At 61.5% G+C, this 56678-nt stretch carries 53 protein-coding genes and 1 pseudogene (1 of these 54 running past the window's edge); 25 read left to right on the forward strand and 29 right to left on the reverse strand.

What is annotated here, in order from left to right; all coding sequences use genetic code 11:
- Nucleotides 1-327: 327 nt before the first annotated feature.
- A complete protein-coding gene (gene mltF / locus Q1V57_RS13965; RefSeq protein ID WP_300532090.1) occupies nt 328-1710 on the forward strand; it encodes a membrane-bound lytic murein transglycosylase MltF in 1383 nt (460 codons plus the stop codon).
- A gap of 12 nt (nt 1711-1722) precedes the next feature.
- Here mltF and Q1V57_RS13970 read toward each other — a convergent pair whose 3' ends face one another.
- Genes Q1V57_RS13970 through fliQ form a run of 4 tightly spaced genes read right to left on the reverse strand, consistent with a single transcriptional unit; the run spans nt 1723 to nt 6418 of the window.
- The gene (locus Q1V57_RS13970; protein ID WP_300532092.1) at nt 1723-4260 is read right to left on the reverse strand and encodes an ATP-binding protein; all 2538 of its coding nucleotides are present in this window, start codon (nt 4258-4260) and stop codon (nt 1723-1725) included.
- 40 nt (nt 4261-4300) lie between these two features.
- Complete coding sequence (gene flhB, locus Q1V57_RS13975; RefSeq protein ID WP_300532094.1) at nt 4301-5395, reverse strand: flagellar biosynthesis protein FlhB; 1095 nt, start codon at nt 5393-5395, stop codon at nt 4301-4303.
- Nucleotides 5396-5405: 10 nt separating this feature from the next.
- Entirely contained in the window at nt 5406-6158 is a 753-nt protein-coding gene (fliR, locus tag Q1V57_RS13980; protein WP_300532096.1) for a flagellar biosynthetic protein FliR, read from the reverse strand.
- Entirely contained in the window at nt 6155-6418 is a 264-nt protein-coding gene (gene fliQ / locus Q1V57_RS13985) for a flagellar biosynthesis protein FliQ (protein WP_300532098.1), read from the reverse strand. The genes fliR and fliQ overlap by 4 nt, the downstream gene beginning before the upstream one ends.
- A gap of 112 nt (nt 6419-6530) precedes the next feature.
- On the opposite strand from fliQ, the gene Q1V57_RS13990 reads away from it, so the two are divergent.
- Complete coding sequence (locus Q1V57_RS13990) at nt 6531-8423, forward strand: DUF885 family protein (RefSeq protein ID WP_300532100.1); 1893 nt, start codon at nt 6531-6533, stop codon at nt 8421-8423.
- Nucleotides 8424-8529: 106 nt separating this feature from the next.
- Entirely contained in the window at nt 8530-10413 is a 1884-nt protein-coding gene (locus tag Q1V57_RS13995) for a DUF885 family protein (RefSeq protein ID WP_300532101.1), read from the forward strand.
- Between the two features lie 65 nt (nt 10414-10478).
- Here the strand turns inward: Q1V57_RS13995 and Q1V57_RS14000 are convergent, their stop codons facing one another.
- From Q1V57_RS14000 to flgB, 4 genes are all read right to left on the reverse strand, one after another.
- Nucleotides 10479-12260, reverse strand: coding sequence for a cytochrome c peroxidase (locus Q1V57_RS14000; RefSeq protein ID WP_300532103.1), 1782 nt, complete (start codon nt 12258-12260; stop codon nt 10479-10481).
- A 202-nt stretch (nt 12261-12462) separates the two neighbouring features.
- Nucleotides 12463-12780 carry a flagellar hook-basal body complex protein FliE gene (locus Q1V57_RS14005; protein WP_300532105.1) on the reverse strand — a complete coding sequence of 106 codons (318 nt, stop codon included), beginning with the start codon at nt 12778-12780 and terminating at the stop codon, nt 12463-12465.
- A 28-nt stretch (nt 12781-12808) separates the two neighbouring features.
- Nucleotides 12809-13222, reverse strand: coding sequence for a flagellar basal body rod protein FlgC (gene flgC / locus Q1V57_RS14010; protein WP_300532107.1), 414 nt, complete (start codon nt 13220-13222; stop codon nt 12809-12811).
- A 16-nt stretch (nt 13223-13238) separates the two neighbouring features.
- Nucleotides 13239-13673, reverse strand: a complete 435-nt coding sequence (gene flgB, locus Q1V57_RS14015; protein ID WP_300532109.1) for a flagellar basal body rod protein FlgB — start codon at nt 13671-13673, stop codon at nt 13239-13241.
- Between the two features lie 108 nt (nt 13674-13781).
- On the opposite strand from flgB, the gene Q1V57_RS14020 reads away from it, so the two are divergent.
- A complete protein-coding gene (locus tag Q1V57_RS14020) occupies nt 13782-14105 on the forward strand; it encodes a flagellar biosynthetic protein FliO (protein ID WP_300532111.1) in 324 nt (107 codons plus the stop codon).
- A gap of 43 nt (nt 14106-14148) precedes the next feature.
- The gene (fliP, locus tag Q1V57_RS14025; protein ID WP_366145169.1) at nt 14149-14859 is read left to right on the forward strand and encodes a flagellar type III secretion system pore protein FliP; all 711 of its coding nucleotides are present in this window, start codon (nt 14149-14151) and stop codon (nt 14857-14859) included.
- 54 nt (nt 14860-14913) lie between these two features.
- Here the strand turns inward: fliP and Q1V57_RS14030 are convergent, their stop codons facing one another.
- The 5 genes from Q1V57_RS14030 to Q1V57_RS14050 are packed head-to-tail and all read right to left on the reverse strand — an operon-like array spanning nt 14914 to nt 21080.
- Nucleotides 14914-18276 (reverse strand): hypothetical protein, encoded by a 3363-nt coding sequence (locus tag Q1V57_RS14030; protein WP_300532114.1) that lies wholly within the window; start codon nt 18274-18276, stop codon nt 14914-14916.
- Nucleotides 18260-18979 carry a hypothetical protein gene (locus Q1V57_RS14035; protein WP_300532116.1) on the reverse strand — a complete coding sequence of 240 codons (720 nt, stop codon included), beginning with the start codon at nt 18977-18979 and terminating at the stop codon, nt 18260-18262. The genes Q1V57_RS14030 and Q1V57_RS14035 overlap by 17 nt, the downstream gene beginning before the upstream one ends.
- A gap of 6 nt (nt 18980-18985) precedes the next feature.
- Nucleotides 18986-19375 (reverse strand): DUF6468 domain-containing protein, encoded by a 390-nt coding sequence (locus Q1V57_RS14040; RefSeq protein ID WP_300532118.1) that lies wholly within the window; start codon nt 19373-19375, stop codon nt 18986-18988.
- Nucleotides 19372-20508, reverse strand: coding sequence for a flagellar motor switch protein FliM (gene fliM, locus Q1V57_RS14045; RefSeq protein WP_300532120.1), 1137 nt, complete (start codon nt 20506-20508; stop codon nt 19372-19374). The genes Q1V57_RS14040 and fliM overlap by 4 nt, the downstream gene beginning before the upstream one ends.
- An 11-nt stretch (nt 20509-20519) precedes the next feature.
- Nucleotides 20520-21080: a flagellar basal body-associated FliL family protein gene (locus tag Q1V57_RS14050; RefSeq protein ID WP_300532122.1), complete on the reverse strand. Its 561-nt coding sequence runs from the start codon at nt 21078-21080 to the stop codon at nt 20520-20522.
- Between the two features lie 256 nt (nt 21081-21336).
- Here Q1V57_RS14050 and Q1V57_RS14055 point away from each other — a divergent pair, with 256 nt between their 5' ends.
- The 5 genes from Q1V57_RS14055 (at nt 21337) to Q1V57_RS14075 (ending at nt 26777) form a co-directional block, all read left to right on the forward strand.
- A complete protein-coding gene (locus Q1V57_RS14055; RefSeq protein ID WP_300532124.1) occupies nt 21337-22083 on the forward strand; it encodes a flagellar hook-basal body complex protein in 747 nt (248 codons plus the stop codon).
- Nucleotides 22084-22098: 15 nt separating this feature from the next.
- Nucleotides 22099-22884: a flagellar basal-body rod protein FlgG gene (gene flgG / locus Q1V57_RS14060; protein WP_300532126.1), complete on the forward strand. Its 786-nt coding sequence runs from the start codon at nt 22099-22101 to the stop codon at nt 22882-22884.
- 11 nt (nt 22885-22895) lie between these two features.
- The gene (gene flgA / locus Q1V57_RS14065; RefSeq protein ID WP_300532128.1) at nt 22896-23822 is read left to right on the forward strand and encodes a flagellar basal body P-ring formation chaperone FlgA; all 927 of its coding nucleotides are present in this window, start codon (nt 22896-22898) and stop codon (nt 23820-23822) included.
- Between the two features lie 19 nt (nt 23823-23841).
- Nucleotides 23842-24591 (forward strand): flagellar basal body L-ring protein FlgH, encoded by a 750-nt coding sequence (gene flgH / locus Q1V57_RS14070; protein WP_300532129.1) that lies wholly within the window; start codon nt 23842-23844, stop codon nt 24589-24591.
- A 140-nt stretch (nt 24592-24731) separates the two neighbouring features.
- Nucleotides 24732-26777: a hypothetical protein gene (locus Q1V57_RS14075; RefSeq protein ID WP_300532130.1), complete on the forward strand. Its 2046-nt coding sequence runs from the start codon at nt 24732-24734 to the stop codon at nt 26775-26777.
- Here the strand turns inward: Q1V57_RS14075 and dksA are convergent.
- Together dksA and Q1V57_RS14085 are read right to left on the reverse strand one after the other, a co-directional pair.
- On the reverse strand, nt 26774-27202 hold the full coding sequence (gene dksA, locus Q1V57_RS14080) for an RNA polymerase-binding protein DksA (protein WP_300532131.1): 429 nt from the start codon (nt 27200-27202) through the stop codon (nt 26774-26776). The genes Q1V57_RS14075 and dksA overlap by 4 nt on opposite strands.
- Before the next feature lie 173 nt (nt 27203-27375).
- Nucleotides 27376-27786 (reverse strand): flagellar assembly protein FliX, encoded by a 411-nt coding sequence (locus tag Q1V57_RS14085; RefSeq protein WP_300532133.1) that lies wholly within the window; start codon nt 27784-27786, stop codon nt 27376-27378.
- 245 nt (nt 27787-28031) lie between these two features.
- On the opposite strand from Q1V57_RS14085, the gene Q1V57_RS14090 reads away from it, so the two are divergent.
- Genes Q1V57_RS14090 through Q1V57_RS14100 form a run of 3 tightly spaced genes read left to right on the forward strand, consistent with a single transcriptional unit; the run spans nt 28032 to nt 29931 of the window.
- On the forward strand, nt 28032-29147 hold the full coding sequence (locus tag Q1V57_RS14090; protein ID WP_300532135.1) for a flagellar basal body P-ring protein FlgI: 1116 nt from the start codon (nt 28032-28034) through the stop codon (nt 29145-29147).
- The gene (locus tag Q1V57_RS14095; RefSeq protein ID WP_300532137.1) at nt 29147-29479 is read left to right on the forward strand and encodes a rod-binding protein; all 333 of its coding nucleotides are present in this window, start codon (nt 29147-29149) and stop codon (nt 29477-29479) included. The genes Q1V57_RS14090 and Q1V57_RS14095 overlap by 1 nt, the downstream gene beginning before the upstream one ends.
- 2 nt (nt 29480-29481) lie before the next feature.
- Complete coding sequence (locus Q1V57_RS14100; protein WP_300532139.1) at nt 29482-29931, forward strand: flagellar basal-body protein FlbY; 450 nt, start codon at nt 29482-29484, stop codon at nt 29929-29931.
- A gap of 79 nt (nt 29932-30010) precedes the next feature.
- On the opposite strand, the gene Q1V57_RS14105 is transcribed toward Q1V57_RS14100, so the two are convergent.
- The 3 genes from Q1V57_RS14105 to Q1V57_RS14115 all read right to left on the reverse strand — a co-directional run bounded on the left by Q1V57_RS14105 (nt 30011) and on the right by Q1V57_RS14115 (nt 35573).
- Nucleotides 30011-31822: an SGNH/GDSL hydrolase family protein gene (locus Q1V57_RS14105; protein ID WP_300532140.1), complete on the reverse strand. Its 1812-nt coding sequence runs from the start codon at nt 31820-31822 to the stop codon at nt 30011-30013.
- Between the two features lie 126 nt (nt 31823-31948).
- Nucleotides 31949-34705, reverse strand: a complete 2757-nt coding sequence (locus Q1V57_RS14110; RefSeq protein WP_300532142.1) for a hypothetical protein — start codon at nt 34703-34705, stop codon at nt 31949-31951.
- 82 nt (nt 34706-34787) lie between these two features.
- Entirely contained in the window at nt 34788-35573 is a 786-nt protein-coding gene (locus Q1V57_RS14115; RefSeq protein ID WP_300532144.1) for an NTP transferase domain-containing protein, read from the reverse strand.
- Nucleotides 35574-35693: 120 nt separating this feature from the next.
- On the opposite strand from Q1V57_RS14115, the gene pseB reads away from it, so the two are divergent.
- Nucleotides 35694-36746: a UDP-N-acetylglucosamine 4,6-dehydratase (inverting) gene (gene pseB, locus Q1V57_RS14120; RefSeq protein ID WP_300532146.1), complete on the forward strand. Its 1053-nt coding sequence runs from the start codon at nt 35694-35696 to the stop codon at nt 36744-36746.
- Nucleotides 36743-37771 carry a UDP-2,4-diacetamido-2,4,6-trideoxy-beta-L-altropyranose hydrolase gene (gene pseG, locus Q1V57_RS14125; protein WP_300532148.1) on the forward strand — a complete coding sequence of 343 codons (1029 nt, stop codon included), beginning with the start codon at nt 36743-36745 and terminating at the stop codon, nt 37769-37771. The genes pseB and pseG overlap by 4 nt, the downstream gene beginning before the upstream one ends.
- Here the strand turns inward: pseG and pseC are convergent.
- From pseC to flbT, 7 genes and pseudogenes are all read right to left on the reverse strand, one after another.
- Complete coding sequence (gene pseC / locus Q1V57_RS14130) at nt 37768-38934, reverse strand: UDP-4-amino-4,6-dideoxy-N-acetyl-beta-L-altrosamine transaminase (RefSeq protein ID WP_300532150.1); 1167 nt, start codon at nt 38932-38934, stop codon at nt 37768-37770. The two genes, pseG and pseC, sit on opposite strands and share 4 nt — an antisense overlap.
- A gap of 111 nt (nt 38935-39045) precedes the next feature.
- On the reverse strand, nt 39046-39879 hold the full coding sequence (locus Q1V57_RS14135) for a flagellin (RefSeq protein ID WP_300532152.1): 834 nt from the start codon (nt 39877-39879) through the stop codon (nt 39046-39048).
- 201 nt (nt 39880-40080) lie between these two features.
- A complete protein-coding gene (locus tag Q1V57_RS14140) occupies nt 40081-40446 on the reverse strand; it encodes a flagellar protein FlaG (protein ID WP_300532154.1) in 366 nt (121 codons plus the stop codon).
- Between the two features lie 103 nt (nt 40447-40549).
- Complete coding sequence (locus tag Q1V57_RS14145; protein ID WP_300532155.1) at nt 40550-41374, reverse strand: flagellin; 825 nt, start codon at nt 41372-41374, stop codon at nt 40550-40552.
- Between the two features lie 354 nt (nt 41375-41728).
- Complete coding sequence (locus Q1V57_RS14150; protein WP_300532156.1) at nt 41729-42553, reverse strand: flagellin; 825 nt, start codon at nt 42551-42553, stop codon at nt 41729-41731.
- A gap of 198 nt (nt 42554-42751) precedes the next feature.
- Entirely contained in the window at nt 42752-43123 is a 372-nt protein-coding gene (gene flaF, locus Q1V57_RS14155; RefSeq protein WP_300532158.1) for a flagellar biosynthesis regulator FlaF, read from the reverse strand.
- Nucleotides 43065-43509, reverse strand: a pseudogene (gene flbT / locus Q1V57_RS14160) (flagellar biosynthesis repressor FlbT). Before flbT ends, flaF begins: the two are co-directional and overlap by 59 nt.
- A gap of 176 nt (nt 43510-43685) precedes the next feature.
- On the opposite strand from flbT, the gene Q1V57_RS14165 reads away from it, so the two are divergent.
- Nucleotides 43686-45476 (forward strand): tetratricopeptide repeat protein, encoded by a 1791-nt coding sequence (locus Q1V57_RS14165; protein WP_300532162.1) that lies wholly within the window; start codon nt 43686-43688, stop codon nt 45474-45476.
- Here the strand turns inward: Q1V57_RS14165 and Q1V57_RS14170 are convergent, their stop codons facing one another.
- Nucleotides 45477-46250: a glycosyltransferase family protein gene (locus tag Q1V57_RS14170; protein WP_300532164.1), complete on the reverse strand. Its 774-nt coding sequence runs from the start codon at nt 46248-46250 to the stop codon at nt 45477-45479. It lies immediately after the preceding gene.
- Nucleotides 46251-46388: 138 nt separating this feature from the next.
- Here Q1V57_RS14170 and pseH point away from each other — a divergent pair, with 138 nt between their 5' ends.
- The 6 genes from pseH (at nt 46389) to Q1V57_RS14200 (ending at nt 51174) form a co-directional block, all read left to right on the forward strand.
- Nucleotides 46389-46922, forward strand: a complete 534-nt coding sequence (pseH, locus tag Q1V57_RS14175; protein ID WP_300532165.1) for a UDP-4-amino-4,6-dideoxy-N-acetyl-beta-L-altrosamine N-acetyltransferase — start codon at nt 46389-46391, stop codon at nt 46920-46922.
- Nucleotide 46923: 1 nt separating this feature from the next.
- Nucleotides 46924-47994, forward strand: coding sequence for a pseudaminic acid synthase (gene pseI, locus Q1V57_RS14180; protein ID WP_300532166.1), 1071 nt, complete (start codon nt 46924-46926; stop codon nt 47992-47994).
- A gap of 56 nt (nt 47995-48050) precedes the next feature.
- The gene (locus Q1V57_RS14185; RefSeq protein ID WP_300532168.1) at nt 48051-48929 is read left to right on the forward strand and encodes a MoxR family ATPase; all 879 of its coding nucleotides are present in this window, start codon (nt 48051-48053) and stop codon (nt 48927-48929) included.
- A gap of 161 nt (nt 48930-49090) precedes the next feature.
- Nucleotides 49091-49948 carry a hypothetical protein gene (locus Q1V57_RS14190; RefSeq protein ID WP_300532170.1) on the forward strand — a complete coding sequence of 286 codons (858 nt, stop codon included), beginning with the start codon at nt 49091-49093 and terminating at the stop codon, nt 49946-49948.
- Between the two features lie 35 nt (nt 49949-49983).
- Entirely contained in the window at nt 49984-50613 is a 630-nt protein-coding gene (locus Q1V57_RS14195; RefSeq protein ID WP_300532172.1) for a CatB-related O-acetyltransferase, read from the forward strand.
- A 30-nt stretch (nt 50614-50643) separates the two neighbouring features.
- On the forward strand, nt 50644-51174 hold the full coding sequence (locus tag Q1V57_RS14200) for a hypothetical protein (RefSeq protein WP_300532174.1): 531 nt from the start codon (nt 50644-50646) through the stop codon (nt 51172-51174).
- A gap of 22 nt (nt 51175-51196) precedes the next feature.
- Here the strand turns inward: Q1V57_RS14200 and Q1V57_RS14205 are convergent, their stop codons facing one another.
- A complete protein-coding gene (locus Q1V57_RS14205; RefSeq protein ID WP_300532176.1) occupies nt 51197-53374 on the reverse strand; it encodes a hypothetical protein in 2178 nt (725 codons plus the stop codon).
- Nucleotides 53375-53498: 124 nt separating this feature from the next.
- Between Q1V57_RS14205 and Q1V57_RS14210 the strand changes: the two genes are divergently transcribed.
- Nucleotides 53499-54674: a VWA domain-containing protein gene (locus Q1V57_RS14210; protein ID WP_366145171.1), complete on the forward strand. Its 1176-nt coding sequence runs from the start codon at nt 53499-53501 to the stop codon at nt 54672-54674.
- On the opposite strand, the gene Q1V57_RS14215 is transcribed toward Q1V57_RS14210, so the two are convergent.
- Nucleotides 54671-55294 carry a glutathione S-transferase family protein gene (locus Q1V57_RS14215; RefSeq protein ID WP_300532180.1) on the reverse strand — a complete coding sequence of 208 codons (624 nt, stop codon included), beginning with the start codon at nt 55292-55294 and terminating at the stop codon, nt 54671-54673. The genes Q1V57_RS14210 and Q1V57_RS14215 overlap by 4 nt on opposite strands.
- 163 nt (nt 55295-55457) lie before the next feature.
- On the opposite strand from Q1V57_RS14215, the gene Q1V57_RS14220 reads away from it, so the two are divergent.
- Nucleotides 55458-55781, forward strand: coding sequence for a chorismate mutase (locus Q1V57_RS14220; protein ID WP_300532182.1), 324 nt, complete (start codon nt 55458-55460; stop codon nt 55779-55781).
- Here the strand turns inward: Q1V57_RS14220 and Q1V57_RS14225 are convergent.
- The gene (locus Q1V57_RS14225) at nt 55778-56119 is read right to left on the reverse strand and encodes an Hpt domain-containing protein (protein WP_300532184.1); all 342 of its coding nucleotides are present in this window, start codon (nt 56117-56119) and stop codon (nt 55778-55780) included. The genes Q1V57_RS14220 and Q1V57_RS14225 overlap by 4 nt on opposite strands.
- A gap of 147 nt (nt 56120-56266) precedes the next feature.
- On the opposite strand from Q1V57_RS14225, the gene Q1V57_RS14230 reads away from it, so the two are divergent.
- Nucleotides 56267-56678 carry the 5' portion of a hypothetical protein gene (locus Q1V57_RS14230; RefSeq protein ID WP_300532185.1) on the forward strand. Its footprint extends 86 nt past the window's final position, so only the first 412 of its 498 coding nucleotides appear in the window; its start codon is at nt 56267-56269; the stop codon falls past the right edge of the window.

Raw genomic sequence — 56678 nt, forward strand, 5'->3', positions numbered from 1 at the left:
TTATCCATCTCTTCGTCTTTCACGAGTCGAATCGCGCCCCTGCTCATAACCGTATTCCCTTATTTCACGCCGCCATCGGGCGGGCAACTGACCAAAAACGTACCAGCTTTGTTCCGGGAACACAAGGAGAACATATTCCTAGTTCATCGACCAGGATGGATGGGGTCTCCCCGGCTCCGCGAGCGCCGGATGAGACCAAGCTACCCACCGCAGACGACAAAAACGGTCACCCTTAATGCGAGAGCATTGAAGAGCTCAGCCGGACGGGTCATTGCCGCGCCGCGCCCGGGCGGCTAGTTTTTATCCATGGCTTTAAAACTTCGCCGTTTGAGCAAAGCATTAGCACTCGCCGGGCTGAGCCTCGCCCTGGTCCAATGTGGCCCGCAGCCCAGCCAGGCGCCGATTGAGCAGACCCAGGCCCAGACGCGTATCAGCTCGCTTGAAGAGTTGCTGATCGGCGGCCGGCTGGTGGTTCTGACCCTGGACGGTCCGACCATTCACGCCACCGACGCTGATACCAGTGCGCCCACAGGATACGAGGTCGATCTCGTCCGGGCTTTCGCCATCGATCTCGGCGTTTCGGTGCAATACGAGGTCATGCCGGACATCGATTCGCTGCTGGCGGCGCTTGATGCCGGTGACGGACACGTCGCCGCGGCCAATCTTACCGTCACCGATGAGCGCGCCCGAAAATATGATTTCGGTCCCGCCTACCGCACCGTGCGGGAACAGCTGGTCTGTAATGATAGCGGCCCGGTGCCCACGCGGCTCGACCGGCTGGCCGAAGCGCGCATCGTTGTGCTGGAGGGGTCAAGCTATCGCGGCACGCTGGAAGACCATGCTCGCCGGCTCGGTGGTCTGGAATGGACCGAAGCCAATGGCGGATCGGCCATGCCGCTGCTCGAACAGGTCCAAGCCGATGCCTTCGACTGCACGATTGCCGACAGCCATCTCGCCGACTTTGCCCGCCGTCGCCTGCCCGACATCGTCGTCGGACTGGATCTCAGTGAAGAACAATCCCTGGCCTGGGCCTATGACAGCAGCATTGACGGCCTGGGTGATGCGCTCGACACCTGGTTCGCCGGCGCCCACGCCACAGGCTTCCTGGAAGAGCTCGATGAACGCTGGTTCGGCCGGTTTGGCGATTTTGACTATGTCGATGTCGCGGAGTTCATTAACCGGGTCGAAACCCGCCTGCCCGAATACGAGGCCCTGTTCCGGCTCGCGGCTGATGACTCACCGTTTGAGTGGGAGTTGATCGCAGCCCAAGCCTACCAGGAAAGCCATTGGGACCCCGATGCCATCAGTGCCACCGGAGTTGAAGGGCTGATGATGCTGACCCTGTCGACCGCCGAACGCGTCGGTATTGCCGACCGGACCGACCCGCGCCAGAGCATTGAAGGCGGCGTCACCTATCTCACCGATCTGTACGGGCGGGTACCGGACAGCGTCACCGGCCAGGACCGGCTCTGGTTCGCCCTGGCGGCTTACAATGTCGGCATGGGCCATATGTATGATACGCGGGCGCTGGCTGAACGGCTCGGACGGGACAAGAATAGCTGGGCCGATCTGGAAGCGACCCTGCCCTTGCTGTCCGACCCGGATTATTATCCCAGCCTGCGCTATGGCTATGCACGGGGATATGAGCCGGTCGCCTATGTCCAGAAAGTGCGCGAATACCGCGCCCTGCTGGAGGCCCAGCGGCTCTAGCCCGGACCGGCCCTAATTCTTGTCCGCCGCCGCTGCGGTCAGCTCTTCTTTCACCTTCTCGGCCAGCTGGGTCAGGGTGAAGGGTTTGGGCAGGAAGGAAATATCCTGCTCCTCCGACAGCGTCTTGGAGAATTGCTCGGCGGCATAACCGGAGATGAAGACAATCCGGGTGTCGGTGAGCATGTCGCGGGCTTTTTCCAGCAGTCCAGGCCCGTCCAGGTCCGGCATGACGACGTCGGAGATCAACAGGTCGAAGCCTTCCGGCGTGTCCTCGAGTATTTCGAACGCCTCCTCGCCATCACAGGCCTCGACGACGTCATAACCACGCTTGGCCAGTGTCTTGGCGGCGATATTGCGCACCGCATCCTCGTCTTCGACCAGGAGGATACGCCCATGGCCGGACAGGTCGGCCGGCGCCGGCTCGGCGGTCTTGGCGACCTCGGCCTCGGCCAGTTCGACCGTTTCTTCCTCGGTCGGCTGATAGCCGGGCAGGTAGATGGTGAAGGTTGTGCCTCTGCCCACCTCGGAGTCGGCGAACAGGAAGCCGCCAGACTGTTTGACGATGCCGTAAACCGTGGCCAGGCCCAGCCCGGTGCCCTTGCCGGCTTCCTTCGTGGTGAAGAAAGGCTCGAAGATTTTCGACAGGGTTTCGGCGTCCATGCCATGCCCCTGGTCTGCCACCTCGATCGCCACCCAGGCCCCCTCGCGCACATTTGGCGCACCGGCGCGGGTCACTTCCTCGTCCGATACCGACTTGGTGCGAATGATGAGCTCGCCGCCGCCCTGGTCGCGCATGGCATCGCGCGCATTGGCGGCAAGATTGATGATGGCAGTTTCCAGCTGCCCCTTATCCGCCTTGATCAGCGGCACCTCGCGGCCATGGACAATGTCGAGCTTGACGGTTTCCTCGACAATCTGGCGCAGCAGGACGGAGACTTCCGAGAGCATGTCGCCGACATCGAGGGTTTCGGTCCGGAAGGTCTGCTTGCGCGAGAAGGCGAGCAGTTTCTTTACCAGGCCCGCCGCACGGGCGACCGTCTGGTTGATCGACTGCAGCTCGCCATAATCGGGATCGCCGACCGGGTGGCGATTGAGCAGCTCATCGGTATTGAGACGGACGGCAGTCAGCAGATTGTTAAAGTCGTGGGCAACACCACCGGCGAGCTGCCCCACGGCCTGCATCTTGTTGGCCTGGGAGAATTGCCGTTCAAGATCCTTCCAGCTGGTCACGTCGATGATGTAGGCGACCCGCTTGCCACCACGCGACGGGGCGAAGGCGAGATGGACATAAACCGGCTTCTCCGCTGCCAGACAGGCCTCGGCGGGTTCGCTCGAGCCGGCCATGGCAAAGGCGAAGGTGTCCTGCGGGGTGCGGCCGTCTTCCCAGTGGAAGATGTCGCAGAATTTAACCCCGGGCACGGCCTTACCCTCGGTCAGCTGGACCAGGGCCGGATTGACGTCCTCGATAATCGCCGCCTCGGGATCGGCGCCGTCGAGACGCACGACGCCGAACGGAGCGCTGGCAAACATCTCGTCCAGCGTGCGCCCGGCATTGCTGGCCGGCGCCATGGACTGGGCCACGCCTGGAGGTGCTCCGGTGGCAGAGAGGCCATAAATCACACCGCGGCCCACCGGCTTCTCGCCAGCAGTCCATTCGATGACAATGGTGATCGGGCTTTCAATACCGTCACGGGCGCGCAAGCGGGTATCGATCCGCGCCAGCCCTTCACCGCCGCGCGAGCGCAGAACCGTGCGCGCAGCATCGCCAGCGAGGATTTTGTCGAGCGAGGGGAAGGCTTCGCCCTCGGCCAGACCAAGCCAGGCGCGCAGGGTGGAGTTCCCCATCGCGATCTCGCCATTGCCGCGCAGGGAGAACAGGCCAACCGGCGCATGTTGTGACCAGTCCGCCAGCGAGACCGAAGCCGAGCTGTCTTCGCCCGATACCGGCGCCAGACGCCACAGGATCAAATCCTCGCCCTGGCGCTTCGCTTCGAGCCGGAATTGCGCGGTTTCGCCTTCATTGAGCGGCAGGGGCGGCAGGAGTTCACAGGCCTCCTCACCCTTCGCAGCCGCGCGCGCCAGGCGGTAGACCGCCCCATCGCCGCCACCGGCACCGGCCCAGAGCCGGTCGATCGTCGGCAGACCGAAGCTCTGCCCGAAACTGCCCGCCGCCTTGGCCAGGGACCGATAAGCTTCATTACCCCAGCGCACGGCGCCGCGGCGGTCGGTGATGACCACCGGGTCGGTGAAGACCTCCATGGCGGCGTAACCGAGCTCGGTCGCACTCGGCATGGCATTGCGGGCCACCGTATTGCGCAGGGTACGCCCGGCCGTTTCGCCGGCTGCGATGGCGTAAAGCACCACGAGCCCCGCCAGGGCCAGTCCGGCCAGGAAGATGAAGCCTTCCCAGCCCTCCTCGCCATTGCCGAACAATGCCGCACCGGCCGCCGCGATCACGATGAAGCCGAGAATATACAGCGCCATACGTCCGAACGGTTTATCCCAGAAGGACTTTCGGTTCTGGCTGTTGGCGGTCGGGGTATCGGCCATGACGGAACTCCGGCACGAATCAGAAAGAAGGGGTTACAGACTACTCGCTCGGGCGGTATTGCGCGCGCGAATTCCCACCGGACAGTGACAGAACGTATCCGATCACGCGAGCCACGGCCTTGAAGTGATCAACAGGAATTTCCTCGTCGAGTTCAGCGGTTGCATGCAGCGCGCGGGCCAGCGGCGGGTCCTCGACGATGGGCACATCGTTTTCCTTGCCGAGTTCACGGATACGCAACGCCACCGCATCAACACCCTTGGCGACACAGATGGGCGCCGGCGTCTCACCCTGCTCGTAGAACAAAGCGACCGCATAGTGGGTCGGGTTGGTCACGATGACGGTTGCGTCGGGAACCTTGGTCATCATGCGCTTCTGGGCCCGTTCCTGGCGGATCTGGCGCAGCTTGGCGCGCACCATCGGATCGCCCTCGGACTGTTTCAGCTCGTCCTTCACCTCACGCCGCGACATACGATTGCGTTTGATGAAGGTCTGGCGCTGATACATGTAATCGAGCGCCGCAATGACCGCGTAAACCGCGAGACAGGCGATCAGCAGCTCAATCGCCGCCTGCTGAACGATCGGCAGGATCGCCGTGACGTCGAGGAAGGGCATGCCCGACAGCACGTCCTTCTTGGGAAAGATGACGATGAAGGCGGCCAGCGCCACCAGGGCCATCTTGCCCACGCCCTTGAGGAAGTTGGCGATCGCTTCCATGCCGAAGACGCGTTTGAAGCCGTCAATCGGATTGATCTTGGACAGTTTGGGCTGGATTTTCTCGGTCGTGAACAACATGCCCTGTTGCACGTAATGTCCGGCAAAACCGGCGACGACGAGCACCAGGACCGGGAAACCGACCAGGGCCGCGATCATCCAGATGGTTTCCTGCATCGTGCCCATCATTGCCTGCGGCTCGACCGCCAGCATGTGGGCTTCGCCGAAGAATATCTGCATCGAGCCGGCCATGCGGCGCGCCACGGCGGGGAAGATGAAGGCCAGCAATAAAAGCGCCGACATCAGGATGAACCAGCCCGGGATTTCCTGCGACTTGGCGACATCACCTTTCTTGCGGGCGTCTTCGAGCCGTTTCTGGGTCGGTTCTTCGGTTTTTTGACTTTCGTCTTCGCCTTCAGCCATCTCCCAGCCCCTAGCTCAGCTCGACGGCGAAACGCTGCATGCGTTCAAGCCAGACGGCTGCCATCGCGCCCAGCGCGATGATAATGATGATCAGCCCGAACATGATGTTGGCGGGCATAGCGACGAAGAAAATTTGTAATTGCGGCATCAGGCGCGAGAGAATGCCGAGGGCAAAATAGAAGAGCAGACCGAAGACGATCATCGGCGCCGCGATCTGTATGGCGATGCGGAAAGTGTCGATGAAGGCGTTGAGGGCCCAGTTGGCGGCATCGGCCATTGAGGGGAAGTCCCCGGCCGGGAACATGGCGTAGGAATTCACCCCGGCCTGCAAGAGCAGGTGATGGGTATTGGTCGTGAACAGCAAGGTGATGAAAACCAGGTTCAAGAAAGTGCTGAGCAAGGCGCCTTGCGTCCCCTGCGACGGGTCAAAGCTCTGCGCCATGGCGAGGCCGCTTTGCATGGAGATCACCTGACCTGCAATCGCCGCCGTGGACATCAGCAAGCGCGCGATACCACCGATCATCAGCCCGATCAGCACCTCGCCGACAATCAGCCCGGCCAGCATCAGCGGCGCGGTCGGCATGGGCGGCATGGAGGGGGCCAAGATCGGCCCCAGCGTCAAGCAAACCAGCAGGGCGAAGGACAGGCGGATCCGCACCGGAATGCTCGGCTCGCCGAAACCCGGCATCAGCATCAAGATCGCCCCGAGACGGGCGAAGACCAGACCGGCCGCAAAGATTATCGCCGGAAGGTCGAAACTCATGGCATCGCGATCCGGTCGGTAATGGCGATCATGAAGCCGCCGAGAAGCGCGCCCATCAGCGGCAGGAAGATCAGCAAGGCAATAAAGATGGCGATGATCTTCGGCACGAAGACCAGGGTCATTTCCTGGATCTGGGTGAGCGCCTGGAACAAGGCCACAATGACCCCGACCGCCAGACCGATGATCATCACCGGCGCAGCCATGGCCAGCATCAGCCAGATCGCCTCTCGGGCATAGTCGAGAACTTCGGAACCGGTCACGTCCGCGGTCGCCTTCCAGGATCGGGAATCAATTACTGTTAATTATCTTTACCATTCCCGGATCGCCGTTAAGAAAGAGTCAATTCTAGTAAACGAGGGGGTCCGGCAAGCCATGTCCATTCGCGAAATTCTGGCCGGTGCGAGCGCACTGGCACTTCTCACCGCATGTTCTCCGGCGACGGACGAAACCGGCACGCCGCCAACCGCGCAGCAATCCAGCGCCAGCAGCACCGAAACAGCACCGGAAGCCGCCCGCGAGCAAACCGAAACCGAACGGCTTTTCGCCTGGTTCCAGTCCGAATTCGAACAGGAAATCGCCCGTTCGCCGCTGGGTCAGACCTATCTCGGCATGGTTACCGACATGGAGGCCTACGGCCAGTGGGACGACGCCTCGGAGGCCGAAGTCCGCGCCAACCTGCAACGCGAAGCGGACCGCATCCGCTACATGAACGAGAATTTCGACTTCGACGCACTGACCCAGGAAGCCCAGGTCTCCTGGCGGTTCGCGGAGTTCATCGCCGCCAATAACCGGCAGCAGGCGGAATTCTGGGACCACGGGCTCATCTTCACCCAGTTCTTTGGCCCGCACTCGCAAATGCCGACCATTCTGATCGGCTATCACCGCGTCGATTCGGTCGAGCACGCAGAGGCTTACATCTCCCGCCTCAACGGCCTCGGCCCGCTGATGCGCACCTATACAGCGCAGGCTGATGAGCGGGCCCAGAACGGCGTTGTGCCGCCGGCCTTCGCCTTTCCGGTCATCATCGCCACCGCACAGGGCATGATCACCGGCGCGCCGTTTGACGACAGCGGCGAAGACAGCCCGCTGATGGCGGACTTCCGCAACAAGGTCGAGGCGCTGGAGATTTCCGACGAGGAAAAACAAGACCTTCTGACCCGAGGCGCGGCAGCTCTGACCGACAGTGTCGGCCCGGCCTATACCGATCTCATCGCCACCATGCAGCGCCATGAAGAACTCGCCGGCGGTGCCAATAACGGTGCCTGGGCCCTGCCGGAAGGTGCGGCCTATTATGAAAGCCAGCTGCGCAATTACACCACGCGTACCGACATGACCGCCGAGCAGATCCACGAGATCGGTCTGGCCGAGGTCGAGCGCATCCATGGTGAGATGCGCGATATCATGACCCAGGTCGGCTTCGAGGGTTCGCTTCAGGACTTCTTCGAATTCGTCCGCACTGATGACCAGTTCTACTATCCCGACACCGATGAAGGGCGTCAGCGCTATCTCGACGAATCGGCACAGATGATCGATGAGCTGATGGTCGTCGCACCGCAGTATTTCGGCCAGCTGCCGCGTGGTCAGATGGATGTCCGCGCCGTAGAGCCCTATCGCATCGAGACCGCCACCGGCGCCTTCTACGAGCAGGGTTCGCTCGATGGTACGCGCCCCGGCGCCTATTACGTCAACCTCGCCAATATGCGGGATAATCCGACCTATCTGATGCAGTCTCTCGCCTTCCATGAAGGCGCGCCGGGTCACCACTTCCAGGTCGCCCTGTCACAGGAACTGGAAAACACCCCGATGTTCCAGCGTCTCGCCTGGTATTCCGCCTATGGCGAAGGCTGGGCGCTGTATGCCGAAAACCTTGGCAAGGAAATGGGCTTCTTTACCGACCCGTACCAGGACTTCGGACGCCTCTCCTATGAGGTCTTCCGCGCGGCACGCCTCGTAGTCGACACCGGTATCCACCACTATCAATGGTCGGAAGAGCAGGCCAATGAGTACATGCTCGAAGCGACGCCGATGCCGGCAGGCGATATCGCCAATGAGGTCCGCCGCTATATCGTCTGGCCGGGCCAGGCCGTGTCCTACAAGGTCGGCATGCTGACCATTCTGGAACTGCGCGGCCGCGCCCAGGAAGCCCTCGGCGATGATTTCGACTGGGGCGAATTCCATGATGTTGTTCTGACCAATGGTTCGGTGCCCCTGAGCCTGCTCGAAGAGCTGGTCGAGACCTACATCGCCGAAAAACAGGCCGGCTAGTCTGGTCCCAACTGAGATGCGGTCAGGCCAGCCTTGAGGAGAGGCTGGCCTTGTCCGTTTAAAGACTTAACTTCTGGCCCAGCCAGTTCACTCGAGGGGAGTACCCATGTCTTTGATCAAACGCCTCGCGCTCGGCGCCTCGATCGCCGTCCTCGTCACAGCCTGCTCACAGCCGGCCGATGACGACGCGAACACCGCAGCCGCTCCGGCCGCTGAAACCGCCAGCCCGGCCCCTGAGGCCGCCAGCGAGGCCGCGGAAACAGAAACCGCACGCCTCAATGCCTGGTTCGAACAGGTCTTCCAGGACGGCATCGCGCGCAGCCCGATGTACCAGACCTTCCTCGGCATGAAGACGAATTACGACCAGTGGGGCGATGCCTCGCCGGAATTCCAGCAGGAAGGGTATGAGATCGGCCAGCAGAACTACCAGTACATGCTGGAAAATTTCGACTTCGATCAACTTGATGCGAGCGCCCAGATCTCCTGGCGCCTGTTCGAGCGCAATGCCCTGCGCTCGCAGGAAGGTCAGCGCTGGCTCGATCACGGTTACACGTTCACGCCGCGCTCCGGCCCGCACATGAACACGCCGACCTTCCTGATCAACAACCACCGCGTTGATACGCTGGAAGACGCCGAAGCCTATATCGGCCGCCTCAACGGCATGGGCGACTATCTCGACCAGAACATTGCCAATGCCCGCCGCTCGGCCGAGATCGGCGTCTACACGCCGCGCTGGACCTATCAGCCGATGATCGAGACCTCGCGCAATGTCATCAGCGGCGCACCGTTTGACGACAGCGCCGAAGACAGCCCGCTGATGGGTGATTTCCGCCGCAAGGTGACCGCACTGGAGCTGTCGGAAGAGGAAACCGCTCGCCTCATCGGCGAAGCCGAAGCCGCCCTCACCGGTGTGGTTCAGCCGGCCTATGAACGTATCATCGCCCTGTTTGAAGAACAGGAAGCCGTTGCCAGCGAAGACGACGGCGTGTGGAAACACCCGGACGGTGCCGAATTCTACAACTACCTGCTCAACGGCTATACGACGATGGATATCTCCGCCGAGGAGATCCACCAGATCGGCCTGAGCGAGGTTGCCCGCATCCATGGCGAGATGCAGGCCATCATGGACCAGGTCGGCTTTGAAGGCTCGCTGCAGGACTTCTTCGAATTCATGCGGACCGACGAGCAGTTCTACTATCCGAACACGGATGAGGGCCGCCAGCGCTATCTCGATGAAGCCACTGCGTTGATCAACACCATGACCGAGACGCTGCCGCAAATGTTCAACACCTTCCCGCAAGCCGAGCTGGAAGTGCGCCGCGTCGAGCCCTTCCGTGAAGCTTCTGCCGGCAAGGCCTTCTATCAGCGCCCGGCCCCGAACGGCTCACGCCCGGGCGTCTACTACGCCAATCTGCGCGACATGGCGCAAATGCCGATCTACCAGATGGAAGCCCTCGCCTACCATGAAGGCGCACCGGGTCACCACATGCAGCTGGCGATTATGCAGGAATTGCAAGGCATCCCGTCCTTCCGCCGCTTTGGCGGCTATACCGCCTATACCGAAGGCTGGGGTCTTTACACCGAATACTTCCCGCTCGAATTCGGCTTCTATTCCGACCCCTATTCCAACTTCGGCCGCCTTGCCATGGAGCTGTGGCGGGCCTGCCGCCTCGTGGTCGATACTGGCCTGCATTATCACCAGTGGTCGCGTCAGGAGGCGGTCGATTATCTGATCGAGAACACGCCGAACCCGGAAGGTGACTCAATCAACGCCATTGATCGCTATATCGTCTTTGCCGGCCAGGCCACGGCCTACCAGATCGGCAAGAACGAGATCCTGCGCATGCGTGCCAATGCGGAAGAACGCCTCGGCGATGCCTATGACATCCGCGAGTTCCACGATGTCATCCTGCGCGAGGGCGCCCTGCCGCTGGCCGTTCTGGAAGAACAGATCGACGCCTATATCGAACGCACGATCGCAGCGCAGTAAACGCTCCAATACAACGCAAAAGGCCGCCCGACCGGGCGGCCTTTTTTGTGGGCTGAACGCGAGGCTCACTCGTCAAAGGGATCGGAAAACGCATCCTCCGTGACGAAACTCTCATCGGTCAGTGTGTGTAGGAAAGCGACCAGAGCAGCGATCTCGTCATCGTCAAGATTGAAGCGCTGGATCGGAGCACCGGCATTATTGCCCTGACGCAATAGATTGCTGGTCTCGCCATTGTCATTGACCCCGGTGGCGTAAAACTCAACCACCTCCTCCAATGTTTCGAACCGCCCATCATGCATGAAGGGCGCGGTCAGGGCGATATTGCGCAGGCTGGGGACTTTGAAATCATCATCGCCGGTTGCGCCACCACCGCTCACTGTCGGATCCAGGCCGATATTCTGCGGCGGACGATTGAGGACGTGGGCGTCGGTCTGATGACACTGGTTACAGCCCATGGATTGCACCGGCCCCAGCCCGGCCTGGGCCAGCAGCGCGTCATCGATCGGCATGAACAGCGCCATGCCGTGCAGCTCCTGCTGGGTGAAACGGCCGGCAAAATCCGGCGTATCGGCATTGGGGTCGTCACCTATGCGGGCCGTATCGAAGCTCGACCCAGCGCTAACCATTGCCCGCTGGAACTGAGCCAGCGCCCTGGCGATACGGTCCGAGGTCACGGTGTCATCGCCGAAGGCTGCCGTGAACAGCGGCGGATAAAAGCTCTGCGCTTCCACCGCGGCGACCACATTCTCAAGCGTATTGCCCATTTCCACTGGCGAGACGATGGGACCAAGAGCTTGCTCTTCGAGCGAAGCGGCGCGTTCATCCCAGAACATATTGCCCCGGTCATAGAACCGCACATTGGCCAGATGCGGGGCGTTCACCGGCGTCAGCTGACCATCGAAACCGCGGCTGAACCGGCTCGGTTCGCCAAAGGAGAAAGCCTGGACATGGCAGCTGGCGCAGGAGACGGTGTTATTGACCGACAGGCGGGTGTCGTAAAACAAGACGCGCCCCAGCGTCGCTCCGGCATTGGTCAGCGGGTTATTGTTGGGCGTATTGTCTCGCGCGGCGATGGAATTTCCGCCATTGACCGGCTGCAGGAAGTGTAGCGGCAAATCCTCTTCCGCCAGGGCGACATAATCGACCGGCGTTGCAGGCAGGACAGGCGCTCCGATGGTCGTACCGCGGATAATAACGATCCGGATGGGCAATACGGCATCGCTACCGGCCCCGTTCGAAGCGGTAATCACACCGGAGAAGACGCCGGCCGAGCTGGCAATCCCCTCAAGCCGGTCATTGACCACAGCGAGGCCAGGAATGGTGGTATCCAGCGTGATCTCGAACTCCAGCCTATTGCCGGACGGGTCTTCGAAATAGTCCGACCAGCTCGCTGGATCAAAGGTGATTGACTGACCGGTGACGAAGCGCAATCCGACCTGGCCGGAGAGCGCTTTCACATCCTGGTTTGCCTGGATGAAGATGGAAAAACTGTCCGAGGCGGTCGCGCCCATCGGATCACGGGCTGTGATGGTTACGATGGCCTCCACAACCGTATCGGGCGTCCCGCTGATGGTTCCGCCATTGGCGTCCAGTCCTATATTCGCCGGCGTGATGGCGATTGAATAGGTCAGCGCATCGCCATCCGGATCGCTGAAGGTCTGGCCGCTTTGGGTCGCGTCATAGGTGAACGCCTCGCCCACCCGCGCGGACTGATCCAGATTGGCCACCGATACGATCGGTGCCGCATTGGCCACCTGGCTTCCGCCTCCGGTCGTGCCGGACGAACTATCACCGCCACCGCCGCCGCAGGCGGCGAGCAATAAACACATGGCAGATGAAACGAACAAAACCCCGGCCTGATTTCGAGCCCTGTGAGGGAATAACCCGTACATATACTCACTCCTGTCCCGCCCCGCTAAAGGCATCCCCTCAGCCCTTCAACGCGGCGCAAAGGAAATCCCGTCGGGAAAGTGTGAGATTTATTCCGGCACGAAAAACGGCCGCCCCAGACAGGGCGGCCGCTCGAAATACCAGTGATAGTGCCGGTGCTTAGATCGGCATCCGCAGGATTTCCTGATACGCCTTCACGACTTCATCCCGGACCGCCACAACGGTTTCCAGCGTGATCTCGGCCGCTGAGACGGCGGTGGCGACATCAATCAGGTCAGCCTGACCGGTCAGGCTCGCCTGGGTCATCGCTTCGGCACCCGCAAGGGTGTCCTGGGTGTTGGCGACAGCTTCGGTCACAAGCCCGCCAAAATCGACATTGGCAGAGCCCGCGGCGGCGGTATCGCCACCGGGCGTGACCTGCTGTGCGGCGCGGGCAGCGGCTTGATAGGCCTGAAGGGCGGAAAGATCGGCAGCCATGGTTTTCTACTCCAGCTGAGCGTCGCGTTTAGCGGCGCAGTAGATCGAGCGTTCGGTCCATCATTCGGCGATGGTTCTCGATCATGTTCAGATTGGCCTCGTATGTGCGCATCGCCTCCCGCATATCCATCATCTCGACCAGAGACTGGACATTGGTGGTGCGGACATAGCCCTGTTCATCCGCAGCCGGATGGCCGGGATTATATTCCATCTTGAAGGCCGACATATCGTCGACCGCGTCCGTCATGCGAACAGTGTTGGCGCCGGTGACGCGATCCAGCTCCGCCTCAAACACCGGGATCTGGCGTCGATAGGGGTCACCGCCCGGCGTGCGTGCCGTGGAATCGGCATTAGCGATATTCTCGGAGATGATGCGCATACGCGCGGCCTGAGCGCGAAGGCCCGCCGCGGAAATCTGCATCGTGTCGTTAGGACCAGCCATGGGTCATGCTCCTCATCTAGCCGCCCGGTCGCCGGATGGCGACGCGCAGGAGACCGATACTCTTCTGGTAGAGGCTCAACGCGCTTTCATAGCGCATGCGTGTTTCCTGAGCCCGGACCATCTGTTCTTCCACCACGACAGAATTGCCATTGACCGTGGTTTCACTATCGGGACTGTTCGACGTTGCATACGTGCGCGTCCCACCACCGCCGGAATTGCCCGGGATGTGGTTCGCCTGGGTCGTGCGCAGCTCAAGATTACGGCCGCCGGCTTGGGCCTGGCCGATCTCACGCGACAGCGCGCTCATAAATGCATTCTCGTCGAGATCCTGCGGCGTAAATCCGGGCGTGTTCGCGTTTGCGACATTGTCCGCGATGACACGCTGCCGCTCGGCGTTGAAGCCCATATTTTCGCGCAGGAGCGCCAGAATCGGCACATTGTCGAGCCGCATCAGCGAATCCCTTTCGTAACCAGTGTTAAGGCTGCGCCCGCACGGTTAACGCCGGTTTAACCGCATCACCTCAGAAGGCGAATATCCCATGTATCAGGCGGCTTCTCGATGACCGACGCGGTGGATTTGACGCAATACTTTCTGGCCATGCTGGTCCTGGCCGGACTGCTGGGTGTTCTGGGCCTGTTTGCCATGGCGGTCCAGCGTGGCTGGATATTGCAGAGCGTGACCGGCCTGGCCGGTTTCAAGGCGGACGAGCGGCGCATGAAAATCCGCGAAACCCTGGTCCTCGATCCGCGCCGGCGCATGGTGATCGTTGAGGTCGATGAGGAGGAACACCTCATCCTGCTCGGCGCGACAACAGAAACGCTCGTGAAGACCCAGCCGGCGCCTGAGCGACCGGACGCCAATGAGGAGACGCCCCATGCGTAAGGGCTTCTGGTTTTATCTTCTGCTCTTTGCGGCAGGCATCGCCATGCTGGTTGGCGCCGCCGGTAGTGCGGAAGCTCAGAGCGTGACCATCGATACCGGTTCAGACGGCGAGCTGACCGAGCGCGTGATCCAGCTGATTGCGCTTTTGACGATCCTGTCGCTCGCCCCCTCCATCGTCATCATGACGACGAGTTTCGTCCGCATTATTGTCGTGCTTTCGCTCCTGCGCACTGGGCTTGGCTTGCAGCAGAGCCCGCCTAACGCGGTCCTGATCTCGCTGGCCCTGTTCCTGACCGCCTTCATCATGGCGCCGGTCTTCAGCCAGTCCTACAATGACGGTATCGAGCCCCTGCTCAATGGCGAGATCGAAATGATGGAGGCGTTTGATCGCTCCTCCGGCCCGGTCAAAGACTTCATGTTGATGCATACGCGCGAGGCCGATCTCGAGCTTTTCATCAACATGTCCCAGGAGCCGATCCCGGAGACACCGCAGGAAACCTCCTTCTGGATCGTCGCCCCGGCCTTCATGATTTCCGAGCTACGCCGCGCCTTCGAGATCGGCTTCCTGCTCTTCATCCCCTTCCTGATCATCGACCTCGTTGTCGCTTCGATCCTGATGTCGATGGGTATGATGATGCTGCCACCGATCATTATCTCCCTGCCCTTCAAGCTGATCTTCTTTGTGCTTGTGGATGGCTGGCGACTGGTGACGGGCTCGCTGGTGCAAAGTTTCGGAACATTGCCTGGAGGCTGACCGCCCCGGAGCAACTCCGGGGACGCGTTCAAAAGCCAAAAAGCGTTGGGGACTTTAAGCGCCTTCGCCGTTAAAGCGTGCGCGGAAGGGCTGGATGAAGGCTTCCAGCGTATCAATGCCGGCAATGCGGCCAGCCAGGTCATTGAACCGGACATTGCCAGGCGTGGCATTGTCATTGGTCAGAAGGGCAAAGGCTGCAGCTTGGTCCGTGGCATCCATCATCTCGCCGAAGCGCTGCCCCAGACGGCGCGCACCGGCGCGGTCGCCGGCCAGCGAATAGGCAATGGCGGCGCGCATGACATCGTTTTGTTCCGGCGGTGTGAGCGGTGCCGGATTCTGGTAGCGATTGCCCAAGAGACGCTCGATACGCGGACCGGTTTCCTCCCAGTCGCGATTATCCCAGGCGATATCGGCGCGCAGACGCCCGGCCGCATCGCTGCGATCGTCGGCAATCAGATCCAGAGCCGCATCAACCCGGCCAAGCTCTGACAGGGCACGAGCTTCCAGCAGATAGCGCTCATCAACCAGTTCGGACGGCAAGCCGGCCACGCGCGAACGGCGGATGGTGTTGAGCGCATCCTCATAGCGATGGTCCATCAGATAAACCACGGCCAGGTCTGTCGCGACCCGGGCGCGGGCAATCGGTTCACGCAGGCGATTATCGACCTGGTGCTGCAGCAATTCCGAAGCCGGATCGAGCAAGTCGAACGCAATCAGGCGGTCGGCCAGGCGGCGGATCATGCGGTCGCCATCGGCTCCGATCGGTGCGAGGTGCTGGTATTGATAGAACACCGCCACCGCTTCGATCGGGTCCATCCGGTCCGCCTCGCCCTCCAGGAAGAGGCGGCGGAAGATGGAGTTCATGTCCTCGAAGATACGGCGCTCGCTTTCATTGCCGGCGAAGCGCGACTGGGCCATGGCCATGGTTTCGAGCCCGCGGCCATACTGTCCGCTCTCGACATAAAGCTGGCCCAGCGTGCGGATGGTTTCACTCTCGATACTGTCACCACGCCAGCGGAAGCGGAGGTTTTCCAGCTCTTCAATCGCAGCATCGCGCTCAATCCGGCCATCGGCCAGTTTGAGACGCGTCATCTCGTAAATCGCGCGCGCTTCCATCGGTGGATTACCGGAAACCGCCAGCTCTTCCAGGCGCGTGATCGCAGTGTCGAGATCGCCATTGGCCTCGGCCAGGCGAGCCGAAACATATTGCCCGTCGAGCCGGGTCTGCTCGTCAGGCTCACCGTTTTCAATGGCATAGAGATGCTGTTCAGCGGAGGCGAAATCGCCGAGCTCCAACGTGGCGCGGGCGAGCGCTGCCTGATAACGCGCTTGCCAGACCGGCGGATAGAAGAAGGCCGCATCTTCACCGCGGCCGAGGCGGCGGCGAGCATCCTCCCAACGCTCCTGCTCAACCGCGATCATGCCGCGCCACATATCAGCGGCGGGGTCCATCGCCAGTGACGGAGTCGATAGATAGGTCTGCGCATCATCAAGACGATGCATCATGTAGCTGGCCACGCCGCGAAGCGCCTGGACATGGCTGTCGGTAGCAAGTTCGGGTTCGTCCCGGGTTGCCAGGTTCAGCATCCCGATCGCTTCGGGGGCGAGGTCGTGGGCGAGCAGGAAGCGCGCCATGGAGACCCGGCTGCCCGGACTGTTCTCAACCGCGGCCCGGCGGGTCCGCGAGCGCCATTCATCGGCGAAATAGCCATTGCCGCGCCAGTTATCGAAATCCATCAGGGCCGGTGAAGAAATATTCGCCAGCACAGAGGCATCGCCCTGGCTGCGTGCACCGTCTGATGAGGGCGTGAGATTGAGCCCTTCCGGCCGCCCGATCACCGCACCGCCGCCAATGATCGAAACGGCGACATCCTCAGCCACCGCCTGAACAGCAACACCCTGGGCCGAAGGCAGTAGTGCGCCTCCAACAAAAGTCCGGCGGGTCGCAAGCCCTTCCACGGGACCGCCCGCAGTGACTACGGCGACACGATCACCGACCATCGGGTCATCAATCCAGCGCACTTCGCGCGGGCTCGACATATCAACCAGTATCCGGCCCAGACGGCCGCGGCGCGCATCGCGCCGCACATTGATCGGGCGCGGCGGGCTGTCGATGCGTTCAGAGAAGACCACCGTCCACTCATCGCCTTCCTGGCGCACTTCGGCCTGGGTCGTTGACGGCACCACCATGCGGACGGCGACATAGTCTTCACCGCTGTGCACGGTGTGCGCACTGGAATGCCGGCTCTGGCGGAATGCCAGCTCACGCATATCCAGCTCAGCCGGCGTGTCGAAGACAACCCAGATCGCCTCGCCTCGGCGGAAGACGGCGGCGCCGACAGGTCCGGTCCAGCCGAATTCGGTGCGCAAGTCGCCATTGAACTCGGATACGGCAACCGGAACGATGCCGCTTTCGGGCACCGGATTGCGCACCTCCGGCTCGGTCTCCTCAGCCAGAGCTTCCTCGACGGGCTCGGTTACCGTCGGGGTCAGGACGGCGGGGCCGACCGGGTCCGGCTCACTCTCGGCAATCGCCTCGGCTGCCTGCACCAGGGGCTCGGCGCTTTGCTCGGGCAAAAGCTCGGCGATTTGTTCCAACAGGCTTTGCGCGCTGGCCGCGTCGGGGCTGACCAGATCGATCGCGACCCGCTCGTCCTCGCCCCAGGCACGCGCGCGTACGCCCTCTTCCAGCTCCAGCTGCAGCACCCATTCATCGCCCTCGCGACGCCCTTGGGCATTGCGCAAAAGTGCCGGAGGAGAGCCCGCGAGGCGCGCCAGCGAAACCTCGGCAGGGCGAGCAAATCGCAACTCGGCGATATTTCCGTTCTGGCGCAGCGCATAATCGACGGTTTCCGGCCAGATCAGCTCGAGCCGGGTATATTCGGAGTTCTGCCCAATCCGCAATTCGACCGGCATGGCGGGAACAGGCGGCGGACCTTCCGGCTCACGCTCAGCCTCCTCCGCAGCAAGAGCGGCGGCTTCGCGCTCGGCCAGCTCACGCGGCGACACCACCGGCGCCGGCGCCGGCGCACCAACCGGAACCAGATCGATCGCCAGCCAGTCATAGCTGGAGGAGACGTAGGCGTCGGCTTCCTGGTTCAAGGCAACGCGTAATGTGCGCCCGTCATCGTCAAGCCGCGCCCGCGCAGCCAGGCTTCCCAGCTGGGAGGCGAGATCACGGATGTCCGCATCAACCGGTTCGCTGAAGGTCGCGATCAGGACGGTGTGCTGGATATCAACCTCGGCATCGGGCCGTCGATCGCCAACACTGTCCGCATAATCCAGCAGAATCCGCGCACGCGTGCCGTCGCGATCGACCGACACGGTTGCGGGCTGCTGGGTCAGCGCTGTTGAACTTAATAGCAGGGACAGCGCAAACCCGGTCGCCAGACCTGTATGTCTAGGTCTCGTCGGCAAGCCGCGCCTCCAGCTCGTCCAGCGTTTCCGGCAGATCGCCGCGGCTTGCCATGAGCTGGGTCAGGGCGGCGGCGGAAGCCGGTTCCATCGCGCCGAGAATTTCGCCGAATTTCCGTGCTGTCATGCGCGATGCAATCTGGACCTGGACCGTCGGGTCCAGCGCCGGGATCAGTGTCGCCGCATTACGCGCGTCCATGGCGTTATACCAGGCCACGATCACCGACATGTCTTCTTCTTCGCGCTCGGACAGCTGGCCAACCAAGGTCTCGATCTGGTCGCGCAGTCCGTTGAGATCGGCAATCTTGCCGTCGACGCGTTGCTCCATCGCCAGCATCAGTGCTTCGCGGGTATCCAGCTCGGCCTCGCGAGAATCGAGTTCGGCGCGACGCTGACCGAGGGCGCGAATGACGCTTTCCTCTTCCTGGGTGCGAATACCGCTGGCGATACGGCGTTCGAAGGCTGCCGTTGCATCTGCGGACGGTTCCGGCGCCGGTTCGGGCTCTTCCACCGGCTCCTCGGCAACCGGCTCATCCTGGGCTGGTGCCTCTTCTGCCGCGTCTTCCGGCGCGACCGTCATCGTTGCCGCTTCAGCCCGGGCACTGAGCAGGTCGACCGCGCCATTGGTCACGGAGATGGCTTTGAGGCCAAACATGCCACCGAGCAGAATGGCGATGATCGAAAAGAGGCGGATGGACGGCGCCATGAGAACTTACCTGACGTCTTTGAGATCGTTGAGAACGGACGAGCCGGCACCGCCCGGGAAAATATCGGCGGCGCGGCGACGCGGCGCGCGCTTGGCCATCGTGTCGACCGTGCGATCGGCACGGTTGGCAACCAGGCTGAGCTCGTCCGAGAGCTTGCGGGCTTCACGCACACGCTGTTCGAGCACGTCAGCCGATTCCGTCGTTGCGCGCTCCAGAGCCACCAGACTCGCCCGCGCACGATCCGTGGCGTCATTGAGCTGGATCACGCTTTCGCGCACCCCGTCCTGGCCGGACTTGAGCGCGTTCAGGCGACGGTCGACCCGCCAGCACATGATGATGGCAACCAGCAGCAGAGCTGCCACGGCACCTTCAAAAATCAGACCGGCATAGCTCATGCGAACCTCATCATCGCTTTTTTCGCGCCCGGGGTCAGCGGCCCGTTCAGCCGCAGGGCAACATTGTGTCCGATACGGCCCATACGGCCGCGTGTCAGGGTCACTGCGCCGCAGCGCAGCTCCACGTCACTCATGGGCGTGGCATCCAGGAAGAAGGTGTCGCCCACCTTCAGATTGGACACATCGCCAAGGGAAATTTTCTGTTCGTCCAGCACCGCGTGGACTTCCATCTTGGTCGACCACAGCTCGGTCGCCAGGTGGCCTTCCCAGATATTGTCGCGACCGAACTTCTCACCCATGAATTGCTGCAGCAGCATTTTACGGATCGGTTCCAGCGTCGCGTAGGGCAGCATCAGCTCAATGCGGCCGCCTCGATCTTCCATATCGATCCGCAGCTTGACGAGAATGGCTGCATTGGCCGGGCGGGCAATGGCCGCAAAGCGCGGGTTGGTCTCGACGCGCTCGAGATCGAAGTCGACTTCGGTCAGCGGCGCGAAAGCCTGCTTTGCGTCGTCCAGAACCACTTCAATCATGCGCTGAACCAGCATGCGCTCAATCGTGGTGTAGGGCCGCCCCTCGATCCGCATGGCCGAGGTACCGCGGCGACCGCCAAGCAGCACGTCCACGATCGAATAGATCAGGTTGGAATCAACGGTCAGAAGGCCGTAATTGTCGAGTTGCTGCGCGCGGAAGACTGCGAGAATGGCCGGCAGCGGGATCGAGTTGAGGTAATCACCGAAGCGGATCGAGGAAATATTGTCGAGCGACACCTCGACATTGTCCGAGGTGAAATTCCGCAGGCTGGTCGTCATCAGGCGAACGAGCCTGTCGAAGACGATCTCCAGCATCGGCAGACGTTCATAAGAGACGAGTGCCGAATTGATGATGGCGCGGATACCCGACTTGTCGCCCGAATCATCATCGGACAGCGAGAAGCCGAGCAGACTGTCGATTTCATCCTGGTTGAGGATACGCTCCGGGCCGCCGCCAACGGTCGGGAGCTCCTGCTCCTCGTCCTCGGCACCGACCATGGCTTCCCATTCAGAGGCAAGATCAAGGTCATCGCCGTCTTCGGCCATGGCCTCCCACTCTGCCGCCAGGGCATCCTGATCCATTGGTTCGTCGTCAGACATCCGCTCTCGCCTTAGTCAACAATCATAAATTCTTGAATCCACACCGCGTCGACCTGTGCAGGTTCGATGGCGAGATTCACCCGGCGCAGCAACTCCAGACGCACACGGTGCATGCCGGCCGAGCCGTAGAGATCGTCCTCACGCAGCTCGCGCAGAAAGACGATGAACTGATCCATGATCGGGTCGAGATGCTCTTCAAGCACCGGACCGAGCTCGGCGTCCGAGCTTTCGAAGGTCAGTTTGAGCTGCACGATTACCGGCCGCCCGTCGCTTGAGCGGATATTGGTGGTGATGGTCTCTTCAGTCCCGTCACCCTCACGCAAGTCGTAATAATAGACCTCGGTGGAATGATACTCTTCCGCCGCCTGCTCGCCGTATTCGCCGGCATGCTCGCCCTCAGCGACGACTTCCTCGTCATCACCACCGGAAAGCAGCAGGAAAGCCGCCACGGCACCGAGCACCAGAATGACGGCACCCAGGCCGCCAAAGATCACCAGCTTGGGAAGGCCTTTCTTCTTGCCTTCCTCTTCTGCACCGTCTTCGTCTTCGAAGTCTTCGTTTTCGTCCGCCATCCGGGAACTCCCACGGGAATCACATCGATACGATTAACGGACAGGCCGGTTAACGTTCCGTAGCTTTGGGGGGGTCAAGAGGTAAATTTTGCCCAGTTTGCGCGCCTTTGTGCCGGGCAAATCTGTCGCCCACACGGGGCACTACATGCTTAACCGTTGATTCTTATAGCCGTTAACCATGGCACGCCTTGTGCACCATGTCGGGCAACCGCCGCAGCATGACGGTGGATGTGTCATCCAGAATGGAGACCACCCGATGGACAACGCAATGATGATCGGCCTGTCGCGCCAGATGACCCTTCGCCGGGCTATGGAGGTCGTGGCCAATAATATCGCCAACGCCAATACGGCCGGCTTCAAGGTGGAGCATTTGCTGCACGAAGCGCAGCCCGCCGAGACAGCGGAGCACACCGATGGTCCCAGCGACATTCAGTTCGCGACGACCTGGGGTATGGGCCGCGACTTCTCCCAAGGCGATATCGAACTCACCGGCCGCCCCTATGACGTCGCCATCGAGGGCGATGGCTTTTTCGGCATCGAAACCGCTGGCGGCATTCAATATACCCGCGATGGCCGCTTCCGCCTTGATGATCTCGGCCAGCTGGTGGCCGCCGACGGTTCACCAGTCCTCGACGCCGACACGCGCGGTCCGATCCTGCTCGACCCTGCGGCACAAGACCTGCGCATCGTCGATGGCGGTCAGATCCTGGAAAACGGCAATCCGGTCGGCCGTATCGGCGTGTTCGAGATTGAAGACCGGGCGCGCCTGACCAAAGCCGGCACCGGGCGGTTCGAATACCCGCTGCAGCCCGGCGAGGCCGAGCCGCTGCCGCTGTTCGATCCGGTGGTTCGCCAGGGCTATGTCGAAGCCTCCAATGTCAGCTCCATAACCGAGCTGACCGACATGATGGCCGTCATGCGTAGCTATCAGTCCGTCTCGAAATTCCTCAAAGAAGCTGAAGACCTGCAGAAACGCTCCATCGAGCGTCTCGGCAAGGCATAAGGAAGGAGCCCGATCATGCGTGCTCTCACGACCGCCGCCACGGGCATGGAAGCCCAGCAACTCAATGTCGAGGTGATCTCCAACAACCTCGCCAACATGAACACCACTGGCTTCAAACGCCAGCGCGCCGAATTCCAGGACTTGCTGTATCAGAATGTCGCCAGCGTTGGCGCCGACAGCTCCGATGCCGGCACCATCGTGCCCACCGGCGTCCAGGTTGGCCTCGGCGTCGAGACCGCCTCGATTTACCGCATCACCGAACAGGGCTCCATGACCCAGACCGGTAATGATCTGGATCTGGCAATTTCCGGTCGCGGCTATTTCCGCGTCCAGTTGCCATCCGGCGCCGACGCCTATACCCGGGCCGGCAATTTCGCCCTCAGCCCGGATGGCCAGATTGTCACCGCCGACGGTTACACCGTGGCTCCGGGCATCGCCGTGCCGCAGGGCACACGCTCCGTCTCGATCAACCAGCAAGGCCAGGTTCAGGCCATGATCGACGGCCAGACCGCGCCGCAGACAGTGGGCCAGCTCGAACTGGTTACCTTCTTCAATGAAGGCGGCCTCGATGCCATGGGCGACAATCTTTACCTGGAAAGCGCCGCTTCCGGTGCAGCCAGCGCCGGTACGCCGGGCTCGCCGGGCTACGGCACGATCCGCCAGGGCTTCGTCGAAGGCTCCAACGTCAATGCCGTCTCCGAGATCACCTCACTGATCCAGGCACAGCGGGCCTACGAGATGAATGCCCGCGTCATCACGGCTGCGGACGAGATGCTCTCGACCAGTGCCAACTTGCGCTAGGGGGACACTAGATGATCCGCTCTACTCTCTTGTCCCTCGCGGTTCTGGCCAGTGCTCCGGCGCTGGCCGGGGAGCCGGTGGTGCTGCGCGAAAGGCTCAGCGTCGACGGCGCCCAGATCACGCTCGGGGATCTGTTCGAAAATGCCGGCGCGGCCGCCACCACGCCGATTGCCCGTGCGCCGGCACCGGGTGCGCGCGCCTCGCTCGATGTCTCCTATGTCCAGCGCATGGCCGCGCAGCATGATCTCGACTGGGCCAATGCCGGCTATCTCCGCCGGGTAACGGTCAGCCGTACCAGCCGCGTGATCACGGGTGAAACCCTGACCGACATCCTTGAAGGCGAGCTGATGATGACGGAAGGCCGTCGCCATGAGGTCCGCCTGGCCAATTCCGCTCTCATGCTGCACGCCCCGGTCGACAGCATTGGCGGTCTGGAAGTGTTGTCGCTCAACTTTGACCCCCGCTCCGGCCTGATTGCCGTTGAAGTGCGCCCCTATGCCGACGCGGACATCGTCCGCGTTACCGGCCGGGCTTATGCGACCATGGATATTCCGGTGCTCGCCCGTCCGGTCTCGGCCGGCGAAGTCATCAACGCCGACGATATCGACTGGATCGCCGTACGCGCCGACCGGGTACGCCCGGACGCGATCACCGATCCGGAGAGCATTATCGGGTCAGAGACGCGCCGCGCCCTGCGGGCCAATGAACCGCTGCGCGGTTATGACCTGCAGGAGCCGGTCGTTATCAGCCGCGGCGAGATCATCGCCCTGACCTTCCAGGCCCCCGGCATTCAACTCTCTGTGCGCGCCCGCGCCCTTGAAGATGCGGCCGAAGGCGAGCTCGCCCGGTTCGTCAATCTGCAGTCAAACCGCACCGTGGAAGCCCTCGTAGAAGGCCCCGGACGCGCCAATGTCGGCTTCAGCGCCGCCAGCTTTTAAGACCTGAAGGACCCATCCCATGTTCAAGAAACTCGCTATTCTGATCGCTCTGGGTGCCGGCCTGCAGGCCTGCGCCACCACGGACCGCCTGTCCTATGTCGGTCAGACCCCGCCCATGTCGCCGATCGAGAATCCGGCGCACATGGTTGGCACCGGTGCCTCGCAAATCCCGATGCCGGTCAACACCATGCCGGCACAAGCTATGGTCCAGCGCAGCAATAACTCGCTATGGAATGCCAACTCGCCGACCTTCTTCGGTGATCCGCGGGCTGCTCGTGTCGGTGACATCCTGACGGTCAATATCGACATTTCCGATCGCGCTCAGCTTTCCAATTCGACCAATCGGTCGCGCACCTCCGCCGAGGACAGCGATCTGACCCAGTTGTTCGGTATCGATCTGACCGGCTTCTTCAATGACAATATCGACCAGACCAGCCTGGGCAGCTTCGGCTCGACCTCCTCGCTGGAAGGCGATGGCTCGGTCAACCGCACCGAAACCATCTCTCTTACCGTGGCCGCTCTGGTGACGCAGGTCCTGCCGAACGGCAATCTGGTTATTGCCGGGCGCCAGGAAGTCCGGGTCAATAACGAGGTTCGTGAGTTGCTGATCTCCGGCATCGCGCGTCCGGAAGATGTCGGCTCGGACAATACGATCAGCCACACCCAGATTGCGGAAGCCCGCATTTCCTACGGCGGCCGCGGCCATCTTTCCGATGTCCAGCGCCCCTCCTATGGCCAGGAACTCTACAACATCCTGATGCCGTTCTAGGACCACAAGATCCCGCCACCATCGGGTATCCACTGGCCGTCATGGTTCGCCATGACGGCCTCTTTTTTTGCCCGGACGGCCATGAAGTTGCAGACCTGAACCGGCGGCTCGTCTAGTCTTCCTGCGATGGGGGAAGATAGATGCGCGCCTTGATATCCATACTCTTGCTGCTTTTGCCGGCCGGGGCACTCGCCCAGTCCGATGCATCCGATGTTTTCGAACGCCAGCTTGAAGAGCATCGTGACACGTTCCGATGGATTGATATCGGCGATATGCGCGGCGTGCGAACCAGTGTGCGCACCGCCCTTGCTCGCACCGCTCAGTGCCAGAGTGATGGTGATTGCCCCGATTTCGATTGCGCAGCCGCCAACCGGGCCCGTGCCCAGGCCGGTGAGTTGGCTTTGAGGCTTGATGCCCTGACCAGTGCCTTCCGGCATATGCATACCCTGGAACTGGCACACCTTGAGAGCCTGCACCGCGAGGCCAATATCGCCGAGTCCCTAGCCGAGTACCAGAATGAGGTCCTGTTCTGGCAGTCCGCGGTCATCAGTGTTTCGGCTGCAACAATCCAGGTGGCGCTGATCGCCGCTGATATGGAGGCTATCGCGGACATCAGCGGTGCGATCACCGCGGTCAGCGCACTCGATGAGAACATCCGGGACAGGATCGCTTTCATTGAGGACATCCGCGCGATCCGCGAGCGGGCGACACCCCGTTTCCGGCAACAAACCGATCCGCTCGACGCCCATATGAGTACCCTGCTGGATCTCAAATCCAATACCGAAAACCTGCTCAATGGCCTCAGTGATCTCGGTAGCGGAGAGCTGACGAGTGCGCGCCAGAATGCGATCGTTATTCTTGGTCGCACGGCGCGATCAATGGCGCTGGAGGAACTCGCCCGCCGGCAGGACGAGGTTGCCCGGTTGAATGCCGACGCTTTTCGTGAACGTGAGGAAGCCAACGAGTTCGCACGACGCCTGCACGGCTTGGCCCTGCAGCGTGAACTGTCCGGCATAATCGCCGATATGGCGTTCGACCTTCATCTGTCGATCGGTGTATGCACCCAGACCCAGTGCGAAATCACAGCTGCGGGCTCCGGCGATGTGCCTCGCATTCTGCTGCCGGCCGCCGCTGACGACCCGATCCAGCGCCCGCGCCTGGACAATGTGGCACTGGAGCGAAATGTCGGGGCCATCATCCGCATCGCGGATAATCTTTATCTCGACTGGACCCAACCGCGCTGCGGACTGCCGGACGAGGAAGCCGGCCAGATCGAGCCGGGCGACGTCATTGCCCCGGCGAATTTAGCCCCGATGCAATCACGCCAGTCCTGCGAGACTATCCGCAATGTCGGAATTTGCGGCTTGTTGACCGATGACCGCCGGGCAGAATGTGAAGCGGAGGCGGCGCTGCCTATCGAAGCCTGTGGATCTTTCCCGGACATTTCCGCGCGCTTCCAGTCGGCGGCTCCAGCCAGCGCGGCGTTTCAACAAGCGATTGGTGATTTGTGCCGCGCCAGCTGCGACATGCTCTACGGGATGGACGCCTATCTCGACCACCAGCGCGAGCTGGCGATCGAGCAGGTGGCTGAGCTCGAGCAAGGCTGGCTCGCCCGCGGCGGCGAACCTCTGTTCGGCGATAGCCAGACTGGTAACCGCCTTGAGCAGCGCGCCGCACTCCGCAACCGCATCCGCTCCATCCGGGCGGCCGCAAACAACCGTGGCGCGCCGGTATTCTACGATCCGGCCAGCAATAGCTATGGAAATGCGCGCGGTCCGGAACACATCTATGTGGCCTCACCGCCAGGCGATTTTAGCCCGGCAGACCGGCAGCAGATCGCGTCATTGCGGGCAGAGATCGAAGCGCTCACCAACGCACTCGAGCAAAGCGGCTACACATCACGGACAGTATGGGGAGACCAGGCGACGCGGTACTGGACGGTGTTCGGACCGCACCAGTTCCTGAGCTGCGGCGGACAAGCTGAACTGGCGAGCCGTCGAGCGCGCTGCGAGGCGTCATGTGCCAGCGGCGGCGCCGCAAGCTACCAGTCCTGCGCGTCTGACGGGCTAGAGCTCGATATCGATGCCGGCCCGAACCTGTATCCGCCCGACGACCCGCGCAGCGCATCCGTGCCGGGCTTCAATACCCGGGAGGCGATTGAAAACATGCGGACTGACGAAAATTAATCGTCGCGGTGGACGCGTTCCTTGCGCTCGTGGCGCTCCTGCGCCTCGAGGCTGAGCGTGGCGACCGGGCGTGCATCGAGACGGGCCAGAGCGATCGGCTCTCCGGTCTCTTCGCAATAGCCGTAATCATCTTCCTCGATCCGGCGCAGCGCGCTCTCGATCTTGGAGATCAGCTTGCGCTGGCGATCACGGGCCCGGAGCTCGAGGGACCGGTCGGTCTCGGTCGAGGCACGATCGGCAAGATCGGGCAAAGCACCCATATCTTCCTGCAAATTGGAAATCGTGGATTTGCTTTCGCGGAGGATCTCTTCCTTCCAAGCGGTAAGCTTGCGCCGGAAGTACTCCTTATGGCGATCATTCATGAAAGGCTCGTCGTCAGACGGCATGTAGCCTTTCGGCAATTCGATACGATTTTCGTCGCTCATCGCTTTCTTCTCAATCACCCGCGGACAGCCGCACTCCCCCGAAAGCGGAGCGGAGCATATTCACCCGCAGGCCGCTGTCAACGCGCAGGCGCCGTTAGGGTTGCCAGAACCCAGCATCATCTCGGATTTATTCACAGAATTAGCGGTTGCCGTAAGCAACTCGCACTCGCCTGCTAGCCGAATTTGGCCAGTTCTACCGCCGCGCGAGTCTCAACTTCGTCGAGCGCGGCCTCCAGGCGGGCGTCATTGGTGGCATCGCGGCGTGATTGCAGCAATTGCATCAGGGCTTCCAGCTTGGCCTTGGGCAGACCGCCTTCAAGCAGCGCGACCTTGAGCTCATCAAGAACGTCGAGCATGTCGAAAGCCCGGTCCGTGGCCTGTTTGCGGGCCTCGGTGAAATCACCGACCGATTGCAGCGCCAGGATTGCGTCAACGCCCTGGATCGAAGACGCGGCGCTGGCGCCCATAGCCGATCCGGTCGTTGCCATTTGCTCCGGAGTAAAGGTTTCGCCAGCCGAGCGTGTTGCGCCCTTACGCTTGGCGGAAGAGACGGAGCTGGTAGCGTTGGGACCGGTAATTTTCATCGCAGAATCACATCCTGACTTGAATGGTTAAGGCATGCGCCCTCGCCATTAACAGAGGCTTAACTCTACCCTTTTGCTGGGAAATTTCTACCGGGCAGCCCTGCCGCAGGGGAGATTCTGCCGCTGGGAAGCCACTGAATTGACCTCCTAACTTACTGTTTTCATGCAGATTTAATTATGAACACCGGCGCGCATTCTGGCACGCTTCTGGCAACGGGTCTGGCGAAGTTTCGGAGACCCGCAAAATGCGCCATATCCTCATCGCCATCGCCGCCCTCGTTTTCGCTGCCCCTGCTTTCGCCAATTCGCGGATCAAGGACATGGTCGATGTCGAGGATGTCCGCGACAACCACCTGGTGGGTTACGGCCTCGTGGTCGGCCTCGACGGCACCGGCGATAGTCTCCGCAATGCGAGCTTCACCAATCAGTCGCTCAACGCGATGCTGGAGCAGTTCAACGTCAATACCCGAGATGCCAATCTCAATACCCGGAACGTCGCTGCGGTCATGGTGACAGCCTCCCTGCCCGCCTTCTCCTCCCAGGGCAGCCGGATCGATGTCACGGTCTCTGCCATCGGCGACGCGTCTTCGCTGCAGGGCGGTACGCTGGTCGCCACACCGCTGTTTGACAGCCTCGGCCGCGCTTGGGCGGTATCCCAGGGTACGTTGACGGTTGGCGGCTTCCAGGCCCAGGGCGATGGCGCCTCTATCACCCGCGGCGTGCCGACCTCAGGCCGGATCGCCAATGGCGCACTGGTTGAAAACCCGTTCGCCGGCTCCGGCATTGATCCGTGGGCCGAGATCGCCAACCGCACCGCCCTGCGCCTGTCTCTGCGCAACCCCGACTTCACCACCGCTCGCCGCATGGCTGATGCGATCAATGCCTATATCGGCGGCAATACGGCCCGCGCCATCGACCCGGGTACGGTCGAACTGCGCCGCCCGACGAGCTTTGGCGGTGACATGATCGACCTGTTGGCCGAGGTCGAGCAGCTGCGCGTTGAAGCCGATCTGCCGGCCCGCGTCATCATCGACGAAAACACCGGCACCATCGTCATGGGCCAGAATGTCCGCGTATCCACGGTCGCGATCGCCCAGGGCAATCTGACCATCACCATTACCGAGACGCCGATCGCCAGCCAACCCAACCCGTTCGGCAATGGTGAGACAGAAGTGCTCGAGCGCACGGATATTCAGGTCACCGAAGACAATATGCAGCTGGGCATCCTGGAAGGCTCTGTTTCCCTGGCCGAACTGGTCGACGGGCTCAATGCGCTCGGCGTCACGCCGCGCGACCTGATCACCATCCTGCAGGCCATCAAGGCCGCCGGCGCGCTGCAAGCCGATATCGAGGTGCTGTAATGGACAACCTCCTTAGCATGCAGATGAACCAGGCTCTGGTCGCGGCCCAGGGCCGTGGTCAGGACGGTCCCGATGTCTCCGGGGTACGCACCGAAGAACAGGCGCGCGCAGTCGCTGAGGAGTTTGAAGGCTTCTTCATCGGGCAAATGCTCGAAGCCATGTTCAAGGGTGTCGGAGAAGAAAATCCGTTTGGCGGCGGCTCGGGCGAGAAAGCCTTTCGCGGCCTGCTGCACGAGGAATACGCAAAAGTCATGGCCGAGTCCGGAGGGATTGGACTGAGCGACAAGCTGACGGCCGAGATCCTGCGCCTGCAGGAAGCTGGAGGGATTTAAGCATGACTGAACTTGCCGCCCGCAATGGTGCGGAACGCGCCCAAGCCCTGTTGAAACTGACCCAGCGGCTGACCGACCTCATCCGCCAGGAAACCTCACTCTTCAAGGACCGGCGCCCGCACGACGCCCTGCCACTGCAGGACGAGAAGTCGAAACTGGCAAATATTTATCGCACGGAAGTCTCTCGCGCGCGTCAGGAACCCTCGCGTTTTGCCGGGGCTCCGACGACGATCAAGTCCTCCCTGCGCCAGGCTACCGAGCTGTTTCACAAAGCCCTGGCCGAGAACGGACATACCGTTGCCGCGATGAAGGAGATCACCGAAGGCGTGGTCAAGGCCATCGCCGACGAAGCCTCCCGCCAGAAAACCGCCGGCGGTGCCTATGGCCCCGGTGCGACGCAACAGGCGAACGCGCCAAGCGGTATGAACCTGGCGATCAATCAGACAATCTGATCCCGGCGGCATGACCAGTAAGAAAAAAGGGGCGCCAATCTGGCGCCCCTTTTCTCTTTCAGTCATGGCTTTGTGCCGGTCAGAAGCTCTTGACCCAGCCGAGTTGCGCGATGAAGCCATCGCTGGCATCGGCGAACCGGCCACGCAGCGAGAAGGACAGCTCCGACCCGCCCTGCATCTCGCGCGTAAAGTCGCCACCCAGCTCGACAAAATTGTCGTCCGCGACCCCGAAGGCAGCCGAAGAGACGTCGACACCGTTGAGGAGGACCTCCAGCTCACGATCGCCGTCCAGCTCGTGGACATAACGGCCGTTGAGCTCCAGAGCAGCAGAATCACCCAGCTCGAGACGGGTCCGCGCACCGGCACCAATCTCGGTCGAGTCGAACTCGAACTCACCGCCCTCAACCGTCAGCAAGGGGCCGTTCTCGGTAAAGTCCTTGAAGGTGTAGGTTGTCGTCCGGGCATTCAGGAAAAGTTCCAGATCGGTACCGGCCGCATCGACCCCGGTGCCGAACTCGGCAGCAAAGCTCTTGAAGTCGACCGTCGCATCAGACGTCACAGAGGCGCGCGGCGCAAAGCCGGTTGCGCGATCACCGTCGAAATCAAAACTCCCCAGCGTCGCGCCGATCATGGCGTAATAGCCATCACCATTGAGACCGGCATAGCCGGCCACGGAATTCTGATCGAACTCCGTGCTGCCCGAGAGCGCACCGTCAATACCGGCGGTTCCGTTCATACCGCCGAACTGCAGTCCGAAGAAGGCGTTATCATTGACCGTACCGGCAAAGCCCAGGGTCAGGCCGGAGCCATCCCAATTGGTGCCGGGACGCCCCATCGCGGCGTCGGAACCACCATCGACATAGGCGCCGCCGAGATAGAAACCGGACGCATCACGCCGGACACGCGCCGCATCGAAATCAGCCGCCAAGGACTGGCTGGCAACCTCATGGGCCACCTGCGTCACGCCCCCGACAGCGGTCGCGGCGTAATCGGCACTCATACCCGTGGCGACCACATAATTGGCAAGCAACTGGTGCACGCCAGCGGTCGGGTGGATGCCGTCATAGTCCGCCCAGTCAGCGGGGCAGGCATTGAGGAGGAGGCCCTGGCTCAAACAATCCGTCACGACTTCGGAAAAGCCGTAATCTCCCGGATTGGCGCGGACGTCGCTGAAGACCGCCGCGATATCGATATAAAGAATATCAACACCGGCAGCGGCCGAGACCGAGCGATCAACCTCGCGCAATCCGTCATTGAATGCGCGGGAGGCATTGTTGATGGCGACCGCCAGACCACCGGTCTGGTCGGTGGCTTCGCCAAGAAGCGGAAGATTGAACAGCAAGAAGCGCTGCGCACCGGCACCCGCCAGCGTTTGCAACGTCGTGGAGACATCAGCGACGCCGGCCGCGATGTCCGGCAAGCCGCCAGTGCCCAATGCTGACAGGAAATTGTTCCCGCCGATCCAGACGGCAAACACATCGTCTGCTGTGGGTGCGCTGACGGAACCAGCACCGACATAGCTGGCAAAGGCGCCCGCCTGCTCGACCGAGCCAGGCAGGAACACGCCCGGCGCGGTTTCAAACGCCGTGGTGCGGGCCCCGCCATGGGCAAAGTTGATGCCCGACGATGTATCGCCGAGCGGTCCGGCGAGGAACGGGCTGAGCGCCAGATCCGTCCGGAAGTATTCATGCCAGACCGGGCCGTTTGAGAAACGCCCGTTGAAATAGACCGGCGCGCCGCCGGTTCCCGTCGCGGTGAAAATATTCGCCGTATCCGACAAGCTGTCGCCAAAAACGAAGAAACGACCTGTGTCCAGATCCCAGGTTTGCGCCTGCGCAGGCGCGGCGCTCAGCGCACATAGACCAACCGTGGCCAATAGCAGTTTTTTCATGATCTCCCCTCACTCACGCTATTGTTGTGAGGGAGACGCTAGGGTGTGCCCCCTAACTGTCAAGCCGGCTTAATATGTTCAGACAATTGTTGCCTGCAAAAACCACCGACATCGAGCACGGCACAACTAGAAGAATGCCGTCGCATTACTCGCCGGACCGGCATTCAATCGCGCCAGGCCCGCTTGGTAATTAGCAAGCTGCGCATTGTAATAGGCTGGCACGGATCCGCCGCCGCGGCCGGCCCGCGGCCCTTGGAGCAATTCTTTCAGGGCCGGGTCCATGGTAATGTCGCGATAAGCCCGCTGGATGATCGACATCGCCTGTTGCAGACTCTCCTGCGCAGCGGCGGCGAGGTCCTTGTCGGCAATGGAAATCTCGTTGGGCAGATCCATCGCAAACAGCGGCGGACCGTCCACGCTCTTATCATCCTTGTCCAGCAGCGACCCTGTATTGACGATCGCGCCGGGCTTCATGCCCAAGGATTTGAGCAGGTCCCGGCCATCAGCCCCGGCGAAGACCTCAATCGTCTTGTCCTCGGCCGCCTTGATACGCAGGCGGTCGCCCTCGCTCGAACGACGCACATCTGCCGTTCCATCGAGCACTAGAGCCGCGTTGATCTTGAAGGTCACCGACCGGATTGTGTCATTGCTATCGAGCGTGATCTTCTTGCGCCGGCCGCCATCGACGGACAGGTAGAAATGATCACCCTCGCGCGCCGAGCTGCGGTCTGTCACAACCCGGCTATCGGTATAGGTCAGTGAGCCCGATGGCAGGCCCAGCGCATCCAGCACGCTGTCATCCTGCGAGCTGACGACAACGCCCTTGGCCTCAGCCAGCCCACCTCGGCCTGAAATCTGCGTCGACCAATCGACGGCGCCAGTGCCCGCATCCAGCTGGGCCACAAAGGCATCGCGCTCTCCGACCTGGGTATTGCCCCCGATTGCACCGGACGTCTTGCCGGCGAGGAAAACCTTGCCACTGTCGATCGCGATGGCATTGCCGGTATCGTCATCATCGGATCCGACAAAGGTGGTGTAGTCGACCGTCGCGCTCGCACCATCCGTCAGCTTGACGAGGAAGGCATCGCGAACACCGCCATTATGAGCGGCCAAAGGTGCCGTCGGCGCAAATCCGCTTCCCGCAGCGCCGGTCAGATAAATATCGGTTCCGTCGACAGCGACCTGGCCGACCTTGCCATCCTCAAGCGCACCAAGCGTCTGTTCCCAGACCGCAGCGCTGGTCCCGTCCGCTGCCGCGAACTTGCGCACGACAGCATTGCCATCTTCCGATCCGGCAACGATCAGGTCGCCATCACTGGCGATGCTCAGCGTATCAATCGTTTCATCGCCGGCAGCGCCGACGCGGCGGGTGTATAAGGTGTCACCGTTCTGATCGAGCGCCCGGACAAACCCGTCTGACAGGCCACCGGCGTGTACTTCATTGCCAAAGGCGGAATTGGACTTGCCAGCCACATAGACGGTGCCATCTGCAGCGACGGCGACTGACCTGGCGCTGTCATCACCGGTTCCACCGAAGCGCTTCACCCACTGCTCGACCCCGTCAGCATTGAATTTCGCGACCAGCGCATCTGTACCGCCAACATCCAGAGTATCGCCCAGATCGCCCTTGACCTCACCGGCGACGACCACATCGCCACTGGCATTGACCGCGATCGAAACGCCCTTGGCTTCCTCAGCCGCGCCGAGCACCCGGCTCCAGACGCGGTTACCAAGACTGTCATACTTGGCCAGGACCAGATCTTCGCTGCCCTTCAGGAGCTGCCCGTCGACACTGCTTGTGGTTTGACCCACGACATAGATACCGCCATCAGCCGCATTGGCGCTGGCCTGAATTTCCAGCGGGTTATCTTCAGCCTTCTGGCGCGTTTTGCCGTCTTCCGAGCCCACCACCTCAACCTCGGTAATGGTGGGGTCTGCGCTGAACCGCGTCGACACCTCGGCTGTCGGAGACCCCGATGCGATATCGGTCAGCTTGACGATCTGCCCGCCGGCGGTCTGGTTGATGCCGGACACACCCGCGAAATAGACAGCCGGCTGTGCGGCCGCCGCACTAAAGGCGATCCGTTCGGTGGAGGCACCTTTGACCAGGAAGCCGAAATTATCCCCCTGGACAACACCGTTCTCATCTTCCTCGCCAATCTTGGTGCGCTCGAAGCGGGTAATCATACCGGCCGCTTCAAGCTGGGTGTTGATGTGATCGGCGATGTTATCGAGATTTCGCGTCGTCGCGCCCATATCGGCGAGGTCGATGTTCACATCGGTGGTGATGCCGCTCTTGGTGACCGAGACAGTGAAGCGGACATCCCCGGTCAGGCTTGCGACCTCGGCGTCGAACGCGCCGCTGTGGATGGTGGCGGTGGTGAATTGGGACAGTCCGCGCGACACCGCGACATCGCTCTCCATCTTGGACAGCTCCTCCCCTTTGAGGAGGTTCACCTCGGTCAGGTTCATCCCATCGAAATAGCTATCGAGATCGGCAAGGCCGCTGACAAAGCGCTTCTCGAGGAAATCCCGGCGCGTACTGTTGGTGGTCTTGTCGGCTGCCTCTTCCGCCAAGGCGGTCAGGCGCTTCAATCCCTGATGCAGTGAGAACAAGGCCTTGTGGTCCTTGGGCGCATCGAGATCAGAGAATTCACGCTCCGGATCGCGGAAAAAAACGCCGTCCGCGAGCACCTTCCGGCGCAGCTCCTCCAGACTGGTTACGTCGCCGCGGATATCCCAGGGCGGGGTAATCTCAGCGGCGCTGTTCCGGCTGGCGGAGGACGGCAAATTGGACAGAGCGGAGTTAGAGGCCACAGACGCGCTGATGCGCGAGTTGAACCAACTCGTCAGTACGCCAGCATTGAGCCCGATAACGGTCACGGCACACCTGTCTTTCCTACCGACTCACAAGTGTGACGCCGGAACGCAAAGAAAGGGTTTCCAAACGGGGTTAACAGCCAGCTCAGGCGGCGATCTTCAAAGACGCCACAGCGCTTTCGATATCGGCGCGCAGATGCTCGACCGGATTGGCCTCACCGACCACGTCGGACCGCTCGCCGACCAGGTCCGGCCGGCGCAGGCACAAGGCGGCGATTTCAGCGGCCGACGCCTCGCCGGCGCCTTCACCGAGCTCATTGAACAGCATGCGGGCGAATTGCAGTTCATCGGTATTGGTCACTGACCAGTTGAGGCTTTCCAGCCCACCGCCGGGGCCGCGCAGATTAGCCTTTTGCAGATAGACATGCTCGCGCATCCACAAGGTCGCGTCCTCGCGGGCATAGTCTTCACGGGCAATGCGATCCGCTTCGGCCGCAAGAACCGCCGGGAAGACCTCGCACTCCAGGCCCTGGGGGAAAAGCGCTGGCATATTGTTGCAGGCATAATCCGCCCGTGCCGTCTTGTAGAGTTCAAGAACCTTGGCGCAGATCGCGGGATCGACAAAGGGCGATGCGGCACTGACCAGGACGACCGTCTCGACGCCATAGTCCTGGACCGCATGGGTCAGGTCTGCGAGCGGGTCGCTGTCCGGCCCCACAGAAAGCAGATGTCCGTTGCGCAGGATTTCCAACGCCAGCTGGGTCTCGACCTCGCTCTCTGGGATGGTGCAGATGACCTGGTCAACACCGGCGATCCGGGCACATCGGTCAAGCACGCGGATAAGCGCCGATTTCGACCCAAGCGGCTGCAAGATCAGATCTTTATCCTGGAACTGGGCGGAACGCGCTTGGACGATTGCGGCGGTAGTCATGACCGGGCCTCGGGTTGGGGAGTTAATTGTTATAGATTGACGATGCGCCCCGGTTCCTAACGCGCCGTTAACCCAACCGGCACAGCGTCGGCGCATCGTTTCGAATCGAGAAAAACCGCCATGGCCACCTCTTCGACGCCTGCTGCACACCGCGACTTTTCCCAGCCGCGTATCGACCTCAACGGCAAGACCATATTGGTCACCGGGGGCACCGGTTCTTTCGGCCGGCAATTGACCCAAACCATCTGCCGAGAATTCACGCCGAAAAAGCTGATCATCTTCTCCCGCGACGAGCTCAAACAGTACGAGATGGCGCAGGATTTCTCTCCGACAGACTGGCCGTTTTTGCGTTATTTTATTGGCGATGTGCGCGATGAATCCCGGCTCGACCAGGCCATGCGCGACGTTGATGTCGTCATCCATGCCGCAGCGCTGAAACATGTTCCGATTGCCGAGTACAATCCGTTCGAATGCATCAAGACCAACGTCATGGGCGCAGAGAATGTTGTCCGCGCTGCGATCAAGCGCGGGGTGAGGCATGTGTGCGCCTTGTCAACGGACAAGGCGGCCAATCCGATCAATCTTTATGGCGCCTCGAAGCTCGCATCGGATAAAATATTCACCGCGGCCCAGCATATGGGCGGCGAAGGCGGCCCTGTCTTCTCGGTGGTCCGCTACGGCAATGTCGTTGGCTCGCGCGGCTCGGTGATTCCCTTCTTCAAAAAGCTCATTGCCGAAGGCGCAACGGAGTTGCCGATCACCGATGCGCGCATGACCCGCTTCTGGATCACACTTGAGCAAGGCGTTGACTTCGTGCTCTCCAGCCTCGCCATGGCGAAGGGGGGAGAGGTTTTCGTTCCCAAGATCCCGTCCTCCAGCACGGTTGATCTGGCGAAAACGCTGGCTCCCGATTCGCCCCATAAAATCATCGGCATACGTCCAGGCGAAAAGCTCCACGAAGTGATGGTGCCGGAGGATGATGCGCATACGACGATGGAGCTCGGTGATCGCTACGCCATCCTGCCCGCCTATGGGGAAAGCCGCCGCCAGGCCTATCTCGATAGCGGCGCCAAGCCGGTGCCGGACGGGTTCAGCTATGCCTCCCACACCAATCCGGAAAAGCTCGATAGTGCCGACCTGAAGGCCTATCTGGACGGTGTGCTGGAGCAGTGAGTCCGGCGCGCGCGCAGTCGCCGCGGATTGTGATGCGGGCCGATGCGCGTCCCGAACTGGGCGGCGGGCATATCACACGCTGCCTGGCCCTTGCGGAAGCGCTGCAAAACCGTGGTGCCGAGGTGGTGTTTGCGTGCAATCCGGACGCGCCCTCGGTGGTCCCCCGGCTCGATGATGGTGCCTTTACGGTCCTGACCGCGCGCGATCGTGGTGCGCTCCCGGTGCCCGCGGCGTGGCGCGGCCGCGCCGATGCAGCGGTCATCGATCTTTACGACAGCACCATCGCCGATGAACGCGGCTATCGCAATGTCGCGGGTCTTGTGGCGGTCTATGAAGACCTGCCCGAACGGAGCCATGACTGCGACCTGCTCATCGATCAGAGCCTGGGTGCCAGCGCGTCCCAATATGAGGGCCGGATCAAGGACGAAACGACGCTCCTGCTCGGCCCGCAATTTTTTGCTGCGCGCGAGGAATTCCTCGCGGCCCGGCCGGCCGCCCTCGCCCGCCGCGACAAGGCTGAACTGGGCCGCATCCTGATCAGCATGGGGCTGACGGATGTACGCGGGATCAGCTGGCGCGTCGCCCGCGTGGTGCTGGAGGTTTTCGCCGGCGAAGTCGAAGTCATCATCGGCGCCCAGGCCCAGAGCCGTGCCGCGCTGGAAGCGCTGACTGTTGAGCACGACCGTTTGACCCTGACGGTGGAGGCGCGCGACATCGCCCGCCGCATGGCGACAGCCGACCTGGCCATCGGCGCAGGTGGCGGCACGGCGCTCGAGCGCTGCATCCTCGGCCTGCCCAGCCTGATTGTCGTGCTGGCAGACAACCAGCTTGCTCTCGCCAATCACCTGCATGACAGCGGCGCGGCGGAACGGCTGTCGCCCAGCCAGCCGATAGAGCAGACTTTGCCGGAAGCGCTGGCGGCGATGACACCGCAGCGGCTGGCAGCGATGGCACATAGCGCAATGGCCGTCTCCGATGGCGACGGTGCAGCGCGCCTGGCCGACGCCATTCTTGCGCGGATCTAGACGCCGAGCACAGCCTTCAGCGCCTCGACCACCCGGACCGGATCGCTTTCGCTCATGCCCTGATACAGGGGCAGGCTCAGCGTACGCTCGTAATAGTGTTGCGCTCCGGGCAGATCACTGTGGCCGTAGCGCGCCTTATAATAAGGCTGATCAGGCACCGGAATATAGTGCACCTGGGTGCCGATACCGCGCTCACGCAAAGCCGACATCACCTCGCTCCTTGAGCGGCCGGCCGCGGCAAAGTCGATGCGTGCGGCATAGAGGTGGAGACAGGCATCATTCCCGGCGACGCGGGCGATGGGCTGAGCGAGAGGTGCCAGATCGGCAAGTGCCGCGTCATAGGCCGCAGCGAGCGCCTGGCGTTTTGCCTTGAAGGCCGCCAGTCGATGCAGCTGCGACTTGGCCAGCGCGGCCTGGATATCCGACAGGCGGTAATTCCAGCCGAGCACCTGCATTTCATGCCACCACGGTTCCTGCTCCTGGCGCTGATGCAGTGCCGGGTCGCGTTCAATGCCGTGACTGCGCAGGACGTCTATGGCCCGGGCCAGGTCCGCGCTTGGGGTGGTGACCAGACCGCCCTCACCCGCGGCGATGGTTTTGACCGGATGGAAGGAGAAGGTCGCCGCATCGGCATGGGCACAATTGCCCGCCGCCCCCCAGGGCGCTGTCGTGCCAATCGCGTGGCAACTGTCTTCCACGATCACCGCCCCGGCAGCACGCGCAATGGCCTCGATCGCCGGCATGTCACAGATCTGACCGGCAAGATGCACGGGCAGAACCGCCTTGGCGCGACCACCGGCGCGATCAATGGCCTGCGCGAGACTGTCCGGCGTCATCAGACCGGTGTGAGGATCAACGTCGGCAAACACCACATCAGCGCCGCAATACAGCGCCGCATTGGCCGTCGCCATGAAGGTGATCGCCGGAACAATGGCGATATCCCCGGCGTCGACGCCGAGCGCGGCCAGGGCCAGGTGCAAGGCCGTTGTGCCATTGGAACAGGCGCGCGCATGGGGCGCCCCGGTTACCGCCTCAAACTCTTCCTCAAAAGCACGCACGGCCGGGCCCGTGGTCAGCCAATCGCTTTTGAGCACATCGATCACGGCATCGATATCGCTTTGATCAATCGACTGCCGTCCGTAAGGCAGGAACGTGTCGCTCATCACCATGTCCTTTCATGCCCGCCGATCATGCGGCGAGTCGCCCATACAGAAACGGCTCCCCGAAGGGAGCCGCATCCGTGGTGGTGGAGAAGGTCAGGCCAGCCAAAGGGCTTAGCCCTGGAACAGGTTGAGGATGATCTGCGGCGCCGAATTGGCAATCGACAGCGCCTGCACACCGAGTTGCTGCTTGACCTGCAAGGCCTGGAGTTTGGCACTCTCCGTCGCCAGGTCCGCGTCAACAAGGTCGCCGACGCCCTTTTCAAGGCTGTCCATGAGCTTGTTGACGAAACCGGAATGGGCTTCGAGCTTCTTGGTGTCGGAACCCAGATTGGCAAGAGCCTGGTTGACGTTGTCCAGGCTGGTCTGGATCGTCGACGCGACCCCGCTGGCCAGCGTTACACTGCCCAGGCTTGCCGTCGCAGCCAGCGTCATGATGGTGCCGCCGAAGGTGAGGTCCTGGGACTTCAGGGTTACCGTGCGCGAGGCATCTGCATCGGCGAGGAATTCAATCCCCGCAGTGACAGAGCCATTGACCATGTTGGCACCATCAAACTCGGCATTGTCTATGATGACCTGGATCTGATCGAGCAGCGACTTGAAGTCGCTGTCATAGGCCGCGCGGGAGAAGGTATCGAGCGACGGGTCCATAGCCGCCACGGCCTTTTCACGCATCTGCACCAGCAGGTCGGAGATGGCTTCGCCTGCGGCCAGGGCCACATCGCCGATGGTCGAGGCGCGATCGAGACCGGATTGCACAGCGTCGAGCGCCCGGATGTCGGCCCGCATGGACTGGGCGACAGCATAGATGGCGGCATTGTCCTTGGATCCACCGATTTTCAGGCCGGTATTAATGCGCGACTGGGTCTGTTCCATTTCCTCATTGGTCTTGGTGAGGTTCTGGAGCGCGATCATCGCGGCGCTATTGGTATGGACACTCAAGGTCATGCGACATTCTCCGCAAATTCTTCCAGCTGCACTTTTGCAGCGTCTTCGGCGGACAAGGCGCAAGAGGCGTGCCGAACTGGCACAGACCAATCAAGCCACTATAAACATTGATTAAAATGCAAAACACCCGGCGGGTCGCCAGGGTGTTTTGCTAGAGTTTGCCGGGACTTGCCTGCCCGGGCGGTCATTTTTGCCGGGCTGTCAGGCCCGCTGATTAATCAGTCCGGCGGTCTGCGTCCGCAGATATTCCAGCAGCTCGGAGTGGGTCTCCGGCGGCCAGCGGCGGACCGCCTCACCGGTATCCTGATCGACCATCATATAGATAAAGTCCTTGGAAGAGGTGTCGCGCGTGATCGAAAGGCGGGAGTTTTTGAAGGCCCCGTCGGCCAGTTGTTCGATCTCTGCAGCGGTTTCTTCGGCCGGCTTGCGGCGTAGACTCGTCCCGTCCTGTTTCTCAACAGGTTGAACCCGCTTGTCATCAGACTGGATGCGGTCGGAGATTTTGTCCCGGCTGTCGGAGGTTGGAACCACCACGACAGACGATGGGTTGAAGCCTGTCTCTGCCATTTCTTCTTCGCTGACGCGGAGGCATCAGCGCCTCCATTGAATATATTCCCGCCGTCAACTCCGGGAATGGGTGGCGGGACTAGCCCGCCACCCGACCCGTGAATTAACGGAAGTAACCCAGGATCGTGCTCGGCGCCGAGTTGGCGATCGACAGAGCCTGAACGCCAAGCTGCTGCTTGACCTGCAGGGACTGCAAACGCGCACTCTCTTTCGCCAGGTCCGCGTCGACGAGGTTGCCGATACCCTTCTCCAGGGCATCAGACAGCTTGCCAACGAAGTCCTTGTGCACTTCGAGGGACTTCGAACCCGTACCCAGACGCGCCAGCGACTGGTTCAGGTTGTCGAGGGAGGTTTCGATCGTGGTCACGATCGTGGATGCATCGCCAGCCGTTGCGAAGGACGCAGTAGCCGCCAGGGTCACAACACCGCCACCCAGCGAGAGGTTCTCGTCGGAAATACGGATGGAGTTGGAACCGTCGGCATTCGCCAGAGCGGAGATCGACGTCACGGAACCATTGATCATGTTCGTGCCGTTGAACTCAGCGTTGGAGACGATCGTGGTGATCTGGTCACGAAGGGACTTGAAGTCCTCGTTCAGAGCAGAACGCGACGAAGCGTCGAGCGAGCTATCAGCAGCAGCCAGAGCCTTTTCCTTCATCTCGACGAGGAGATCGGAAATGGCCTCACCACCGGCCAGGGCGACATCAGCGGTCGAAGCGGCCAGGTCGAGCGAGTTGCCGACTGCCGAATAACCATTGACGTCAGACCGCATCTTTTGAGCGATCGCGAAGACACCACCATTGTCCTTAGCGGACGACACAGCGAGACCCGTGTTGATGCGGGACTGAACCTGCTGCAGTTCTTTGTTGGTAGAATTCAGGTTCTGCAGCGCAACCATGGCGCCAGCATTGGTATTGATAGTAGCCATTTCTTGGCCCTTTCCTTTCTAGGTTTCCGAGCGTTTTGCTCGCTGGGTCTTCTGACCCGCTTGTGGAAAGAGCAAGGACGGGGCCAATTGCCTGTTGACGTGCGGCGTTAACCTCGATTCGCGTGATTCGGTAGGTGATATTTGCCGACTCAAATCTGCCGGGGGTAACCATTGGCCCGGCAAAAATTGCCCACTGAACACACAAAAACGCCCGGCAAAATCTGCCGGGCGGCAAAAATGTATGGTTTACAGAAGGTTAATAGGCGATTTCGGGCACGCGAAATCGCCACGAGTGGAACCGCAGAAAAAAAATTGCTGGGATCGCCGAAGCGATCCCAGCCAAACCCACGGACCTTACTGGAAGAAGGACAGGATCGTGGACGGTGCCTGGTTGGCAATGGAGAGCGCCTGCACGCCCAGCTGCTGCTTTGTCTGCAACGACTGGAGCCTTGCGCTTTCCTTGGCCAGGTCGGCATCGACCAGCGCCCCGATACCCTGTTCGACAGCGTCAGACAGTTTCGTCACGAAGTTATTGTGGACTTCGAGCGATTTGGAACCGGTACCCAGACGCGCGAGCGACTGGTTCAGGTTGTCCAAAGAGGTCTCGATCGTCGTCACGATGGTGGAAGCATCACCCGCCGTTGCGAAAGACGCCGTCGCTGCGAGGGTGACAACACCACCGCCCAGAGACAGGTTTTCGTCCGAGATCCGAATGGAGTTCGTACCATCGGCATTGGCGAGAGCGGAGATCGACGTCACGGAGTTGTTGATGATGTTCGTGCCGTTGAATTCCGCATTGCTCACGATCGTCGTGATCTGATCGCGCAGCGACTTGAAGTCTTCGTTCAAGGCGGTGCGGGACTGCGTGTCGAGAGATGCATCGGCGGCCGCGAGGGCCTTTTCCTTCATTTCGATCAGCAGGTCGGAGATGGCCTCACCGGCCGCGATACCGACATCTACCATCGAAGTCGACAGGTCGAGACTCTGCTTCACCACACCAAAGCCGGCGACCTGGCTACGCATGCGCTGGGCGATAGCGAAGATACCGCCATCGTCCTTGGCACCGGAGACATTGAGGCCGGTATTGATACGGGATTGGGTCTCGGCAAGATCCATATTGGTTTTGTTCAGGTTCTGCAGGGCGACCATGGCCGCCGCATTCGTGTTCACAGAAAGCATGTTCTAAGTCCTCCGTTCTGGAAGCAATGGAGGTCGACTTTTTCGACCCTGGGCGTTTTGCCCGCAGAAGACTTCGCAAGCCGCGTGCCGCGCGACTGCATGAATTTCACGAATGTTTTCAGAGTTATAGAATATTAAAAGGCGCCACCGGAACGGTAGCGCCTGAAACTGCCGGGCAAAAATGTACGGGCGGCAAATCTAGCCCGCCGCCGCTCCGGCACCCTGGGGCATCAGCCCCTGCATGATCATGCGATTGATATCGACCAGGTCGTCGATCGCGGACGGATCGCGCATGGCGACACTGGTATGCTTGGACACGAAGAGCGACAGCGAAATGATCGATGCACGCAGCTGATCGGGCAGCTGGTTTTCCTCACTGGCACAATCAGTGGCGAAATTGCTCCACATACGCCGGTTGAGGTCGAGCGCTTCCATACGGCTCTTGATATCGTCCTTGGGCGTATCCTTCGCCGTCATCAGGCCGCGCGTCACATGCGCGAACAGGCGGTATTCAGTGGCACGGGGATCTTCGCTGCGATTGGACGCAGCCTGGTACGCCTGAAGGGACATTAGGCCAGCCTCTCCGCTTCATACTTCATGAGCTTTCGGCAACCGAGCAGGGCCTTGTAGTACTCGGACGCCATCACATCCCGGCTCACCGACACGCAAATGCCGAGCACTTCGGGATCGGCGACCACGCCCATGAATTCGTTCATGCGCAGCACGAACTCATCATAAAGCGCATCATCAGCCTTGCCGCCGAGATACATCATCATGATCGGGAAATAGATGCGCGTGACAGGCGTGTTCACATCCTCTTCCTGGAGGATGTCCTTTTCACGCAGGACGGAAGCCTTGTTCTTCAGCACAAGATTCGAGCGCCGGTCACCGTTTTCCATAACGGCGCCGTTTATCACGAATTTCTCGCCTGGCTTGAGCGAGATTTTCAGCGGCATCGAGACAACTCCAGCTTCCAAACACCGTCATGGTGCGGGATTCGTGGCGTAAGACTGCAGAGCGCGGGTGAAGAAAAGGTTTCCAGCTGCGCATCCAAGACGAACAATCCCGTTAGCGAGTTCTTAAATCGAATCCTGAGCCCTTGGCCTGTTGATCAGCTCTCCGGGTTTTCGCCATGCAGGCCATATCTCTCAATATTGAAGCCGAGCTTCTCGCCGGCGCGGAAGAAGAAAAGCATGAGACACCGCTCGTCGCGACACAGTCCGCGACAGCGCTGAAGCTCGATACGCATGTCAAACGTCTGTCCAAGGACACACGCAAGAAACACCAGAAAGTCGTCAGCCTGGTCAAACGGGCGATGCGGACCTCCGATGGCGGTGACCACCCTGCCGGCGCCCGTCTGGCCCATGAAGCGCTCGGGATCGCACCGGACCTGGCCCTGACCAATCATGTCATGGGATTGATGCTGCTGCGCCTGGGGCGGCTTTCAACCTCGCTCGACTATTTCGAAAAGGCCTGGAAGCTCGACCCGCAGGACCCGGAGATCTACCAGAAGCTCGGCCTTGTCGCCTGGAAGCTCGACATGCTGCCCGCGGCGGAAAAATTCTATCGCCTGCAAAACCAGATCGCGCCCAATCGCGTGGACGGCATTCTCAACCTGACTGGCGTGCTGCGCGACCTCGGCAAGTTTGACGACGCCATCGAGATCCTGCGCACGGCGATCTATTCCGATCCGGAGAATTACGATCTGTGGAATTCGCTTGGCTCGGTCGTGTCGGAGAGCGGCAAGCCGACCGAGGCAATTACCTTCTACCAGGAAGCCTTGCGCCTGGAGCCGGGCTACTCGCGCGCCCACAATAATATGGCCAATGTCTTCGAGCTCATCGGCGAACCGGACAAGGCCCTGCCCCATTACGAGGAAGCGCTGAAAAACCCGGTCGATGCAGAGGATGAGGCGACCATGTCGCATGGCCGCTCCCTGGTCATGCTGGCCGCCGGACAGGTCCGCGAGGGCTGGGCCGCGAACGAGACAAGGCTCAACCCGAACCGTAAAGGCGCCACCCTTTTCACCATCGACAAGCCGATGTGGGATGGCGTCGACCCGGCGCAGATCCGTGGCAAGACGGTGATCATGGTCGGCGAGCAGGGGCTCGGTGACGAGGTGCTTTATCTCAACATTGCCAAAGACATGATCGATGCGATCGGGCCGGAGGGCGAGCTGCGCATCGCCTGCGAGTATCGCCTGGTCGACCTGGTCCAGCGCTCCTTCCCGCAGGCCCGCGTCTATCATCACCTGTCGACCGTGATCGAGGGCCGCGATGTCCGCGCGACGCCGCAACTGGAAGACGGCGCCGATTTCTGGACCCCGATGGCGACGCCACTGCGCGCCTTCCGCAATTCCATCGACGACTTCCCGACAACGCCGGGCTTTCTCACCGCAGATCCGGAACAGCAGGCCTTCTTCCGCGCCCAGATGGATGAGTTCGGCGACGGGCTGAAAGTCGGTATTCTCTGGAAATCCCTGAAGATGACGGCCAAACGGGCCCGTTTCTTCTCGGCCTTCGATGCCTGGAAGCCAATCCTGAATGTGCCCGGGGTCGACTTCATCAATCTGCAGTATGGCGAGGTCGATGAAGAAATAGCCCTGGCCCAGGACCGCTATGGCGTGACGGTGCACCAGCCGCGCGAGATCGATCTGAAGATGGATCTGGACAAGGTCGCAGCCCTGTCCTCGGCCTGCGATATCGTCATCGGACCGATGAACGCGACCTCAAACCTCGCCGCGGCGTGCGGCGGCATGGTCTGGTTCTTCCATTCCCACAGCTCGGCCTGGACCCTGCTCGGCGAGGACCGGCAATACTGGTACCCGCACACCCGCTCCTTCTTCGGCGAGGGTTTCCAGGACTGGACCACCACGATGAAGAAGATCGCCGAAGCACTCGGCGAACGCGTCAAAGAGGGCTAGTCAGCCGGCCCAGCGCCGCTGTAGCGAAGCGCGGATGCCGCGCGCCAGCCGCAGCGTGTCATGGCGCTTGCCATTGATCTGCGTCAGCTCGGGATGCTGGCGGCACACCTCCGCCAGCTCAGCCCAGCCGATCACGGCCGCGCGCGCCTCTCCGAGATGCGCGTAGACCGCCTGGCAAAACTCCAGATCTTCCGGGTAATCCAGCGTCCAGCGCATGCGCTCGACGCCATCGCCGGGACCGGTGAGATTGCCCAAGGTCAGATGCGCCTGGGCCCGGATCCACGGCGTCACATGCTCGCGCGCCGCCGCGTCCGTCGCCTTGGCTTCGGCCTCGAACAGCAGACCGGCAGAAAACACTTCGCAATCGAGCCCGTGCGGGAAGAGCGGCGGGGCTGTGTTGTTGACATAATCGGCCGATGTCTCGCGCCACATCGCGATCACCTGGTCGCAGACGCGCGGATCCAGAAACGGGCAGTCACTGGTCACCCGCATCACCGCATCCGCCTGCACTGCGCGCGCCGCATTGGCGTAGCGCGTCAGCACATCATCCTCCGGCCCGCGGGCCACGGCATAACCGGCCACCTCCGCAGCCTCGGCCACCGGGTCGTTTTCGGCACTGTCCGGCACCGTCGCGATCACCGTGTCCGCCGCGACAATCCGGGCGCAGCGGTCGAGCACACGGGCCAGAGCGGTTTTCGTCCCCAGCGGGTTGAGAATCTTGCCGGGCAGGCGCGAGGAGCCAAAGCGGGCCTGGACGATAACGGCGAGGGTCATGCGGGCGCTCCTGAAGTCATGTCCCGGTTAGAGCATGCTTCGCGCCGGCAGCGAAATCGGCCGCCACCGGAGGCAGACACGGCTTGTTTACGCCCGCAAGGCGAGACTCCTCACATTGATTCGACACGAGGACCGCGCATGAGCGACGGCGCCGACATCACCCTCCTGCCCGCGGATGAGGCAGACATCTGGGATGTGCTCGCCTGGCGCAATCAGCCGCATGTGCGTGACAACATGTATACGGCCGACCCGATCAGCCGGGACACGCATGAAGCCTGGTTCAGCGCCGCCCTCGCCGACCCGGCCCGTGAGCTCTGGATCATCGCCGTCAATGGCACCAAATGCGGCCTCGTCACCCTGACCGATATCGTACGCACGCCGCCATCGAGCTGTAGCTGGGCCTTTTATATCGGCGATCTCGGCGTGGTCGGAAAAGGCGTCGGCAGTGCTGTGGAGACCCAGGTTCTGGACCGGGTCTTTGCAACCCTGAAGCTCGATGTCCTGCGCTGCGAAGTCCTCGCTTTCAACGCGCCCGTCATCGGGCTGCACAAGAAGTTCGGCTTTGAACAGAGCGGCCGGATCGAAAACCGCATCACCCGCGACGGCGATGGTATAGATGCCATCTGCCTGGAGCTGACCCGCGAGCGCTGGCGCGCCCGCCAGGAGGCCTGATATGAGCCAATCCCATCCCGAGTTCGAATTCGCCGGCCGGATGATCGGGCATGATCACCCGCCCCTGGTCATTGCCGAAGTCTCGGCCAATCACCTCGGCCAGATCGACCGTGCGCTCGAGACCATCGAAGCGGCAGCCCGGTGCGGCGCTGATGCGATCAAGATCCAGACCTATTCGCCCGACACCATCACCATTGACCATGACGGGCCGGGTTTCGTCATTGAGGGCGGGCTGTGGGACGGTCGCAATCTCTATGACCTCTACAGCGAAGCCCAGACGCCGTTTGACTGGCACCCGCGCCTGTTCGAGAAAGCGCGCGCGCTTGGCGTGACGCTGTTCTCCACCCCCTTTGACCATTCCGCCGTCGACCTCCTGGAGAGCCTCGACGCCCCGGCCTATAAAATCGCCTCTTTCGAAATCACCGATCTGCCGCTGATTGCCCGCGTCGCCCGTACCGGCAAGCCGATCATCATGTCCACCGGCATGGCCAATCTGTCGGAAATCCATGAGGCCGTCAGGACCGCACGCGAGAACGGCGCCCCCGGCCTCGCCATCCTGCACTGCCTGTCCTCCTACCCGGCACCGATCGAGCAATCGGACCTGCGAACGGTCCCGCACCTGGGCCAAGCCTTCAACGCCGTGCCCGGACTGTCCGATCACACGCCCGGCACGGCCTGCTCGGTTGCCGCCATCGCACTGGGTGCCCGTGTGATCGAAAAGCATTTCACCCTGTCGCGTGATGATGGCGGGCCGGACAGCGAGTTCTCGCTCGAGCCGGACGAGCTGAAACGCCTGGTCGAAGATTGCCACAATGCGTTCAAGGCGCTTGGCCAGGTTCGCTATGACCCCGCCGGTTGCGAGCGCGGCTCGCTGACCTTCCGCCGGTCGATCTATGCGGTTGCCGGCATCAAGGCTGGCGAAACCTTCACCGAGGCCAATATCCGATCCATCCGCCCGGGCCATGGTCTGGCCCCGAAACACCTGCCGGATATCCTCGGCCGCAAGGCCAGCCGCGACATTGCCTATGGCGAGCCCATGGCGATGGATGCGGTCGACTGGTCCGACAATTAGAGCGAATTTCACGTCCGCCCTACCCAGCCCCCATCAATCGCGCTAAGTCCGTGCCCATGCGTTTTGAAGGTACAGACAGCTATGTCGCTGATGCAGAGCTTTCCGCCGCGGTGAATGCGGCGATCGCTCTGGAGCGTCCGCTGCTCGTCAAGGGCGAGCCGGGCACGGGGAAAACCGAGCTGGCCAAACAGGTGGCCAGCGCCATGGGCATGCCGCTGATCGAGTGGCACATCAAGTCCACGACCAAGGCCCGTCAGGGACTTTACGAGTATGATGCCGTCGCCCGTCTGCGCGACAGCCAGCTCGGCGAAGACCGCGTCCACGACATTCAGAACTATATCCGCAAGGGCAAGCTGTGGGAGGCTTTCGCGGCTCCGGAACGCTCCGTCCTGCTGATCGACGAGATCGACAAGGCCGATATTGAATTCCCCAACGACCTCCTGCAGGAGCTCGACCGGATGGAATTCCATGTCTACGAGACCGGCGAAACGGTGAAGGCGGTAAACCGCCCGGTCGTCATCATCACCTCGAACAATGAGAAAGAGCTGCCGGACGCCTTCTTGCGCCGCTGTTTCTTCCACTTCATCGCCTTCCCGGACGAGGAGACGATGCGCGCCATCGTCGAGGTTCACTTCCCGGGCCTGAAAGGCCGCCTTCTGTCGGAAGCCCTGAAACTCTTCTTCGATATCCGCCAGGTACCGGGCGTGAAGAAAAAGCCCTCGACCTCGGAATTGCTGGACTGGCTCAAGCTGTTGATGGTCGAGGATATTGATCCTGCCATCCTGACCGAACGCGATCCGCGCAAGCTGATCCCGCCGCTGCATGGCGCGCTGCTCAAGAACGAGCAGGATGTCATGCTGTTTGAAAAGCTCGCCTTCATGGCACGGCGGCAGGGTGGCACGCCTAATGGAAATGGCGGACCGGGCGCGGCCTGATGCGCCTGTAAACTCAATCCCCAAACGGCCGGTCGAGACACCCTCTCACCGGCCGTTTCGCGTTTTGGTCACCCCACCACCACCGGCAACACCTTACAGCGAATTCACTGGCTCTGCCCGGTTTGCCTGCGTTCAATGCGCTCAAACTCGGGACGGTTTGTATGTTTTCTATTCTTGTATCCGGCCTTGCTGCCACGGTGACCCTGGCACAGGCTCAGACGACTGACGCGGAAGTCATGGCTGCGTTCAGAGAGGTTTTCCCCCTGGTGCTGCAGGGTGATTGGGAGGCGGCCGAACCGGTTGCCGAAGCCGCATTGCCGCTCGCCACCGCGCCGATGAACCGCTATCGCATCCGTCACATCCTGACCGACACCCACGCCCGGCTGGGCAAATGGGAGGATGCCGCGACCTATGCCCGCGAGGCCGCAGAAACCATCTATAACGACGAAGCCCTGAGCCAGAGGCTGATGCTGATGGCCTCGCACATGGCGGCCGAGGAGGCCCGGGCGGCCTATATGCTCGGCGATATGGAGCGCGTTGCCGAAGCCAATGGACGCATGATTTCCGACCACCCCGACGCCGGTCCGGGCTGGACCGCGTCCGGCGTAACCGGCGCGGCGCATACGGCCGGGCTGGATTGCGAACTCATGCGGGACGGGTATTTGCGGTTCGACGTCTGGGGCGGGGATGAAGGACTGCCGGCCTGTGATTACTGGGCCCTCAGCGATATCGGCCTACGCCTGACCCAGGGCCCGGCCACCGCAGCGGAAATCGCCCGGCTGAGTGAACGCCGCACCGATGCCGCACCGCGAGAGCTGGCGTGGGACGAGGCTCCTGAAGGGGTCCGGCTGACTGCGTATAATCTGGGCACGCCCGCACCGGGCAAGGAAGACGAGTATGCCGTCATTCTTGAAGGCGTCGATGCCGGCTGGACCGTTACTGTACGCTATCCGGCCAGCCAGCAGGCCGAGGCACTCTCGGCCCTTTCCGGCTTTTACATTGCCGGGCCGCAGGGCTAGCCTCGCGCGCCCGAGGACGAATACGGAGCTGATGCGTGAGCGCGCTTGATCCTGAAACCCTGCACCCGGTGCCGGGCCAGCCCTCCATGGCCTATCTCAAACCGCTGATCGCCGGTCACGCCAAGATCGAGGCCGGGGAGTTTACCTATATCCACTCCTTCGACGACCCGGCCCGCTTTCCCGAACAGGTCAAATACGCCTTTGACTTCATCGAGGACAAGCTGGTGATCGGCAAGTTCTGCTCCATCGCCCATGGCGCCAGCTTTGTGCTTAATGGCGGCAATCATTTCGCGGACCGCCTGTCCAGCTATCCCTTCCCGGTGTTCGGCGAATGGGGCGAGCAGGATCCGGGTGCCTGGCCCAATAAGGGCGGGATCGAGATCGGCCATGATGTCTGGATCGGCTGGGATGCGACCATCCTGCCCGGGGTAAAGATCGGCCATGGTGCCATCATCGCAGCCAAGGCGGTCGTGACCAGCGATGTCGCGCCCTACACTATTGTCGGCGGCAATCCGGCCCGGCCGATCAAAGCCCGACTGCCCGAAGATAGCGCCACCCGGCTGCTTGAACTGGCCTGGTGGGACTGGCCGGTCGAGCATATCCGCGCGGCGTCCGACGCCTTGATGAAGGCCGATATTGCCGCCCTGGAACAATACGCGCCCTAAACCCTCTTCGAACGCACGGGAAAACGCTTCATGGCCTTGCTTACCGCCCTCACCGCACTTGCGCTTCAGACTACCGCGGCCTGCGGCGTTGATGACGCTGAACATGCCCGCCTCATGGCTCTGGATGAAGATGCCTTTGACCAGGACATGCAAGGCGGCTGGCGCGCCGTCGCCAACCAGGGGCCGGATTGTTTCATCCCGGCGGCAGAACTGATCCAGGACTATGTCGCCCTGCATGGCGCGGCCAATCTGCAACGCCCCGGCCTGGCGCATTGGCATGCCGGGCAGATGTTCGCCATGGCCGGTGAGACCGAACGCGCCCTGCCGGAGTTGCGCTTATCGTATCGGCCGGAGAACGATAATGAGATGAACGCGATGTGGAACCGCTATGCCGACGGCACGATCGCTTTCCTCGAGCGCGACCGGGACGCCCTCATCGCCGCCCGCAACGCCCTGCCCGACGCGCCGATGAGCAATCGCGGCGTCCTCGACGGCCTGATCAATTGCTGGGATCGGCCGATGATGGAAGCCTATCAGCAGGACTGCCGGTCGGGTGAATGAGCGGCGAGTTCGAAAGGTCGTCCTAGCGCTTTGGCCTGCCGCGGAGTAGATTTCTCACCTCTTCCGACAACAATGCTCTGAGCACGCCGTAGATTACTCCTGCCAGCACATAGTCGGCGAATGCCGGGCCAGTGCTGGTATCGACAACGTTTGGCGTGAGCAGCCCTGCCCAGCTATGCGATACGACCTCCTGGAAGGTCGCGGCAGGTCTGGAAACCGCAGAGACAATCCAACTCGCCCCTCCCTCAAGGAAATGAGCCAGAGACGCGGTGCCTGCAAGCGCCGCAGCGAGGTCAGCAAGTCCCATCAACGTCGCCGTGCGCTTGTTCTGTTTCGTGTTATCGGCCGTCAACTGGATCATCTGCTCGCTTCCGAGCATTGCCCCAAGGTCTGTCAGCCTTTGTTCGACGCGATGGATACGATCAAGCAAGCTATCTATGAATGCCCAAGTACCCTCGGTTCGCCGCCGCACAAACTCGGCATAAGGCTGGAAGCCCTCTATCGGCAATGGGCGCAAGTCTGGAAGCGTATTCTTGAATTGTCGGATGTAATATTTTGTCCGCGACAAACCGAGCATAACCGCTTCGTCACCGTCACTTTGCCCCCCTCTTGTACCGACGGCAGTCCCGAGTGGGGGCGAGTCTGTGAAATAGACCTCACCATATTCTCGTCGCAACTCTTTAAGCCTCTCGGGCGTAATACTCTCGCGGTCGATACTGAGGTCGTATTTTAGCTTCAACTGGCGCAGCTTGTGCCCCACCTCGGTGAACCGTCCTGTCCGCAGCAATGACGCCATCCTCAAAGTACCAAGGTAATTGATCCGGTCGACGAGACGGCCGATCTGCCAGCGGTGTCGGTTACGGAAGACGAGCAAAAATTTCAGTGGCCGGAACTCGCCGACCTTGGCGTCACCTAGCAAGGAGGAGAGATGTATGGCGCGGCCATCGAGAAACCTCGTCGCCGTGTACTCGAGCTTGTGGAGCGGATCATCGGCCCTATCATCGTCATGGATGGTGCGCTCGGCAAGCGCATCGAACTCCTCATCATTGAGACCCGCAGCCTCCATGAAGGGCAAGAACGTATCTACAACATTCAGCGCATCCCGTCCGGTGAACACGCGATCCGTTGTCTGCGCAGCCAGCGCCTTCCGGTCCGCATTGGTATATAAATTTTCTGAGGACACCTGCAGCGATGCGCCAATGACATCCTCATGGTCACCACCATTACGACCAGCAGGGTCAGCGCGCGGTGATTCATCCAACCCAAGCGTAAAGGCGCAATTCCGCAAGTCGCAGAAAATCGTGCCCAAGCGCTCCGGAGTACACTTATAGCTACGCTGAGCCAGTCTGAATCCCGGGCATCGCTCTAGTGTCGGCTCCACCAGCAGCTGATCGACCTTTTGCCAGATTGTTTCGTAGAAGAAATTCGCCGATTGCCGAAATTGGAGAACTGCCGGGTTCAGCGGGTGGTAATAATTCGGGTTGTCACGCTTAAGAACAGCATGAATTTCGCTCCAGCGTGTATTCACCAAGCCTTCCAGCCGAGACATCTCGGCCTCGATACGCTCAGCGATATTGTGCGAGTGTTGATAGCCTTCCCGAGGGTACCGGTTCGCCATCTGAAGCACATAGGTCAACGTGAAATACTCTTCTTGAAGGCTGGCGCGGATCTTCAAAGGTATTCCATCAAGCAGGCAGGAGATCGTCACACTCTCATTGCGACGGCTGAAAACCTCGGAATTTCGTGTCAACTCGATTGGAACTGTGAGATTTTCACCAACGAGATCTGAGTAATCGACACGATGGCCAAACAACACAACATGGGCGGGGTCACGCCCACGTTTCTGGTTCTCTGTCAGGTCAAGGTTCAGGATACCGGGTTCGCCGATAGGATGTTCTGTACCCGCCGCGCGGTTTTCCTCTCTCCAAGCTGTATGGGCCGTTCGATAAAGATTGGCGATGAAGGCATCAGCATGCGCGACCCAGTTCATGCGGGGATCCGGCGCCGCGCCTGAAGGTCCCTTCTCCGCTCTGCCAAATTCATCTCTGGCATCGCCGCCATTCGCGTCGGGCGGTATCCAGAAACCAACTTGCCGGACCACAGAGGGCGTCCCCACGAGCGGCGGATGCGCCTTGTGCAAACGCATGTTGATCATGTCATACTGACGTATGTATTTGAATTTCTTTCCTTTATCCGGCACCGCAGCCCCCTCCAGGTGTCGAAAATCCCCTTATAGTTGAATTATGAACAGAAAAATCGTGGCGCGAGTGTGACCTGCATCACAGGGGATTGGCCGCGCGAAAGATCACGCTATCCTCATGCGCATGCTGCATCACTTCTTCACCGAGCTCCGCGCCGCCAATATTCCTGTGACAACACGGGAATACCTCACCTTGCTGGAAGCGCTGGACAAGGGCGCGATTAGCCCGGACATCGAGCATTTCTACGCCGTCAGCCGGGCCGCGCTGGTCAAGGACGAGAAGAATTTCGACAAGTTCGACATGGTGTTCGGTCATGTCTTCAAAGGCGTTGAGGTGTTGAGCGGCCTGTTTGGCGAGGAGGAAATCCCGCCGGACTGGCTGGAAGCCATGCTCAAGCGGCAACTCTCCGAAGAGGAAATGGCCGAACTCAAGGCCCTGCCCTTCGACGAGCTCATGGAGACGCTGAAAAAGCGCCTGGAAGAGCAGGAGAAGCGCCATGAGGGCGGCTCGAAATGGATCGGCACTGGCGGCACCAGCCCCTATGGCCATTCCGGCTACAACCCGGCCGGCGTGCGCATTGGCGGAGAAAGCCAGCACAAGAAAGCAGTGAAGGTCTGGCAGGAGCGCCGCTACAAGGACCTCGACGGCGACCGCGAGCTCGGCACGCGCAATCTGAAAGTCGCCCTGCGCCGGCTGCGCAAGTTCGCCCGTGACGGGGCGCTGGACGAGCTCGACCTGGGCGGCACGATTGATGCCACCGCGAAACAGGGCTGGCTCGACGTCATCATGCGCCCGGAACGGCGCAATGCCATCAAGGTCATGGTCCTGTTCGACATTGGCGGCTCGATGGACCCTTACGTCCACATGTGCGAGGAGCTGTTCTCCGCCGCCCGCTCGACGTTCAAGAATCTGGAATATTTCTACTTCCACAACTGCCCCTATGAGGGCCTGTGGACGTCCAATCTCCGGCGCCGCGCCGAGACCGTGAAGACCTTGGATATCATGCATAAATACCCGCATGACTGGAAGGTAATCATCGTCGGCGACGCGGCCATGGCGCCCTATGAGATCACCCATGCCGGCGGCTCGGTCGAGCACTGGAATGAAGAGGCGGGCTCAGTCTGGCTCAAGCGCATCGCCGAGACCTGGCCGCACCTGATCTGGCTTAATCCGCAACCGGAAGAATGGTGGGACTATTCCCACTCCACCCGCATCATCCAGGACCTGATCGGCCCGGACCGCATGTTCGGCCTGACGCTGGAAGGTGTCGATGAGGCGATGAAGGAATTGGCGCGCTAACCCAGCGCGTGAAACCGTCCTTCATCCATATCAATGCCCATTTCGCTTTCCACCCGGCTGACCCAGGCGCGGACATTGAGGAATTCGTCGAGATCGAACCCGCCTTCGTCAGCGACGCGGGTGTAGGCGACCAGGGCCACATCGGCGAGAGAGAGCTGGTCGGCGACGATGAAATCGCGCGACAGAAGTCGCATTTCCAGGACCCCGAGAGCGCGGCGACCCTTGGCGTAGAGATCACTGTCGATCTCTTCCGGGCTCAGCCCCTGATAGGCCATGCGGAAACGGCGCACGGCGATATAGGGCTCGTGGCTGTATTGCTCCCAGAACATCCATTCGAGCATTTTCGCCATGTCGAACCGGTCCTCCGGAATCAGCGGAGAACCTTCGGCAAGATGGAAGATGATGGCATTGGACTGGGCCAGGATACGGCCATCCGGGCGCACCAGGCAGGGCACCTGGCCGGCTGGGTTGATGGCGAGGAAATCATCGGTGCGGGTCTCGCCCTTGAGCACCGAGATGTCGCGCCAGTCATAGGCGAGGCCGAGATGTTCAGCGGTCCATTTCACCTTGAGGCAATTGCCGCTGGTCTTGTCGCCATAGATCACAACCGGATCTGCCATATACGCCTCCCATGATTGGCCGCCACTGTAGCGCCGGAAATGTTCAGGCCAACCGGTTTTCGAGCCTCCGCTGTCCCGCACCAGCGAAACCTGTGACAGTCCGCCTCTTGGGCCCCTGCCCGCTCCGCCCTATAACCACGTCCGACGAGTTGGAGATGCGTTGATGAGCGACACTGAAACCGCACAGATCACGACCCCGGAAGCCTGCGAAACCATGGCGCAGGTGCGTGAGGGTGTGGATGCGCTCGACCGTGAACTGGTGGCGCTGATCGCCGTGCGGGCGCGCTATATGGAAGCGGCCGCGCGCATCAAACCCTCGCGCGATGTGGTCCGCGATGAGTGGCGCATCAATGACGTGATTTCCAAGGTCACCGCTGAAGCGGAAAAAGCCGGACTGTCGACCAGCATTGCCGAGCCGGTCTGGCGCGAACTGGTCGAACGCTCGATCGCCTACGAGTTTACGGTCTGGGACAAGACGCGGGACTAGTCCGCCAGGGCACCAAAGGCCTTGCGCGTAGCCTCCACGCACTGCGCGATACGCACCGCGGCCCCCGGCCAAGCCATCTCCGGCAATTCCTCAGCCTCATCACACATCTGGCCAAGAGCAAACGCACCGACACCGCGCGCGGCGCCCTTGAGCGTGTGCGCAGCGGTGCGCCACTCCGAGCGTTCGCGGGCTGCGGCCATCATATTGGTGCAGCGCTGGGCCTGGTCGAGCATCAGCGCGAGCAATTCACGCTGCAGCGCTTCATCCTCGCCGGTGTATTGCGTCAGGTGAGCCCGGTCGAAAAACGGCACACCTTCGGATTTGAGTTCAGCAACCATGCAGCAAGCCTAGGGCGTGCGCGTTAACAGCACGCTTAAGGCGCTAGCGGCACGCGGATTTTCCTCATCAAGGTGAATTTTTTGTTCACCCTCCCGTCAGACGCGAATTTCTAGTGTATCGTGTTGTTTGGGGAATGGAGGATGACGATGAGACGTCTAGTCATAGCAGCCTGTTTCGCCTTTGGAGCCGCCCTGTTCAGCGGGGGTAGTGCACTCGCTTCGAGCAATTCAGCCGCCTCTGCAGACAACACGCTGGCGGGCAGTGCGGCTGTCACCGACAGCGCTGCGGTTCACGATCACCGCCGCCATCACCGTTATGATCGCCGTGATCGCCATCGCGACCGGCATTATGACCGCCGTCATCGCCACGAATACGGCCATCGCGGTCATCGCCGCTATGACCGCTATCGTCACCGCCACCGCTATTATGACCGCGGGCGTTATGGGCGCGGCTATTACGGCCCGAGCCGCTACCAATATACGCGCTGCTGGCGTGAGCGCCGCTATGGCCATTTCCGCGGCGAGCCGGCGCTGGTGTCGGAGCGGATTTGCGCAGATG

The sequence above is a fragment of the Maricaulis sp. genome (assembly GCF_030149425.1).
Lineage (GTDB): Bacteria > Pseudomonadota > Alphaproteobacteria > Caulobacterales > Maricaulaceae > Maricaulis.

What these genes read in the sequence shown, in the direction of transcription:
- Q1V57_RS13970 (WP_300532092.1), bottom strand. Translation starts at nt 4,260, where the DNA reads ATGGCCGATACCCCGACCGCCAACAGCCAGAACCGAAAGTCCTTCTGG.
- flhB (WP_300532094.1), bottom strand. Translation starts at nt 5,395, where the DNA reads ATGGCTGAAGGCGAAGACGAAAGTCAAAAAACCGAAGAACCGACCCAG.
- fliR (WP_300532096.1), bottom strand. Translation starts at nt 6,158, where the DNA reads ATGAGTTTCGACCTTCCGGCGATAATCTTTGCGGCCGGTCTGGTCTTC.
- Q1V57_RS13990 (WP_300532100.1), top strand. Translation starts at nt 6,531, where the DNA reads ATGTCCATTCGCGAAATTCTGGCCGGTGCGAGCGCACTGGCACTTCTC.
- Q1V57_RS13995 (WP_300532101.1), top strand. Translation starts at nt 8,530, where the DNA reads ATGTCTTTGATCAAACGCCTCGCGCTCGGCGCCTCGATCGCCGTCCTC.
- Q1V57_RS14005 (WP_300532105.1), bottom strand. Translation starts at nt 12,780, where the DNA reads ATGGCTGCCGATCTTTCCGCCCTTCAGGCCTATCAAGCCGCTGCCCGC.
- flgC (WP_300532107.1), bottom strand. Translation starts at nt 13,222, where the DNA reads ATGGCTGGTCCTAACGACACGATGCAGATTTCCGCGGCGGGCCTTCGC.
- flgB (WP_300532109.1), bottom strand. Translation starts at nt 13,673, where the DNA reads ATGCGGCTCGACAATGTGCCGATTCTGGCGCTCCTGCGCGAAAATATG.
- Q1V57_RS14020 (WP_300532111.1), top strand. Translation starts at nt 13,782, where the DNA reads ATGACCGACGCGGTGGATTTGACGCAATACTTTCTGGCCATGCTGGTC.
- fliP (WP_366145169.1), top strand. Translation starts at nt 14,149, where the DNA reads ATGCTGGTTGGCGCCGCCGGTAGTGCGGAAGCTCAGAGCGTGACCATC.
- Q1V57_RS14035 (WP_300532116.1), bottom strand. Translation starts at nt 18,979, where the DNA reads ATGGCGCCGTCCATCCGCCTCTTTTCGATCATCGCCATTCTGCTCGGT.
- Q1V57_RS14040 (WP_300532118.1), bottom strand. Translation starts at nt 19,375, where the DNA reads ATGAGCTATGCCGGTCTGATTTTTGAAGGTGCCGTGGCAGCTCTGCTG.
- fliM (WP_300532120.1), bottom strand. Translation starts at nt 20,508, where the DNA reads ATGTCTGACGACGAACCAATGGATCAGGATGCCCTGGCGGCAGAGTGG.
- Q1V57_RS14050 (WP_300532122.1), bottom strand. Translation starts at nt 21,080, where the DNA reads ATGGCGGACGAAAACGAAGACTTCGAAGACGAAGACGGTGCAGAAGAG.
- Q1V57_RS14055 (WP_300532124.1), top strand. Translation starts at nt 21,337, where the DNA reads ATGGACAACGCAATGATGATCGGCCTGTCGCGCCAGATGACCCTTCGC.
- flgG (WP_300532126.1), top strand. Translation starts at nt 22,099, where the DNA reads ATGCGTGCTCTCACGACCGCCGCCACGGGCATGGAAGCCCAGCAACTC.
- flgA (WP_300532128.1), top strand. Translation starts at nt 22,896, where the DNA reads ATGATCCGCTCTACTCTCTTGTCCCTCGCGGTTCTGGCCAGTGCTCCG.
- flgH (WP_300532129.1), top strand. Translation starts at nt 23,842, where the DNA reads ATGTTCAAGAAACTCGCTATTCTGATCGCTCTGGGTGCCGGCCTGCAG.
- Q1V57_RS14075 (WP_300532130.1), top strand. Translation starts at nt 24,732, where the DNA reads ATGCGCGCCTTGATATCCATACTCTTGCTGCTTTTGCCGGCCGGGGCA.
- dksA (WP_300532131.1), bottom strand. Translation starts at nt 27,202, where the DNA reads ATGAGCGACGAAAATCGTATCGAATTGCCGAAAGGCTACATGCCGTCT.
- Q1V57_RS14085 (WP_300532133.1), bottom strand. Translation starts at nt 27,786, where the DNA reads ATGAAAATTACCGGTCCCAACGCTACCAGCTCCGTCTCTTCCGCCAAG.
- Q1V57_RS14090 (WP_300532135.1), top strand. Translation starts at nt 28,032, where the DNA reads ATGCGCCATATCCTCATCGCCATCGCCGCCCTCGTTTTCGCTGCCCCT.
- Q1V57_RS14095 (WP_300532137.1), top strand. Translation starts at nt 29,147, where the DNA reads ATGGACAACCTCCTTAGCATGCAGATGAACCAGGCTCTGGTCGCGGCC.
- Q1V57_RS14100 (WP_300532139.1), top strand. Translation starts at nt 29,482, where the DNA reads ATGACTGAACTTGCCGCCCGCAATGGTGCGGAACGCGCCCAAGCCCTG.
- Q1V57_RS14105 (WP_300532140.1), bottom strand. Translation starts at nt 31,822, where the DNA reads ATGAAAAAACTGCTATTGGCCACGGTTGGTCTATGTGCGCTGAGCGCC.
- Q1V57_RS14115 (WP_300532144.1), bottom strand. Translation starts at nt 35,573, where the DNA reads ATGACTACCGCCGCAATCGTCCAAGCGCGTTCCGCCCAGTTCCAGGAT.
- pseB (WP_300532146.1), top strand. Translation starts at nt 35,694, where the DNA reads ATGGCCACCTCTTCGACGCCTGCTGCACACCGCGACTTTTCCCAGCCG.
- pseC (WP_300532150.1), bottom strand. Translation starts at nt 38,934, where the DNA reads ATGAGCGACACGTTCCTGCCTTACGGACGGCAGTCGATTGATCAAAGC.
- Q1V57_RS14135 (WP_300532152.1), bottom strand. Translation starts at nt 39,879, where the DNA reads ATGACCTTGAGTGTCCATACCAATAGCGCCGCGATGATCGCGCTCCAG.
- Q1V57_RS14140 (WP_300532154.1), bottom strand. Translation starts at nt 40,446, where the DNA reads ATGGCAGAGACAGGCTTCAACCCATCGTCTGTCGTGGTGGTTCCAACC.
- Q1V57_RS14145 (WP_300532155.1), bottom strand. Translation starts at nt 41,374, where the DNA reads ATGGCTACTATCAATACCAATGCTGGCGCCATGGTTGCGCTGCAGAAC.
- Q1V57_RS14150 (WP_300532156.1), bottom strand. Translation starts at nt 42,553, where the DNA reads ATGCTTTCTGTGAACACGAATGCGGCGGCCATGGTCGCCCTGCAGAAC.
- flaF (WP_300532158.1), bottom strand. Translation starts at nt 43,123, where the DNA reads ATGTCCCTTCAGGCGTACCAGGCTGCGTCCAATCGCAGCGAAGATCCC.
- Q1V57_RS14165 (WP_300532162.1), top strand. Translation starts at nt 43,686, where the DNA reads ATGCAGGCCATATCTCTCAATATTGAAGCCGAGCTTCTCGCCGGCGCG.
- Q1V57_RS14170 (WP_300532164.1), bottom strand. Translation starts at nt 46,250, where the DNA reads ATGACCCTCGCCGTTATCGTCCAGGCCCGCTTTGGCTCCTCGCGCCTG.
- pseH (WP_300532165.1), top strand. Translation starts at nt 46,389, where the DNA reads ATGAGCGACGGCGCCGACATCACCCTCCTGCCCGCGGATGAGGCAGAC.
- pseI (WP_300532166.1), top strand. Translation starts at nt 46,924, where the DNA reads ATGAGCCAATCCCATCCCGAGTTCGAATTCGCCGGCCGGATGATCGGG.
- Q1V57_RS14185 (WP_300532168.1), top strand. Translation starts at nt 48,051, where the DNA reads ATGCGTTTTGAAGGTACAGACAGCTATGTCGCTGATGCAGAGCTTTCC.
- Q1V57_RS14190 (WP_300532170.1), top strand. Translation starts at nt 49,091, where the DNA reads ATGTTTTCTATTCTTGTATCCGGCCTTGCTGCCACGGTGACCCTGGCA.
- Q1V57_RS14200 (WP_300532174.1), top strand. Translation starts at nt 50,644, where the DNA reads ATGGCCTTGCTTACCGCCCTCACCGCACTTGCGCTTCAGACTACCGCG.
- Q1V57_RS14210 (WP_366145171.1), top strand. Translation starts at nt 53,499, where the DNA reads ATGCTGCATCACTTCTTCACCGAGCTCCGCGCCGCCAATATTCCTGTG.
- Q1V57_RS14215 (WP_300532180.1), bottom strand. Translation starts at nt 55,294, where the DNA reads ATGGCAGATCCGGTTGTGATCTATGGCGACAAGACCAGCGGCAATTGC.
- Q1V57_RS14220 (WP_300532182.1), top strand. Translation starts at nt 55,458, where the DNA reads ATGAGCGACACTGAAACCGCACAGATCACGACCCCGGAAGCCTGCGAA.
- Q1V57_RS14225 (WP_300532184.1), bottom strand. Translation starts at nt 56,119, where the DNA reads ATGGTTGCTGAACTCAAATCCGAAGGTGTGCCGTTTTTCGACCGGGCT.